Consider the following 57671-nt stretch of genomic DNA (forward strand, 5'->3'; position numbering starts at 1 on the left):
TCAATATCCATTTAAATGTGGATTATCCATTTAACTTAACGGGTGTTCTTTATTTCCCTAAGTTGAAAAACAACGTAGAGGTTCAGAAGAATAAGATTCAGTTATACTGTAACCAGGTTTATGTAACCGATTCAGTTGAAGGAATTGTGCCTGAGTTCTTAACTCTTTTACATGGGGTAATTGATTCTCCAGATATTCCTTTGAATGTTTCTCGTTCATACTTACAGAGCGATGGTAACGTTAAGAAGATCTCAAGCCACATTACTAAGAAAGTAGCTGACCGTTTAGAGGAAATCTTTAAAAAAGACCGTGATGGTTTTGAGGCCAAGTGGGATGACTTGAAGATTTTTGTTGAGTATGGTATGCTTACTGAAGAGAAGTTCTACGACCGTGCTAAGAAGTTTACTCTCTTGAAAAATACAGATGGTAAATACTTTACTTTTGATGAGTATGCTGCTATTATTAAAGATAACCAAACTGATAAAGACGATCAGTTGGTATACTTATATGCAACAGATGTAGAAGCTCAGTTTAGTTTTATTGAAGCAGCTAAAAACAAGGGATACGATGTTGTTGTATTGGATGGTCAGTTAGATAGCCATTTTGTTAATACCTTAGAGAGTAAGTTTGAGAAGTCGCGTTTTGTGCGTGTTGATAGCGATATCGCTGAGAAATTGATTCCAAAAGCTGATACTATGGAATTGAAATTGTCAGATGCTCAAAAGCAAGATTTGACAACTATTTTCAGTTCGCAGGTGCCTAATGTTGATAAATTGAACTTCATTGTAACATTTGAAGCATTAGCAGAAAACGATACACCAGTGATGATTACGCAGCAGGAGTTTATGCGTCGTATGAAAGAAATGAGTCAGTTGGGTGGCGGTGGAATGAATTTCTACGGCGAGATGCCTGATAGCTACAATTTAGTTGTGAATGGCAACCATCCATTGGTAAATCGCATCATTGAAGACGAAGAGAAAGAAGTGGGAGAGAAGGTCGCTTCATTGCGCAGTAAGATTGATGGTTTAGATGGTAAACGCGCTGAGCTGGAAAAAGCTAAAGAAGGTAAGAAGGACGAGGAAATTGCTCAGGCTGACAAAGATGAGTTGGAAGATCTTAATAAGAAGTTAACTGAATTGAATGCTAAGAAAGATGCTGAACTTTCAACATTCGCATCATCCAACAAAATGGTATCTCAGTTAATCGACCTGGCATTACTTTCAAACAACATGCTAAAAGGCGAAGCTTTAACTAAGTTTGTTAAGCGTAGCATCGATTTAATTTAATTACCTTTCAATAGGATTAAATACAAGCCCGAAAGCATTTAGTTTTCGGGCTTTCTTTTTATTATAAATGATTTTCACACCTTTTTTTGTTACACTAAATTGGAGATTAAACCCATTCCTTGTTGTTTCGTGTGTTATACATTTTCAATGAATGCACAAGCCAACAGACTGTAATTTTCATCCTCCATCCTCCTTAACATCTTTTAACGAAATAATTAGGCATTGTATGATTTAGCATAGCTTATTAATTCAATCAATTATCTATTTTTGCGCCGATTTTAAATGAACAGCTAGTATTTGATCACTGTAAGGAGTAATAGCTGTCAATAATATTTTTAAAACCAGAAAAAATGGAACAAAACGTTTTCATCGCTAAAGATGTAACAACTAATCCGGCTCCCCTAGGACTAACCGGTTTTGGATTGACAACAATGCTATTAAACCTGCATAATGCCGGTCTTTTTGGGTTAGACACCATGATTATGGGTATGGGTATCATGATGGGTGGACTTATTCAGATTTTAGTAGGTATGCTTGAGTGGAAGAAAAACAACATGTTTGGTATGATGGCTTTTACATCATATGGTGCATTTTGGATTTCTTTAGTGTTTGTTTGGATCTTCCCAAAAATGGGATTAGGTGAGGCGCCATCTGCAACAGCTATGGGTTATTACCTAACAGTTTGGGGTATTTTTACTTTCGGATTGTGGATTGCAACACTTAAAATGACTAAAACAATGATTTGGTTATTTGGTACAGTGGTGTTATTATTTGCTTTGTTAGCCATTGCTAATTTTACAGGTAGTCACTTAATTCATACTATTGCAGGTATCGAAGGTGTTATTTGTGGTGCAAGTGCCTTATACATTGCTATCGCTACTTTATTAGTTGAAGTGTACGGAAAGCAGATTCTTCCAATGCCATAAGCATTGACGAAAAATGATATAATAGGAAGCCCGAACGGTTATGTTCGGGCTTTTTTGTGCTTAGTATTTTGATGAGTGAGCCAAAAGTGCTTACTAACATGCTTGACGCTAGTGGTGTAAAGGTCTATTTTGCCTTAATCTCACTATCACTACATGAAACATCTGACAAGTAAAAACGCAAAGAAGAATAATTGGTGGAAGTATTTGTTGATGCTGGCACTTTTTCCTGTGCTTGCTCAGCTAGTGGTTGCTTGGTATTATCTTCTAAATACAAATGAGGATGCTGTTGGAAGCGTTTCGATTGAAATTAATAACTCGATCCATTATGCTAGCAACCCAACAGTTCAGATAGGTATATTGGCTCTCTTCTTTATTTTTATGTTGATAGCCTTTGCTTTTGTTTATAGTCATTTACATCACAAAAGCTTTAGAACGGTTATAAATGGAACGAGGCTTATCCGATGGCGGCGCATTATCATAGGATTTGCAATTTGCTTTGTGGTCGAAGCCTTTCTATTTGGTGCCGATTATTATTTAGACATAGATAATTACGAAGTGCGCTTGCACTGGAACAGTTTAATTCCGCTTGGTCTTGTTGCGGTTTTTATGGTTCCTTTTCAGGCCTTTTTCGATGAAATAATATTTAGAGGTTATTTAGCACAAGGGGTGGCACATTTGACAAAAAGTCGGTTTTTAGTCATACTTATTCCTACCATATTTTTTGCTGTAATACATGCTTTTAATCCTATTTTGAACGGTGTTGGCTTTTGGACTGTATTGTTGCTTTACTTTTTAATTGGCTTATCGTATGCTATTATATCGGTACTGGATGATGGAATAGAATTGGCAATGGGCTTGCACGCTGCTAATAATGTATTCGCTACTATTTTTGTTGTCAATGCTAATAGCATTATTAAAACAGATGCCTTGTTATTGATGAAAGAAGTAAATTTTCCAGATGCTTTTGTACCCATTATTATAGCACAATTGGTAATGATTGCTGCCCTTGCATTTAAGTACAAGTGGCCTTGGCGTAGTGTTTTTTCTCAAATAGAAGATGGATTTGCCATTAACTAAAAAAGCACCGCTATTAGCAGTGCTTTGTCTATGTTATTAGATATTTAACCTAGCGTATACTCCCGGATAGAGTACTTATTTCGCGATTGCCTTTCAAATTAACTATGCGAAAATTACCCGAAACAGAATTGCCTTTTAAACTACCATCAATATCAGAAAGTTCAGCATTACCCGAAACGGTATTGGTTTTTGCATTTCCTTTAACGCCTGCTAAAACAATATTACCAGATACCGTATTTGCCGATATGTCACTGCCTATTTTTTGAGCTGTTACATTTCCCGATACTGTATTGCATTTCACTTTGCGTTGGCCAATGCCTGATATTTTTATGTCGCCACTTACACTATTTACATCTGCATCACTCATAGCTGGCATGCTAATAGTGAAATTACCTCGTGCACTTCCTTTAGAATTACGCGGGTGGTCAACCTCCACAATTAATGTAGTACCCGATTGGCGAGTTACAATCTCGTATTCATCCTTTTGTCTATCCCAACTCAAGGAACCTTTTACATGCACCGAATTACCTTCTACGGCTTCAATTTCAACATTGCTAAACACCACGTTTACTTCAATGTCGGTAATGTTTTCAAATGTTTTGTCAACCGATGTTTTGCCTCCTTGTGCCCATGCGTAAGCTGAAATACAAAGAACTCCCAGTATTAATAATAGTTGTCTCATTTTTAAAAATTTATCCGATTATGAATGTAGGACGCACGAACGTTTAGTTTAGTTACAACTGGTTTCAATATCATCAAAGGCTTCTTTCAAATGCGTTATTCTATTTCTTCGTCGATCCGTAACTGGTAGCCACTTCCATGGATATTAATTATTTCTACCCCTTCAACATCTCTTAGGTATTTACGCAATTTAGTAATGTAAACATCCATGCTTCGGGTTGTAAAATAACCTGTTTCTCCCCAGACTTCTTTCAGGGCTTTATCGCGCGGTAGTACTTTGTTTTTATTTTGACACAAAAGTACTAACAAGCCCGCCTCTTTGGGCGATAACTTATGTTCTTCCTCCTTAATGTGTATAGTTCTGAACTCTTGGTTAAATACGGCCTGCCCTATGCTGTATTCGGTTTGTATTTCTATTGCCTGCTGTCTTTTGTTTCTGTTAAGAATAGCATTTAGCTTACAAATTAGTATTTCCGAATCGAAAGGCTTGGTAATATAGTCATCTGCACCTGTGCTAAAACCCTCCAGCATATCCTCCTTCATAACTTTAGCTGTCAGAAATATGATTGGTATATCGGGGGTCGACTCTTTAATTTCTCGGGCAATAGTAAAGCCGTCAATATTAGGTAGCATTACATCGAGTATGCAGATGTCAAACTGACTTTCTTTGAATCGTTTAAAGGCTAATAAGCCATCTTTTACCCAGGTAACATTAAATTTATTTATCTCAAGATAGGCTTTCATGACCGTTCCAAAATTACGATCATCTTCCACCATAAATACTCTTTTTGTTTCCATCATCATCACTTATTTATATGGAAGTTGAATAATAAATTCTGTTCCAAAATTCACTTTGCTTTTAACGCTAATATTACCCTGATGTGCATCAATGGTGGCTTTTACGTAGTTTAGCCCCAGTCCAAAACCCTTTACGTTGTGGATGTTGCCTCCCTCTGCCCTGTAAAACTTTTCAAATATTTTATTTTGCTGATCACGTGTCATGCCTATGCCATTGTCCTTGATGCGTATTTGAATGCCATTGCCATTATTTTGACTTGATATGTTTACTTCTGGCTTATTCTTTGTGTATTTAAGAGCGTTTTCGAGCAAGTTAACAATCACATTGGTAAAATGAATTTCATCAACTAAAAACACGCTTAATTCTGCTTTTAGCGAAGTACTGATGTTTCCTCCAGTTTCATTAGCCAGGAGCTGCATATTGTCTACAGCTTTAAATATGAGTTCGTGTACATCTTTCGATACACGTACAACTGAAAAGTCTTTCTTTTCAATTTGCGACATTTGTAAAACACGTTCTACATGGCTATTCATTCGACTGTTTTCTTCTTTTATAATTTTTAAGAAGTTTCGTACGTGTTCTTCATTATTAATAATACTAGGTGTTAAAATGCTGTCAGTTGCCAGACTAATAGTCGCAATCGGCGTTTTAAATTCATGCGTCATGTTATTGATAAAGTCTGTCTTTATTTGAGCCACTTTCTTTTGGTTGAGAATAGTTCGTATGGTAATGAAGAAAGTAATTAAAATAAACAAGGTAAAAATACTTGACAATGAAACCATCAGGCCTTGCGTTTTAAACAGGTACGTGGCTACATCGGGGAAATAAATCATTAATTCAAAAGTGGATAAGCCTCTGAATATATCCCTGGGAAAAAGGTTGACCCTAAAGGCATCAAGGTTTTGTAAATGCGCTGGGTTAAAACTTGATGACTGATAATTAGTGAGTTGTTGCGAGTATTTATTGAAAATGCCAAACTCAAACTGGGTATCTACGCCATTTTGAATAAGCTCCTCCTGTAAAACACTATTGAGGTGTTTTAAATCGATTCGCTGCTGTAAAGGGTTGTGGCGTGCTTGAATCTCTCGCTTCATTTGTTCATACACCTCTTTAATTTCCTTATTTCGATGCTCCATAGCTTTCATTACCACTTTAATGGAGTCTTCGGCGTGCAGTAGCTTATTTTCAATTTCGATAATATCAACAGCTTCTCCACTGGCATCAATCCAAACCTGGTGCTCACTATGGTTGCCATTTACTTCGGTGTGTACCTCAATACGAGCACCTCCCTGCGTTATAACGGTGTCTTGTTTATGGTAATAGTTTTTGTCTTTTGTCCCTGTACGATTACTTTGTTGACGAATGATTGCCACATTGCCATTCGCATCTTTTTTGTATGTTGTATTACTTTGTGATTTAGGGTTTTGAAAAAATTCTTGAAAAATGTAGTTGGCACTCTGCTCTTGCTCTAAACGACGAACGGTATTATCCAATGAACGATAAACCGATGCCTGAAACTTTTCCTTTTGAACTTGTACTGATTGCTTGATCCATAAAAACTGAGCGCCGATAATCCCCAACATAGAGAGGCTCATAAGTAGTATTAAACCAAGTATTGATTTTCGCTTCATAATTCACTGTTTACATGGTAAAGATAATGCTTTGACTGTAAGCACTTCTATACATTAACTTTTCCTTAACTGTTTTTAACCGCATCTTAACCGCTTTAATTTCAATGTGTTTGTACTTTTGATTTTGTTAATTGACATCAATTGGTATTACGAGTAAATTACAGTACTAACTTATAATTATTTGGCTATGAAAAATGGAAATAACTCACTTAAAATCGTCCTTACTGGGATAATACTAGTAAGTATGGTGTTTGGTGCTATTGCACAAACAACAAAAAAGAATCAAGTTAAAGTAAAAGTGATAACAAGTGATGGTGGTAAAGTTGTGGATATGGATACCACTTTTAATCACGATGTTTTTGTTTTTCAGAGTGATGGCAATACCAAAGTAATTAACCTGGATAGTATCATGGAGGGGCATCATCATGATATGGATAAACACATGCGGGTAATGGCATTTAAAATGGATTCGTTAAACGATTTCAATTTCGAATTTGATGGCGATGTTGAGAAAATGCATATAGAGATGGAAAAGCTCTTAAAAGAAAAAGGCATCATGTTAGAAGAAATGGGACATGCATCCAAGGGCGGTAATCGTATGGTGATAATGCAAAGTGGCGGAGCAGAAGTAGACATCGAGGAGTTTATTAATGATGAAGGAGATCATGTTAAAATCATTAAAAAAGAGATTCATGGCGATGAAGATGGCAAGCATGAAGTTAAAACATTTGTGATTGCTTCTGACACGCACGATATGCCAATGGCCTGGAAAGAAAAAAATGAATATCATAGCACTGTAAAGGTCGAATCAATTCCTTTGGAGGACATTTCTTTTTTAAATGAACTTGGTGTCTCAACTAAAAAGTTAATGTCCGAGCCTCTGGATCTTAATAGTTTAAAGGTTAAGTTTGAAAAAATAATGGAAGATGATAAACTTCAAACTTTAGTGCATATTGAGTGTGAACTGCCAGCGGGAGATTTCCAAATGCAGTTGTTTAATCAGGAAGGGGAAAAAGTGAAAGAGGAAAGTGATATAAAATCAGGAGTATTCAAACAAGAGCTTGACTTGAAAGAGGAAGAAGCTCCTTATTACTATATTTTATCTAAAAATAATCAGCTCTTTGGTCGAAAGATAGTGCTGTAAGAACTACCACTTAATACCTAAAAGCGTTTGAACTCATTGTAGTGCAAACGCTTTTTTTTTGCTGTATATATTTGAAATAGAATATCAGCGTATCAATGGTTGAAATGTAAAAGCAATTAGTTTTTGGATAGAGGAGTGTCCAAATATTGAGATATTGTCCAAATGTTGGATAGTCAGAGAGGTTGTGTTAGCGCTAAACGTCAGAAATACAGTCTCTTGAAAATTGTGGCAAAGCAATTGATATTTAGAATCGCAAATAAAGAACAAATGTTTGTAGTAGAAGTTATTAGCGTTATAGTTGTCCTGGTTTGGGGCTGGTTTATACTAAACAAGTATGTAATTGAAAAGAACAGTAGTTTATAAAATATGATTGATTGGTGCTTGTTTTTAGAAATAAGTTGAGCCAATCGATAGTTTGGGTGTTTATAACAAAAAAGCCCCTTGTCAACGGACAGGGAGCTTTTTTTATGTGTTTTTTTAACCAAATTATTCTCGTCGATATTTAAATATGATCCTACGTTGATAGCAATCATATTGGCTCCTTACGTGTGAAAATAGTTTACTTTCATTTCTTTAAAATGAATTTATATCATTGCGATAGAGCTTTCTTCTACCCAACCCACAGTTCCATCTGCTATTTGTATTTCTTTCCATTGACCCAATGAGCTCAGGATCTCAACTTTTGTGCCCTCGTGCAGAATAAAAATCTCTGTTCCGCTGGCATCAGGAGAGCTTTTAACGGTTAATGACGGACTAAAAACAATGGCATGGTGGCGCACCAATAGCTTATTCTTTTGGTGGTAGCTAAAGGTTAACGTGACAAAAGTACCAAGCAAGAGGCCTACACCCAGATAAAATCCTGCTTTCTTAAGTAATGAAGAATTAGAAAAGAAGAAAAGTGCTGCCATAACAAGCGTAAGTACAAAAAAGCTAATGCCAATAAAAGCCCATGTGTCAGATGTGGTTTTGTTTCTAAAGTCAACAACCCATTTGCTAAGAAAAAAGTCATCTACTGACTCAATTTTATCAGTTGTTTGCGAGTAAGCCAACTCTAAGTTGAACTTTATATCCTTGTCATGAGGTTTTAATAGTATGGCTCGTTCGTAATTAAGAATGGCGTTGGCCAATTCTCCATTTTTATAAAAGGCATTTCCTAAATTAAAATAAAGCGACCCACTTTCAACACCTGTAGATAATATTCCCTTGTAGGTATCAATTGCCGATTGATAATCGCCATCACTATATTGTTTGTTGCCTTCTGCATATCGGTCGTCTTGCGCAATGGAGTTTCCAACCAACAGGCACAAAACGAATGTTATAATAATCTGCTTCATTTTTAGCGTTTTATTTGATTTTCAAGTTTACTGATGGTTGTGATTGTTTGTTTGTACAACTGATCCATTTCGTCTGTTCCAGAGGATGGCGAGTATCGTGCAAATTCACATGTGTCCAGTATTTCCATTATTGCAGACTTAAGCTCGTCGCTAACTTGATATTGACTTAATACTTCTCCTGCATTGTCTTTAGATAATTCACTTAAAGGCAAGCTTAATTTATCACTCAAATAACCCCATAATGCTCGTAGCACCTCTTCATAAAAAGCTTCTTTTTCACCAGCTTTAAGGAAGTTGGCTGATTTTTTTAAGCGCTTAATGGCTACTTTATTGGCTTTCTTTGTTTTTAATAAGGTAATATTTGAGTTATCCTTTATTCGCTTTTGATTAATCAGCACCAAAAGAATAAACAACGACAAGGGGATGAATAATGCTAAATAGAAACTCAAGCTACCCATAAAAAAGGTGCCAATTGGTTTCAGCTTCGTTTTGTTTGTGTTGATAAATCGAATGTCTTTCCCAATGAATTTGACATTTTCTTTGTTGACATTCGATCGAACAACACCGCTGCTAGCAGTTTCGTTACCTTCGCCTTTGGCAACATTTAAATTGATGTTACCAGATTCAATTGTTTTATACTGACCTTTAGCAGGATCAAAATAAGCGAATTTGATAGATGGAATGGTAAATGTGCCTGCATGTCGAGGAATCATCAAGTATTCATAGGTTTTAGAACCTCGCATGCCGCGTGTAGTATTGCTGATGCCATTCGTTATTTTTGCGTCAAAATCATCAAAGTCGGCAGGAAACTTGATTTGAGGCTCTTCTATGAATTTATGATTTCCCGTTCCGTTAACAACCACCTTTAATGTAATTCCATCATTAACTGTTACATCGGTTTTGGTAACGCTGGCTTTCATATTCAGTTGTCCAACACCACCCGTATAACCTTCTGGACGCCCTGACGGAAGTGGTTTGACATTGATTGTTAGAGGTTTTGATTTAACTCTTTTCTTAACCGTTCGGTGGTTAGACTCAAAAAAGTCGTCGAAAATGCTACGAGAACGGCTTCTGGCCACACGCTGACGAACCATAAACTCAATTTCGGTTGGTTTAATGGTTAGCTTACCTGATTTTTGAGGAAAAAGAAGCTTTTGCTCATAGGTTCCAACGTTGTATGTTCTGCCATTAATATTTTCCATACTCCATTTAATTCCATCTTCATTTTTTAAAGTTTGAGTGATAAAAGATGAAAGTTCAGGTTGGTTAATGTCCGATAGACCCTCAAGTTGTACTTTGGTATATATTTTTGTTGACAGAACCAATGATTCCCCTTGGTAAACATTCTTTTTTGATGGAGTAACCGTAATAAACAAATCATCGTCGCTAGGTGCGCCACCTGCCACTTGGCTATTTTGGTTGTGCTGTTGAGCTTGAGCATCGCCCTTAACTACTTTAATCGATACTGTATTGGAAGTTACCTTTTTATCATCAACCATTATGCTGGCAGGAGGAATTGACATTTGTCCCTCTTTTAGCGCCTTTAGGATGAAAGTAAATGTATAGGATGTTTCACGTGATACTTTCCCATTAACAATAGTAGTGCTAGTAGAGTAGGATGTACTTGGCCCCATTAATATCTGAAAATCTTGTAGGGCAGGTAGTCGAATGTCACTTCCTTCTTTGTTTAAAGAGTATACCAATTGGAATTTATCACCTACAACAACCGCTGTTTGAGCTCTGCCTGTAAATTTTACATCCTGAGCACTTAACTGAGTTAAGTTGGCGGTAAGCAATATAAGTGAAAGTATAATTAGTCGCATATTTTAAGATTATGTTTTTGCAAAAATAGTACTTCTACCAGTTTTTTTCAGTTTTTGTTTTCTGTGAAGCTTTAGCTTTACGCAATTTTTTCTGCAATTCGTTCTCATCTTGCTGAATTGCATTGAGCAGGCGTTGAGCATCTTCTTTTGACATTTGTTCTTCAGGCTGCTGCTGCTGTTGGTTTTTTTGTTGTTCCTGCTGGTCCTGATTCTGCTGTTGGTCTTGTTGTTGATCTTTCTGTTGTTCTTGCTCTTTATTTTCTTGTTGCTGATCCTGTTGTTGATCTTTGTTTTCCTGATCTTGATTCTGTTGCTCTTGATCCTGCTGCTGTTGAAGCATTTTTTGAGCCGCAATTAAATTGTAGCGTGAATCATGATCCTCGTGATTATTTCGCAAAGCATTTTTATAAGCTTCAATGCTTTCTTCAAATTTCTGCATGGCAAAATAGCTGTTGCCGATGTTATGGTGTACCTGCGCTAATCGCTCTGGGGCTTTTTCTGTACCCGCTAAAATTTGAAACTGATCCAATGCGTCGTTAAATTTTTCTTGCTTGAAAAGAGCATCACCCAAATTAAACTGTGCCTCAAAAGAATCACCTGTTTTATCAAGTGCTTTCCTGTATTCTATTTCCGACTCCAGAAAAGCAGAGTCAGCAAATTGACTATTTCCGCTGCGGATGAATTTTCGTTCATCCTGAGCATTAGCACTTATAAAACCAAGAATAAGGGCTGCAAATACGATTATATATTTCGTGTTCTTCATGATTATTCAGCATTATCTTTCTTGTTCTTCACTTCAAAAATATTGATGTGCTTCAATCGTTTGTTTTTGCGCTCCAGAATTACAAATTCAATGATGATGAGTAATAAAGCGATTAAGGCAAAGTATTGAAATATATCATTGTGTTGAGTGTAAACCTTTGCTTCCAGCTCTGATTTCTCCAACTCGCTTAATTCATCAACCAAATTATTTATTCCATTTCGAATATTATTGGCTGGTATGTATGCGCCATTACCTGTTATAGCAATTTTTTGTAATGTTTGTTCATCAAGTTTTGATATCACCACATTACCATTACGATCTTTCATAAAGTCGTTGCTTCTACCGCCTGGAATTGGTATTGGAGCTCCTTTGGGTAATCCCATTCCAACAGTATAGATTTTAATGCCTGCCTCAACGGCCTTTGCAGCCGCCGCAATTGGGTCATCTTCATGGTTTTCACCATCGGTAATAACAATAATAGCTCTATTCACATCCTCTTGCGAGGTAAATGATTCCATCCCTTTGTTGATAGCTGCACCAATTGCAGTTCCTTGCGTTCCAACAGCGTCGGTATTAATGGAGTTGAGGAACATTTTTGCTGATGGATAGTCGGTAGTAATGGGTAGTTGCACATAGGCTTCTCCTGCAAAAACTATAAATCCAACCCTGTCGTTTCTTAATTTATCAATCAGCCTGGAGATTGCTCTTTTAGCTCTTTCCAATCGGTTGGGTTCAATGTCTTGTGCCATCATACTATTGGAAACATCTAATGCCACTATTAATTCTATACCCTTACGCTTAACCGTTTGTAATTTACTACCATACTGAGGGCCTGCAATGGTTATTATCAGTAAAACAAATGCCAAAAGCATAATGTAAAACTTAACTGTGGGTCTTTTGAATGATACATTGGGCATAAGTTCATTAAGCAAATCAATGTTACCAAACTCCTCAAGCGCCTTTCTTCTTTTTCGGGCTAAAAAAAGATGAATAAAAGCCAAAGCAGGTATTAGTAAAAGCAGGTAAAGTGCATCTGGATGTTCAAACCTGAATATATTCATTGTGTTGTAATTCGTTAGTTAATCAATTGTTGAAGAAATTAACAAGTCCTATTAGGGTAAATTTCTGAATACCGTACTTCGTAAGAATATCTCCAAAAGCAGAAATAATCCTGCAAAGGCGGCAAACCACCAATATTCTTCTTTGTGTTTTGTGTACTCTTGTACCTCGTTTCTCGTTTTTTCCAATAAATCAATCTCTTTATATATTTCGTCTAGCTTTTGTTTATCGGTTGCTCTAAAGTACTTCGCATCGGTCATATCGGCAATGCCCTGTAGCAATTCTTCATCAATTTTAACTTCTACTTGCTGGTATTGCTTACCAAAAACGGTTTGCATTGGAAAAGGAGCCATGCCATTGGTGCCAACCCCGATTGTATAGACACGTACACCAAAGGTTTTAGCAATCTCAGCTGCCGTCATTGGGGCTATCTCACCTTTGTTATTTTCTCCATCGGTAAGTAAAATGATTACTTTACTTTTTGCGTCGCTATCTTTTATTCGATGAACGGCAGTTGCAAGGCCCATGCCAATCGCTGTTCCGTCATCTAGTAAGCCCATCTTAATGTCTTTAAACAGATTTTGCAAGACATTGTGATCGGTTGTTAAAGGGCATTGAGTAAAGCTCTCAGCGGCATAAATAACTAACCCTATTCTATCATCGGATCGACCTTTAATAAAATCGGCTGCTACATCTTTGGCTGCCTCCAATCTATTGGGCTTAAAATCCTCGGCCAACATACTACTTGAAATATCAATGGCCATCATAATGTCAATACCCTCGGTTATTTCTTTGCGAAAGCTATTGCTTGACTGTGGTCGAGCCAATACCGTTATTAACAAAGCGATGCTGAGTACGCGAAATGCAAAAAGCAAGTGTCGCAAATAAACCTTTTTTGAGACTGGTGCGTTTTCAAAACCTTTTAGTGTTGAGATTTTAAGAGATGCTTGCATGCTTTTCTGTTTCCAGACATACCAAGCGATATATGCTGGTACAATAATCAGGAGCCAGAAAAAATATGGTTGCGAAAATGTTATATCGTTCATCATTGTTAATACAAATTATTCAGTAACTGCTTCCTCATTTTCCTTGCTAAGCATTGCTGCCTTTTCTTCTTCCAAACTTTTTATTTCTTCAATTTTAGTTTGGTTAACAAAGAAGTAAGCGTTGATCATACTCATGTCGTGTTCATCTGGCAAAGGCTCGTGTTTAGCAAATTTTACTAGGTCGGCAGTCATTAGTATCTGCTTTAAATTATCTGATGATTTAACATCCCTAAAGTTGATTTCCTTTAAGGAGTCCATAATTTCATCAGTTGTTTGCTCCATGGCTCGTATCTCAAAGCGCTCCTCCATGTAATGACGCAAAGTATCAGTAACGGATGAATAATATTCCTTAATACGATTCTGTTGCCAAAGCTTTTCTTGCTTTATCTTATCTAGTTCACTCAAAGCTCTTTCATGAGCTGGAATAACTGGCACTTCCTTTTTGAAAATTTTCACTGGAATATCCCTTCCCATATACTTAAGAATGATAAAAGTAACGATGCCAGCTAATAAAATAATACCCAATACCCAAGGTAGGTATTTGTAAAGTTCAGAAAGGTGGAATGGTGTTGAAATAGGTTTTTTGATGTCCATGATGCCTTTTTGAGGATCGACTTCCTCAAAAGGGTTAATAACCATCAAAGCCATGGCTTCTGTTTGAACTAACTGATTGATTTTTTCTCCAGCCTGCTCAAATACGATTGGCGGAACGTAATGCAAGCCACTATCAAACGAAGTAATACGCAGGTTCTGCTCAATTAGTAGCCTGCCATTTTCTCGATTTAAAGTGTCCAACTCGCTCAAACGAACAATTTCTATGTTTTTAGTAATTGTATCGGTCAAAAGCGGGAATGGCAAGTCTAATCCATCAGGTTGACTTAACTGTAACTTTAAATCAATTTGGCCACCAATAAATATTACGGTTGAGTCCATGGTTGCCGACACAGATACGTTTTGAGCAACGCTGTTGCTTTGAAAGCCGAATAATATCAAGCTTACTGCTAGCAATAGTGTTTGTTGTATATGTTTCTTAATACTCATTTAAATACGTTTTTTAAATAATGAAATCAATGCTTTAACATAGTCTTCATCTGTTCGCACTGATACATTGTCAACCCCACATTTGCTGAATAGTCGCCTTGTTGAGTCATGCTTTTCTCTCCACCATTTACTATAAGCCTCTCTTACGCCTTTGTTGGAGGTGTCCGCCCACTGGTATTGGCCTGTTTCAGCATCTTTAAGCTTAATCATTCCAATAGATGGAATTTCTGTTTCCCGTTTATCAAACACCTTTAAGGCCACCACATCGTGCTTTTGGTTGGCTATTTTTAAAGCGTCTTCGAAATTATCATCTATAAAATCGGAGATGAGAAACGTGGTACAGCGCTTTTTAATGGCATTGGTTAGATACTTTAAAGCTTCCGATATATTGGTTTCGCGATGCTCGGGTGTAAATGTGATAAATTCTCTGATGATATGGAGAATATGCTTTTTACCTTTCTTGGGCGGAATAAATTTCTCTATCCTGTCGCTAAAAAAGATAACTCCAATTTTATCGTTGTTTTGTATGGCCGAGAAAGCCAATACAGCAGCCATCTCAGTAATTACATTCTTTTTGTATTTAAAAGAGGTGCCGAACTCTCGCGATCCCGATACATCAATCATCAAAAGAACAGTTAACTCACGTTCTTCCTCAAATATTTTAATATATGGATGATTAAAGCGAGCAGTTACATTCCAGTCGATGTTTCTAATATCATCGCCGTATTGATATTCGCGTACCTCACTAAACGTCATACCACGCCCTTTAAACGCTGAGTGGTACTCGCCAGCAAATATATTCGCCGACAAGCCACGCGTTTTTATCTCTATCTGACGTACTTTTTTTAATAAATCCGTTGCTTCCAATCTAATTGCTTTAGAAGTTAAACAAGTAATTCTGTTTGTACAGGAAGCTAATAGCTAATAGCTAATAGCCAATGGCTATTACTAAGGTACTTCAACTTGGTTTAGTATTTCGCTAATGATTTCTTCCGACGTGACGTTGTTGGCCTCTGCTTCGTACGATAATCCAATACGGTGACGTAATACATCGTGGCAAATAGCTCGCACATCTTCTGGAATTACATAACCGCGACGCTTAATAAATGCATAGGCCTTGGCAGCCATCGATAAGCTAATACTAGCACGTGGTGAAGCACCAAAAGAAATCATGTCTTTGAATTTCTCCAATCCATATTGTTCAGGATATCTGGTGGCAAAAGTTATGTCTACAATGTATTTCTCAATTTTCTCATCCATATACACATCTTTAACTACCTGACGTGCGCGAACAATATCTTCTGGTTTAAGGATGGTAGAAGCTTTTGGGAATGATTTAGCCAGGTTGTGACGAATAATCATTTGCTCTTCTTCTTTTTTAGGGTAGTCCAAAACCAACTTCAGCATAAAACGGTCAACCTGTGCTTCTGGTAGTGGGTAGGTTCCTTCCTGTTCAACCGGGTTTTGTGTGGCCATTACTAAGAAAGGCTCTTCTAAAGGATAGGTTGTTTCGCCAATTGTTACCTGGCGTTCCTGCATGGCCTCTAATAGAGCACTCTGTACCTTTGCCGGAGCACGGTTAATCTCATCGGCCAATACAAAGTTGGTGAAGATTGGTCCTTGCTTTACAATGAACTCTTCCTTCTTCTGGCTATAAATCATCGTACCCAAAAGGTCGGCAGGTAATAAGTCTGGCGTAAACTGTATGCGCGAAAATTTGGCGTCAACCACATTGGCCAGTGTGTTAATAGCTAATGTTTTTGCTAGTCCTGGAACACCTTCTAATAAAATATGTCCATCGGATAACAAACCAATTAGTAAGCCTTCAATCATGTGTTTCTGACCAACAATAACTTTGTTCATCTCCATTGTTAGTAGGTCAACAAAAGAGCTTTCTTCTTTAATGCGTTCGTTTATCGCTTTAATATCTACGGATTGTTCCATGATGATTATTTTATCTAGTTTTTATATTTTTTCAATAGTTTTTTTTACACTCAATCCAAATTAACACAAACTTGGTCTATCCAAATATTTTAAATTCGTTAATTTTTGTTAAGTCATTAAGACTTTAACGATTCTTTAACGATTCTTATTTTCAATATTAACAAACCTTAAAGCCTGTTTTTTTATTTCAGCAGAAACAAAAATAGCACGAATTTAACACTATATAGGCATTTTGGGGCGATGATTTTCCTCTTTCGCACAATGCTTTTGCAAGTAATTGGTCCTTTAAGGAAATATTAACAATTTAGCAGCCCAATAAAAACAATAAAGCATGCAATATTTTAGCTTTCATACGCATTCTGATTTCTGTGATGGTAAAGCATCGGTGGAAGAGGTTTGTGAAAAAGCAATAGAACTTGGCTTAGGTGCTGTTGGTTTTTCGAGTCACGCACCAGTTGCTTTTGAAACCACCTGGGCAATGAACTTCCATAAAATGGATAGTTATGTGAAAGAGGTAGAACGTTGTCGACTAAAGTACAAGGACCAATTGGAGGTGTATCGCTCTTTAGAAACGGATTTTATCGCACCAGGAAAAAGTATTCCCTTTGATGAGTATCGGGCTTTGGGTCAGTTGGATTACATAATTGGTTCGGTTCATTTGGTGGCTAACCCACAAAGCCAGCAGGGTTTGTGGTTTTTAGATGGACCTGTGGAGAATTATGAAAAGGGCTTGAATACCTGCTTCAATGGTGATGCTGTTGCAGCTGTACAACAATATTACAGCCAGATTCAAGAAATGGTTCGAACACAAAAGCCTGATGTGATTGCACACATGGATAAAGTGGTGATGAATAATAAAAACCGCTTTTTTACCGAAGAGGATGCGTGGTATCAGGATGTGGTAGAGGAGACCTTGCAGGTAATTGCTAAAAGTGAAAGTATTGTGGAGATTAATACGCGCGGTATATATCGAGGAAAATACCATACGTGGTTTCCTAATGAGCGAATTATTAAGCGATGTGTCGATTTGAATATTCCTTTAACGGTATCGGTTGATGCCCATCATCCTGATGAATTGATCGCTGGATTTGAAGAGGCTGTACTAGCTCTTCAGAAAATGGGATGCCGATATTTAAGTGTTTTTACCGAGCTGGGCTGGGAACAAAAAGGCATAAGTGCTGTTTTGTTTTAAGCTAAAAAAATATGACCAATAAAAAGTAGATAAATATGTTTGATGATAATGATTTTGTATGCCGTCACATGCAGTTAACAAAGGCTGATATTGTGAAAGTGATAAACGATAAAAATATTAGCTCATTTGAAGCACTTCAGGACGAAACGGATGTGGCCACTATTTGTGGTAGCTGCGTGGCTGATATTGAAGAGATATTAGAAGAAGAAATTGCCAAGAGGTGATGAGTGTGATTAAGTGCGAAGTGCCAAGTGATTGGTTGGAATTGTTCGTCAGTTCATCACTATGCACTATTGCACTATTTTTTATCAATCATTAATAAGGAACTATCGCCATAGCTTAAAAAGCGAAAGTCGTTGTCGTAGGCATATTGGTAGATTTTTTTCCAATTATCGCCCACAATAGCGCTTATTAATAATAGCAGGGTGCTTTGTGGTTGATGGAAATTAGTAACCAAGCCATTAATGACTTTAAACGAATAGCCAGGAACGATGATGATGGCTGTTTTGCCGGCCAGGTGGCTTAGCTTTTTCTCTTCCATAAAATCCAATAGGGCCCTAAAAGCTTCTTCTTTGCTGTAGCTGCCTTTTAGGTTATACGGATCCCATTGTTCAATGCCATTGGCAATGCTTTCATTACTTAATATACGTACTCCATACCAATAAAGACTTTCGAGGGTGCGCACCGATGTTGTGCCCACTGCTATTAATTCATCTTGATGGGCAATTAAACGTTTGAGGGCATCTTTTTCAATCACAAAATGTTCAATGTGCATGTCGTGATCAGCAATTTCTTCTGATTTAACTGGTTTGAATGTGCCAGCGCCCACGTGTAAAGTCACATTTAACAATGGGTGACCTTTTGTTTGTAGGGTGTTTAGTATATTATCGGTAAAGTGAAGTCCTGCGGTTGGTGCAGCGACAGAGCCTTGGTGCTGCGAGTAAACCGTTTGGTAACGGTCTTTATCAATGTCTTCCGTTTCTCTATTTAAATAGGGCGGGATGGGCGTTAGGCCAATCTCTTCGATTAATTCGGCAAATGAAAAATTGGAGTTATCCCAAGAGAAATTAATGCTATAGGCATCGTGAAGCCTTTCTCCTTTTGTGAGTTTTATGCAAACCTCTTCTCCGTTAATCATTAAATCTTTTGAAAGTTCGCCGTCTTTCCACTTACGTGCGTTGCCTACAATGCATTTCCAGGTGGTTTGTTCTCTACTGTCAAATGCCATTTGAACTTCGGCAGGAGAAAGTGGTTCCAAACAAAATATCTCTATTTCCGCTCCGGTTACTTTTTTGAATTTAAGGCGAGCACGAATGACTTTAGTGTTATTAAAGGCAAGCATCGCCTTGCTCGGAATGGCATCTATGATCGATGGAAAGCTTGTTTCCTCAATACATTCGTTTTTGTAAATCAATAATTTTGACTCGTCGCGGTTGGCCAACGGATATTTGGCAATTCGCTCATTGGGTAAGTCGTAAGTAAAATCACTAATCGATATTGTTGGCTTAATCATAGGATGCATTTTTAGCGCGACAAATTTAATTAACTTTGCGTGACTGCACCAAATATTAGGTGTTGATAGTTGTTAAGAATGGTTTAGAATAAGCTGTTTTATTAAAAATGTTAATTAAAAATCTTAAAATATGAATGTTAAGGCAGGTGATGTTGTTCGTTTTTTAAATGCCAGTGGTGGCGGAACAGTTGTGCGTGTGGATGGTAAGCTCGCTTATGTTGACGATGAGGATGGCTTTGAAGTGCCGGTGCTGATGCATGAATGTGTCGTTATCCAGGGTGAAACTAAAAAGGATAAAGGCGGTGATGCTGCCGTGGAAGAAGAGGAGGAGCTTGTTGAGTATGTTGAGGAGCCTGGTAATGATGCATCGCCACAGTTTTATTTGGCATTTTTACAAGGTGATAAACCAGGTCAGGTGTCGGGCGATTTAAGGGTGCAGGCTATTAATGACAGTAATTACTTTGTTTTTTATACCATAAGTAACCTGCGTCGCGATGGTGATTTAGATTTGTTTTACCATGGCACTGTAGAGCCAAATACCAAGGTGGCTTTGGATAAATTGGCAGTAACGCAGTTGGATGATCGTCAATGGCAAGTGAACCTTACCTTGTTTAAAAAAGATAAAACGTACACTAACTTCCAGCCTGTTTCAGAGGTGGTGAAGATTAAGGCAACACGCTTTTTAAAGGATAATGTTTTTGCCGACAATTCTTACTACCACGAGCGAGCGGTTCTATTACCGGTTATAAAAGGTGAGTTTGAGCGAAAGTTGGAGGCTTTAAGTGATAAGGATATATCAAAGGTTATTCAAGAGAAAGAGGCAAAGCCTAAAGTAAAGAAGTTTGCTCGACGCGATGAGCCATCAATACTGGAGGTTGATTTACACATTGATGAGCTGATTGATTCAACGGCGGGTATGAGTAATGGTGAGATTATTACGATTCAACTCGATCGATTTAAGCAGGTAATGGCCGATAATCAAACGAATAAAGGTCGTAAGCTGGTATTTATCCATGGCGTTGGTAATGGTAAGTTAAAAACAGAAGTGCGCAAGTTGTTAGATCGTCAATATAAAAAGCATAATTATCAGGATGCATCTTTTCAAGAGTATGGTTACGGTGCTACAATGGTGATTATCTAGCTTGATGTAGCAAGATGCCGTTTTTTCCTATTCACGTTGCCGAGCTTGAAAGGATAAGAAATAAAGTTCATGTAATTATTACCTAGTCTTTATTTCAGCAAGCACTAATCGATAGTGATACAAAAAATAATAGCCGCAGTTTTAAGAGAGTTGATTCTTTTAAAGCTGCGGCTTTTTTATTGATGGTGTTTGGTGTGTTGATTGAAGTATACATGGCTCCGTGCTTGTTTGTGTGCAGGAGTTGTGCTTGTAACGTCCATGTATGTAGGTTGTTGTGGGGCAGGATGTTGTTTTTAATTATGACGTTTGTCATTGTTTAGTTTAACATAGCTGGGCTACTTTTATAATGACAAAATAAGAGTGTCTTGAGATATTAAGGTGCTTAAATCATAACTAAACTAAATTTTTAATCATGAGTGTACGAATATCTAATTCTAATGAAACAATTCTTGAAGATACTCGCGTGTCTTTAACTAATGTCGAAGAACAGACTGAAATTGCCGCTGTTATGTCGGAGTATGGCTATGGGTCTGAAGAATTATTGCCTGGAAAGGCATTGCTCGACTTGGCCAATCAGGCTTATAGTAATAGTAGAAGAGAGGCTTATGAAGAGAGTGAGGCCTATGCTGCTTTTGCAACTTGCAGGGGTGAGCTTGAGGCAACTTATGCTGTCTTTCGTAAGAAAGCTAAGGTTGTTTTTCGAAATGATCAATTAACGCTCGATTTATTGGGTGTAAGTGGCGATACGCCTAGGGCTTATGTAAGCTGGCTTAATAGTGTGCGCAACTGCTGTAAGTTGGCCTTGGGGAGTGAGACTATCCTTGCCGGCATGGGGCGTTTGAATTGTAGTAGTGAGGATTTTCAGGCTTGTTTGGATAAGTGTGATAACTTGGATGTTTTACGAGCTGCCTATTTGCGCGAAAAAGGAGAGTCGCAAAATGCAACTAAAACAAAAGATGCCGCATTTGTTGAGTTGGATAAGTGGATGCGCGACTTTTATGCAGTGGCAAAAATAGCGCTCGAAGATCAGCCTCAGTTATTGGAGTCCTTGGGTGTGGTAGTGAAAAGTTGATAATTAGCTAACTGAATATCGGGAAAAGAGCCCCGCTTTCTTTATTGAAGGCGGGGCTTTGTGTTTTATAAGCTCGTCTTCCTCATTTATAAGAGCAGCGGGTTCGAAGCTTAAGTGTGCAAGGCCTTTTGCTTAGTCCTTGGCTCTCAAGCAATACTTGTCTTCATCAAAAATAGCACCGTCTTCATTCTTACTTAAAATTGTAATCATCCTTGGATCTAAAATTCTTATCTATTTGAATAATGTAGAATCCTTTATAAGTTTTCTATTAATCTAATTTATATCTACAGAAATCTTGGATAATACGAGATTTACCTTTTATATAAATGTAAAATCCTTAAGTCTATTATATATCTAACATACTATAAATAGATAATAACATTTAAGTAATAGAAATATATCAAGGGGCGATTTATACTGTCTTTTTAAATTAATGTTACATTTATTTTGAAATATTTATTAAAATGTCTTAATTAGTTGAATAATTTAAAGATTAAGAATGCACTATACTAAAAATAGCATAGGAAACTACCAATCTGGTGTTGAGGTGATGTTTCGCAATAGCATTCATCAGCATGCGATTAAAGAGACCGTTACCAAGTATGGATATAGCGAGGAGTTGCTGCGCAAGATTTATGACCTAAATAGCGATTTGTTAAAGGTTGTGGAGTCTGCGAAGTTGGCTAAGCACAAAAAGGCGGAAGTCTTTAAAAAGAAGAATGATCTATTGACAAGCGTAAAGAAAGAGTATATGCGCCATGTCAAATTAGCACGTATTGTTTTAGGTAATAACATAATGGCTGAAGAAGCTCTGGTGCTGAATGGTGCCAGAGCTCGGACGCATAAGGAGTTTGTTTTTCAAATGACAGTGTTTGTTTCAAATCTGCTTAAAAATAAAGAGTGGCTAGAGGCTTTGGGTGTGTTTAATATTAAGCAAGAAAATATAAAAGGGCTTGAGAATCATTTAAGCGACTATGCCCGTTTATCGGAATTGTGTTTAGAAGCGCAAGGGGAGGTCAAGCGTTTAACAACGCTCAAAAAGAAGATGCTAACAGAGATACAGAGTTATGTTAGTGATTATGTGAAAGTGGTAAGAATTGCCTTTGAAGAGAAGCCTAAGCTATTAATGAGCCTCGGAATAAGGGTGAAGGAATAGTATTGAATATAATAGTGAAATAAAAAATGAACAGTATTAGTTAAAGAATGTCAAAAATGGTGTAACATCTATGCAGTGATAACGTACAAACTCTAATTGTTTTGGGGAGAGCATTCTCAGAGCCTATATATTAGAATTATTAATGCCCTTGTAATTGTCTGTATGGCAGTGTTCAAGGGTGAAGTTGGATGAGTTATTTTAAAACAAAGTATATACATATCCGGGTTACAACGCGAAAGTATATTTTTGGTGCTGTGTAGAGGGTTTGTGAAGTTGGGGACTGATATAAGCCATGTTTATGAAGAAGATTAAGTTTTTAGTAGGACTTTTTGTATGCCTTTTGTTTGTGTCAAATGCGTTTGGACAGACTTACGGTGCCGGTGTTACTTCTGATGAAGAACAAGCAGAAAGAAATAAGCTATACAAGAAAGTTGATAAGCAAATAAGTCGACAAGGAGCTATTTTAAAAGGTTGGCGAGATGTAATCACCACTTTGGAGAGGGATTATTGTTCAGCTACAACTCCTAATGATATTGTGCCGGAATCATGGCATCCTGATGCAACATCAATTGTTTGGAGAGTTTATACTTCTTCAGGCGGTGTTGAAACTGATCATCCAACATGGTTTAGTACAAGTGGTACTGGTCAGGATACAAAGTTGCATTTTTTACCCGCCATGGTTGAGTCGTCATACCATGGCTTGCCTATAGTCGTTAGTTATGTACAGAAAGATGGTTTAGGGAATGTTCAGACCAACTACGATTATACCAGAGTTTTTCCTACTCCAACAGCTTATACAGTTGGTACGGATGGCGTTATTTGTTCAGGATTTACTTACGACATTACGTTAAGTGATTCTGAATCGGGGATGGAGTATACTTTGTATCGCGATGGAAATGTTGTAAATGTTGTTCCCGAGCCAGGTACTGGTAATGCTCTTACTTTTGTTGTAAATCAAGCAGGTGTGTACACTATGAAAGGTTTTAATCCTTCAGGTACCTCAAGTTGTGAAGCTGATATGTTAGGCAGTGCAACTTTAACTGTGCATAACTTACCTTCTCCGGTAGCTACCAATACAAGTCCTGTATGTGAAGGTGGTTCTTTTCAATTAGAAGAAACTGTTGGTGGTTTTACAGATTACACCTGGACCGCTCCCGATGGAACTACATATAATGGACAAACCGTAACAATAGATCCCGCTCAGTTAACTGATGCCGGGACTTATACTTTAGAGGTATCTGATGCCAATACCTGTGTTAATACTGTTACAACCGATGTGGTTGTGAATGAAACACCTGATATTACTGCAGATAATGATGGTCCTATTTGTGTCGGTAATGACTTAACGCTATCATCTACTGTTAATGGAGGTACTGGCCCATATACTTATTCATGGACTAAAGTGCCTGATGCAACAGTTATAAGCGCCGACCCGACTTTTACGATTAATACCGTTGCGCTAACAGATGCAGGCGAGTACCAGTTAGTAGTAACTGATGCTAACCTTTGTGCAACTGCTGTAGCCTCAACAATTGTGGTTGTTAATGATAATCCAACTGTTTCATTGCCAATTGGGCCAACCAACGTTTGTGAAGGTCAACCATTAACTTTAACAGCAGCCCCTGCTGGAGGTAGTGGTACATATACAACTTTTACATGGTATCATAATGGAACTCTTATAGCTGGCCAAACAGGAATGACACTAACTGTGGATCCAACAGTGGTAGCTAATAGTGGTGCTTATACTGTAGTAGTTGAAGATAATAGTGGCTGTATAAGTGCCGAATCAGCACCTAGTATGGTTGTTGTTATCCCATTCTTTTCTCCTATCATTTCAAATGATAGTCCAAAGTGTGTGGGTGAAGATGTACAGTTAACTTGTGCCAATCCTTATGACGATTATAGTTGGACTGACCCAAGTAATACCGTTTTTAGTACAATACAGAACCCTGTTCTTTCAGCAGTCACCCTTGCTGATGCAGGTATTTATACCTTAACAGCAATCGATGGGTTTGGTTGTGTAGGAAGTGCAACAACCGAAGTGTTTGTCAATGATAATCCAATAGTTGCACCTTCTTATAATGCGCCTGTGTGTGTAGGAGGAGTTCTAACAATAGCAGCTAATGCATCAGGAGGTAGTACGGTGTTTGATACCTATGCTTGGACTAAAGATGGTCTTCCATATGGTGGGAATACTGCTACAATTGATATTAATCCTGCTGACGTTACCGATAATGGCACTTATGGTGTTACAGTAATAGACAATAATGGATGTAGTAGTGCAGAAGTAACGGTTGTAGTAACTGTTCAACCATTGCCAATTCCAACAATTAATACAAATCCTTTACCATCCATTACCGAAATATGCGATGGTCAAGATTTTACTTTAACCGGAGGTGGAGGTTCTGCTGGAGCAACTTATTCCTGGTTATTGCCTGATGGTAGTGTGCAGGTAGGTGCAGTACTTAATGTAGTTGCTGCAGATAAAGCTACCTATGAAGGTGCTTATGAATTAACTGTTACAGAAGGTACTTGTGTTGAAACACTGGCACATACTGTAACAATTCATTCAAACCCAACAGCTGCTGCCAGCAATGGTGGCGATGTATGCCTTGGTGATGATATTTCATTATTAGGATTACCAGGAGCCATGACAACTTATACCTGGACTGACGCAAGTGCTGCTGTAGTCGGTAATTTGCAAGATGTAACTGTGTCTTCTACCGCTTATGGAGTTGGTAATCATACGTTCACTCTTACAGTTATTGATGGTAATGGTTGTTCTGATGTTGCTACAACATCATTAGACGTAAGAGATGTACAGCCAATACTTAATGCATCTTCTGGAATTACAGTTTGTGAAAACGAGAAAGTAACATTCACCGCTAGTGATGCACTTGATAACGGTACTGATACTTATTCATATGAGTTTTTTGTAAATACTCTTTCTCAGGGAATTCAGGGTGATGCTAACCCTACGATTGAAATTACAGTTACACAAGACATTGATGTTTATGTAATAATTACGAATACAACAACAGGGTGTGATAAGCAATCTGCACAAACGAGTATAACAATGAATCCTATTCCTTTGGTGGCAATAACTGCGCCATTGGCAACAGAGGAGTTTTGTGCCGATGAAGCATTTACAATTGAAGCTACTGCAGGATTTGATCGTTATGTATTTTATAAGGGGCCTTCTGGATCTGCAAGTATATTGTATGATGGTCCACTAAATAGTTTTAATGTGGCAGCTGGTTTTTCTGCAACTGAAGTTATTGCAGTAGAAGCTTTTTATAATACCGGATGTTCTGCCTTTTCGAGCATTCAAACAATTACAATTAATTCACGCCCTATACCTACTATTGTAACAGGTAACCTTACTGTTTGCGCTAATGCTACCGAAACCTATACAACAGAGTCTGGTACAGGCGAGTCTAATTGGCAGTGGAGTGTTACAGGTGGAACTATTATAGGTGTAGATAACGATTTTACAGTAGATGTTATTTGGGATGGGGCTGCACCTCATACAATCACGTTTAATTATGATAATTCAAACGGTTGTGGTGCTGCAACGCCAAGCACTGAAAATATTACTGTTAATCCTTTACCAATTCCGAATATTACTGGTCCATCTGTGGCTTGTAATGGAACAACGCAAACTTATACAACACCTGATGTTGGTATGAGCAATTATAAATGGACTGTGAGTGCAGGTGGTACTATTGTAGGTGTTGATAATGCAGAAAGTGTTGATATTACCTGGAATACTTTTGGTACGCAAACAGTAAGTCTATCGTATACCGATACTAACCTGTGTGATGCTTCTGCACCAAGTGATTATAGTGTTGATGTACTAACTTTGCCTGCACCAATTATTACTGGTGATGATGTTGTGTGTACAACCCATACTTATACTTATTCTACTCAGCCAGGTAATAATAATTACGATTGGCAAATTGTTGGGGGAACAATTTTAAGTGATCCTCTACTACATACAATTGAAGTTGAATGGACCAGTACTGTTGGTACTGAACAACTGAGTGTTAATTTCGATGTGGCAGGATGTCCTGCTTCTGCTCCAGATGTTTTGCCTGTTATCGTAAGTGTTGCTCCGACCGTTTCATTTACTGGGGCACTTAATGTTTGTGCCAATGCCACTGAAATATACGAGGCAAATGTAACAGGATTAGGAGCTGGCAATTATACATGGCTTGTACAAGGTGGTTCAGTCGGAATTACAGATGATGAATCCATATCAGTTGTATGGGATGGTGCTGCACCTCATTCAGTATCGCTTAATTATGTTAATGCAAGTGGTTGTGATGCTGTTAATCCTACTGTTGAAGTAGTTACTGTAAATACAGTTGTTGCTGGATTAACTGCTAGTGCTACAACAATTTGTAGTGGAACTGATGTAACTTTTACCGCTACAGGTGGTGATACTTATGAGTTTTATATTGACAATGTTTTACAGGTTGTACCTGATCCAACTATAAATATTTTTGTTGCCTCTGGATTAACAGATGCTCAAGTTGTTACTGTTAAGGCAATTGATGCAATTGGCTGTGAAGATACACATGCTGGAATCACAATAACAGTGAATGAAACACCTAATCCAAACATAACTTCAGGACCTGCTTCTGTGTGTCTTAATGAAGTGAGCAATTATGTTGCTGAAGGTGGTTACGTTAATTATGATTGGACTGTTGTAGGTGGAAACATCACAAGTGATCCAAACTTAAGTAATGTAGATGTTGAATGGACAGTAGAGGGTGCCGGTTCAATTAGTGTTGTTTATGAAAGTGTAGCAGGCTGTGTTGGTGCTGAATTTACCTTGCCTGTAACAGTAAATGATTTACCTACCGTAACAACCTATGATGCAACGCCGAGTAATAATGTTATAAAAGGTACTGATATAACTTTAACCGCCACTGGTGGTGTTGAATATGCTTTCTTTAAAATAAGTGGTGGTGTTTCTACAGAGCTACAAGCGAAAAGTGCGGTCGACAACATTGTTGTTAGTACTGAGGGACCAAGTGCAAATCCTGTACTTGTTCATAACGATATTGTTAGAGTATTGATATATAATGCTGCCGATTGTAGTGTGTCTCGCGAAATTACAATTGGTATATATGAAGGAATTAATCCATTTAATGTAATTGCTTCAGAGCCAGGACATTGTTTTGGTGAAAGTATTAGTTCTATTAGTATAGATGGTTTTCAACCAGATATAACTTACGAGCTTTTCCAAATTGGTAGCCCTGATGTTTCTTTGGGTAAAGTACTGGCTTCTGCTGGAACTGCTACTGTTAAATGGGATAATATTGTTGGCGCTAATCCAGCAGCAGAGTTCAAGGTAGTAGCTTATTACGATGGTACTCCTCCAACACCGCCTGTTGATATGAATAATACAGTTTTTGTTGAAGAGTATGCCGATCTTGGTATTTACGATATGTCACCAACAACTGCAGTTGATGGTGCTGGTACTTGCGGTACTACAACGGAAATTACACTGTCAAATTCTGAGGTAGATGTTAATTATCAGCTACTTAATGGTGCAACTGTTGTTGCCATTGAACCAGGTACAGGCGCTTTAATTAATTTTGGTGCACCAACCAGTGTTGGAACCTTTAGTATTAGAGCTGTACATGCATCTACCGGATGTTCTAAAGTGATGACAGGCTCATGGGATGTTCAAGGAGATCCTGCGATTAATACTACTTTTATTGTAGAAGGTTCAAAAGATGGTAAATATTGTGATGACGGAAGTGACGTTGTAACAATTTCATTATCTGGATCGCAACTGGGTTATAATTACGAATTATATTATAATAATGCTCCTTTAGCAACACCAGTTATTGTTGCAGGAACCGATGCTGCTATTAATTTCGGAACATTCACTACAGAGGGTGATTACTCGGTAATTCTCGAAAGTAGTGGTTGTACTTATTATATGACTGGTATTGTAGAAGTTGAATTGGTTTCTATGCCAATCAAATATACACTAACTGCCAGCGATAATGGATATTACTGTGATGGTGCAGTAGATGGTGTTATGCTTGAAATTAATGATCAACACGAAGGAATTGATTATTATGTTGTAAAAGGAAGTACCATATTAACCGAATCAGAAGTAGACAATATTCCATTACCGATAAGTGGTAATATAAGTGGAGGTGCCTTATCATTAGGTCGCTACTTGCAGGAAGATAGCTACTTGGTTAATGCAGTAGTAGCTGGCGTAGGTTGTATTACACCTACCGATGCTGTAACAATCGCAGTTGTTGCCAGCCCAATGACGGTAACTTTACTTGGTGACAATTCTTTCTGCGAAGGTAGCTCGACTAATCTATATATTAATAACCCACAAACGGATGTTGACTACGTACTCTTTAAAGATGGCATTGATGCCGGCATTCCTGGTATCCCTGATGCTACGCCTGCATCACGAATTGATTGGAGTGTAACAGAAGGTGGAGATTATACGATAGTTGCAACAACCAATAATCCTATCGCTTGTGGACCAACTGAAAGTGCTGTTGTAACAGTTACGATGCAAGCTTTAGCAGCCGACAAAACTGTAAATGTTACCGATGGAGTTGATTGTGCCAATGGAACCGTTTTCGAAGTAGTCGCCCCTGATGCAGGTGTTACATACTATGTCAAAAATGCAGATACTGATACAAAATTAGGAGGAACTGGATTTGAAGTTATAAGCGATGGAACGGATCCATTAACATTCCCTGGAATTGCCGATAGTAATGGTAATTATACCGTAGTTGCTGAAAATGGTGGCTGTCCGAAAGATATTTTCGGTCCATACAATATTAGTATTGCAGGTGTTGTTGCTAAAAAAGCTTTAATTTATCCCGATGCTATATGTGAAGGAGATGGTGGCGTTATGCTAGGTGTTATCAATCCTGATGTTGATGTAGTGTACGAATTGTACGTTGAAGGTAATACTGATGCTTTACAAACTGTGTCTCCACCATATTCTGATGATCCAATATTCTTTACAATGCCTGTTGTTAATGAAGGTGTTTATTATGTGATGGGTGTTGAGTCTGCTGACCCAATAGGTGGATGTAGAAATGATATGGGTGAACACATTACTATTAAATTCAACCCTCTGCCAACTGCGTTTAAATTAGAGGCTTCAGGTATTATTTGTGTTGATAAAGCTGACCCAAATAACATCTTAAATAGTGCTTCAATAACAGTTAGTGGTTCTCAAGTTGATTATACTTATGCATTAGTTTATACCGATGTTGACGGAAATAAAAGTATAGTTGATAATTGGGTGGGTGATGGCTCTAAGTTCACATTCAGTGATATAAACGTTACAGGTGATTATACTGTTTATGCGAAGTCACCTAACGATTGTACATCAAGTATGGAAGGTGTAGTTATTGTAACATCACGCGACGGAGTGAGTGAACAATTAACAACTTCTAATACGTATGCATATTGTGCAGGTGATGGAGGTGCTGAAGTTATCCTAAGCTCTCAAGAATTTGATGTTATATATGAAGTTCGTGATGATTCAGGCAACCCATTATCACCACCAGTAACTCGTGTTGGTGATAGTAGTGGAAGTCAATTATCATTCGGTTTGTTACCGGTTGGTTCTTATACAATATATGGTTACCTCGCTGGTGGTGGTTGTGAATTGCAATTAAATGCTTTAAACAACGTTCAGGTTATTTCAGAACCAGAAGTACCTACTTTCTCGGTGCTAAACGAAAACTATTGTTTCGGAGGTGATGGGGCAACCGTTACGGTCACCAATGCCATTGATAATGTCGGATATATGTTGCTAAATGAAGCAGGTGATGTTGTAAGTTTTGTTAATGGTACAGCTGGAGGAACAGTTGTTTTTCCTAGTAATGCAACGACTCCGACTACTGAGAATTTTTACGTGAAGGCTGTATCTTATACTACTGGTTGTGAAAGCGTAAGTGCTCCAATTAGTATAACGCAATATGATGAGCTTGAATACTTTAATATAATGGTGAATACGACCATTATTAATGAGGACGAAATAGGAGCTGCATCTGTTAATGTTGATTTATTAGGATTAACTAATTCGACAGTAGGCGTTACTTATTCTTTACTCAAAGAAGGTGTGCCGCTAATTCCTAGTAATGAAATGTTAGGTACAGGTGATAAGCTTGATTTTGGAATACAAACTGAAGGTGGTTATTATACTGTATCTGCAAGTCAATATGGTTGCAGTCGTTTAATGGCTGGTACTGTTCGTATGGAAATAAAACCTCTTGTAGCAATTGACTCCTTAGTGGCTGTTCCAAATGGTGATAATGAATTAACTGTTATAGTGCATGAAAACGATGATTTAGAGCGAACTGTTTTAGATTTAGTTGAACCTATACCAGGTGCTAATATTAAGTTCAGCCTTGTTAACCCTGAGGTGAACCCTAATCCAGATCCACGATTAGCTGAGTTTGAATTTATTGGTGATATGGAATCAACAGTAGGGAATAAATATACTATTAATGAACTGACAGGTGAGTTGCTATTTGTTAAACGACCAAGTTTCTATGGAAGAGATTCGATTAATTATTTGATCTATAATACTGAGCATACACACCGTTATGATCAAGCAACCGTTTACTTCTTTGTAGGAAATGCCGATGTTGATGAGGATAATAATTTATTAATACCTAATGCATTCTCTCCAAACGGTGATAATATCAATGATTCCTTTGTTATTAGCGGAAGCTATGGTGATGGACCAGAATCGGTATCTGAATCTAAAATTGAAGTGTTTAACCGTTGGGGTACTGTTGTATATCGCTCAAAAGGTGCTGTATATGGTAAAGACGAAGCATGGTGGGATGGAACCTCTAATTCGGGTGCCATGGTAACCTTAGGAGAGAAGCTTCCAAGTGGAACTTACTTCTATGTGTATACTATAACAATTAATGACTCGGAGTCTGGAACCCAAACCAAAGACTTCTCAGGTTTTATAGAATTAAGACGATAAATGATTTTTATTATGAGAAATCTAATTCCTATACTGTTATTACTGGTACTTGCTTTGGGTGTAAAGGCTCAAAACCAAGCCCAGTATAACCACTATATATCCAACCAAGGGGTACTTAATCCTGCTTATAATGGTACTCGCGATGTTATTAGTGGCCTAGTTATACATCGAAGCCAATGGGTAGGTATGGATAATGCACCCATGAATCAGGCAATCAACGTACATGGTCCCATTGAAGACACTAATTTAGGTGTTGGGGTTGTGTTGGAGAATGATCGCTTGGGCTTCTCAAATAACTTTAGTTTTATGGGTGCAGGATCCTATAAACTAAAAATGGGGCGCAATGAATTTTTAGCTTTAGGTCTTCAGGTTGGAGTTTCGTCGAGTGTATATGATGGTACGCAGGCTATTACCAATGTATACGGTGACCCGATGTTTTTGCGTAAAGAGTCGGTTTTAGGCTTTAATTTTGGTATTGGTGCCTACTATTATGGTGATAACTATTTTGCTGGATTCTCTATTCCACGCTTTTTTTCTCCAACTTTTGATGAGGCAACAGAAAACGATGGCAAATTTAAGAATACTGTTGAATTTGGAAATTTACACTCGTATTGGTATGGTGGATATATATTTGATTGGGGAGAAGTTAAGGTAAAGCCTACCGCATTAATTCGAACTGTAGTTGGGGCACCACTAACTTTTGATGTATCATGTAATGTTCTGCTAGCAGAACGAATTTGGGTTGGCGCTTCGTATCGAAGTATTTCTGAGGTCGTATTATTATCCGAATTTGTAATTAACCGTCAGTGGAGTGTGCGTTACTCCTTCGACTATTCATTATCACAATTGAGTAATTATGGTCAGTTTGGATCCCATGAAATTGGTTTACAGTTTGATTTCTCGTTTAATAAACGGGCAGGAATGCGCTCTATCAGGTATTTCTAATGTTACGACCTGAGATTATTATAGACATGAACTATTGATAAAACATTTTAACCGATGAAACCTAATTCTCGAATATTAATGCTTCTTTTATTGCTGATGACAGTAGCTACGGCTTTTGCTCAACGTAATGAATTAAAGCGAGCACAGGAATTTTTAGCTAACGAGGAATACTACAGGGCATTGGAGTATTACAATTTGGCTCGCGAAAAAGGAGCGGAGTATAATACACAAACAAAGATTGAAATTGCACGTTGCTATTTCTATCAAAAAAATGTTACTGAAGCCTTTTCCAGATATGTGGAACTAGAAGATCAGCTTACAGGTGAAGACATCATCAATTATGCATCTTGTTGGCAACAAGAAGGTGGATTTGAGTTAGCTATTGAATGGTACGAAAAAGCCAAAAAACATGGGGCTAATCCTATTGATATGGATAAACTCATTGAGGCTTGTGAGTGGGCGGGTGAAAATGGCGATTTTAACACTGAAGTGGTGGTTAACCCAGCTAGTTTATTAGTAGGAGATGTTTCTTTTGGTATACAGTATTACAAAGATGGTGTGGTTTTTTCAGCCGAAAAGGAGGGGAAAAGCAAAGAAGTGGACCGTTCTGGTAGAGGAATGTTAAACCTGGCTTTCTCAAAATTGATTGACGGTGAATTACAAGAGGGGAGCAGATCCTTTTCAAAAGAATTAGAATCAGATTATCATGTTGGTGCTACTGCCTTTACAAGTGATTTTAAGCGTATTTTTTATACTAAGCCAGTACGTATAAAAGGGGGTGATAGTCGATTAAAAATATTTACCTCAGAGTTTAATGGAGAAGATTGGGTCAATGAAAAAGTACTCTCTATTAGTTCTGACGATGCAAATGTTGCCTACCCAGCTGTATCACCTGATAATAAATACTTGTATTATACATCTACTGAACGCGAAGGTTTTGGTGGTAAAGATCTTTATAAAGGCGAAATTAAAGCTTCAGGAGACGTTGCTAATGGCGAAAACTTAGGGAAAGGTATAAATACCTTTGGTAACGAAGAATGGCCTTATATTGACAAGGATGGTAATCTGTTTTTTGCTTCTGATGGACACCTTGGTTTTGGTGGATTAGATATTTTTATGGCTGAAATAACGGAAAACGGCTTTGAAAATGTGACTAATTTACGTCAGCCGATAAACAGTGGTAAAGATGATTTTGGATATGTACTAGAACCAGGGAATCCTAGTCGTGGATTTCTATCTTCAAATCGTTTAGGAAATGGAAGTAGCGATGCTGTATTTACCATTGCTCCCCCTATGGTTGTTGAAGAAACTGATGATGCACCTCCAATATTTGGTTTAGATGAGATTCCAGTAGTGGATATGCAGCAAGAAATACCTGTTGATACAGTGCCTGAACTTGTAGTTCCGGTTGTTGATTTATCAATGTTTCCAACAAGCTTAAGTACTAAGCTAACTTCTACTTTTAATGGTAGTGTAATTGCAGGAGTAACTGTGGAAATACGTGACGCTAATGATGGAACATTGGTGGCATCTTCGCAAAGTGGAGACGATGGCAAAGTTACAATTGTTATACCTGATACTTATAAGAAGAATGATCAAGAGTTCGAAATTAAATTCTCAAAAGTAGATTTTGATTCTAAACGAATGATTGTGAATATAATGGAAGTTGAAGATATTAATAATAACGGATTATCATTAACACCTATATTTAGAGATGATGTTCTAGATGATATTGGTACGATGATAGTTACGTACGTTGGCAATGAAATTACGAAGGAAGGATTAGCAGTTTTAGATGAACTAGCGACCTATTTATTGCAAAATCCGAATATTGTTGTCAAACTAAATGGTCATACAGAGGCAAAAGGTAATCGATACAATAACTTAAACGTATCCCAAAATATTGCCGATAAAGCTGAGCAAATAATGATTTCGAAAGGTATTAATGATGAACAGTTAATACCTCGCGGATATGGTGAACGATATTTGAAGAATAAATGTAAACGTGGAGTATATTGTTCCGATAGTGAGCATTTGATAAATCGCCGTATTGAGATTGTTGTTTGGCGTATGTTAGAGTAGTGTTGATAAGATTGTATAACGATAATATCGTGTCAAAAATGAAACTTAAATCACTTATTATATTAGCCGTAGTACTCGTAACTAGCATTGATGCAAAAGCTGATAAGCTTGAATCAATGAGAACGAGCAAGAAGATTATTCGCATGAGTAGTGCTCAATCACCTTCTTTTGCCATTCAGATAATTGCCTTGAAATTACCACCGCAGGCTCCTGAGTTTTTCCATAATGTTGAAGTTGCAAGAGAGTATCCATGTAGTGATGGTTACTATCGTTTTTGTGTAGGGGAATTTAGTTCATATGAAGACGCTAAAAGAGCTGTCGATGGCGTTAAAAGCTTAGGTTATGAGCAGGCCTTTGTGGTAAATACCACTGAATATGTTTTAAAGGGGCAAGCTAGTGTCATTGGGAGCGCATCTACAAAAATGATTGATCCCAATAAAGAGTATACCATTCAATTAAGCGCATTTAGATTTCCAGTATATCTTAATCACTTTAAGAATATTGATGATATAATGGAGTTTCGCATGAAAGATAAAATTTTTAGGTATACGACTGGTCAATTTATGGGTGATGTAGCAGAGCAAGAGCTTAATAAGATAAAAGCCTTAGGATACAAAGATGCACATCTGGTTGAGCTAGAAAAGTATTTGCCCTTTAAGATTGAATAAAATATTGTAGCTTTGCAAATATAGCAAGCCGGTCTATCGCTGCAATCAAGTATTGGAGAGGAAAGTCTGGGCAATGCAGAGCACTGTACTTCTGAATAGGAAGAAGCTCGTAAGGGTTTAGTAACGTAGCAGAGAATAACCGCCTTCGGGTAAGGGTGAAAAGGTGAGGTAAGAGCTCACCAATGGGGTAGGTAACTATGCCAGTTGTACGTCTTACAGATTGCAAGACCATGTATATCATAACTCCGTAAGGAGCAGAGCTGCTCGTTCTGTTTTGAAAAAAGTTGTGAGGGGTAGGTCGCTCAAAGTAGCAGGTGACTGCTATTTTAGATAAATGATAGACGCTCCTTGTGAGTAACAGGACCCGGCTTACAGGCTTGCTATTTTTTTCTTTTAATTTCGACCTTATCGTTATGACTGGATATATAGCTAAAATTGTCCATTACCTCAATGATGAAATTTGGCGCGTAAGAGCAGATCAAACTCCTAAGCAACAATTCTTCTTAATCCGATTAATCCGAACTTTTTACTTGGCTATTAAAGGCTTTGTTGAAGATAATTGCCCCCAAAAAGCCGCTTCTTTATCTTTTTATTCTTTCATATCTATTGTACCTGTGGCAGCCTTAGGTTTTGGCATTGCCAAAGGTTTTGGATTAGATCGCAGATTGTCGGGCTTTTTAGAATCGCACATGGAAGGGCAGGCTGAAGTTGTTCAGAGAGTAAGTAAGTTTGCAAGTAGTTATTTAGAATCGACGCCAGGGGGAAACCTGGCTGGTATTGGATTAGCCATCTTGCTTTGGTCTGTTCTACAAGTATTCAGTAATATTGAAACTTCTTTTAACCAAATATGGAAGGTTAAGCAATCGCGCAGTATGTTGCGTAAGTTTAGTGATTTTATGTCGCTCATGTTTGTCGGTATCTTAACAATTGCCTCTTCTGGTGGAATGATTATCTTAATTACCAATCGTTTATCAGATTTTGGTGTTAATGTTCAATGGTTAATACCTGTTGTATCCTACTTTATAGCTTGGATTGTGTTTGCTTTAATGCTGTCGATAATGCCCAACGCTAGAGTAAAACCCTTATCGGCAATTTTTGGAGGTATTATCGCAGGAACCATGTTTCAGCTATTGCAGTTTGGCTATTTCCACTTTCAAAAAATGGTAACTAGCTATAACGTCATTTATGGAACATTTGCCGCATTACCCTTATTTATGTTGTGGATGAATCTGAGTTGGCTCATTGTATTATTTGGGGCTGAACTAACCTATGCACAACAAAATGCCCATAGTTACGAGTACGATTCTGATATTAAAAACATAAGTAATGCCTACAAGCGCATTTTACTGCTCTTTATAGTAGAGCGAGTAGTAAAGCGCTTTGATAGGGGAGAAAAGGCCTATAATAACCTTGAATTGTCCTTAGAATTGAAGTTGCCACTCCGCTTAGTCAACGAACTTCTATATAAGTTAGTTGATAGTGATGTTTTTTGCGAAATAGCAGATGATAAAACGAATGACACTTATTATCAACCTGCTTTATCCATTCAACACCTCACAATTGTGAAAGTTAATACCATGATTGATCAACATGGAACTCATGATTTACATTATGAAGAATCGGAAGATTTAAATCGCTTGAAAGGGGTGATAGAGGCCTTGAACGATAAAATACTTAATTCTCGTTCAAATGTATTATTAAAAGATTTATAATCTCTTAGATATAAAAAGACCGCATCAACCGGGATTATTTAAACTCCTGTAAACAGGATTTGAGTGCATGTAATTATCGATAATCCTCCGTACTACAAGTAGTAACCACAAGGGCGAGGCCCGCTCTTTAAAAACATAGCGTCACTCGGTGTTCTGATAGTGTTGAGTTTAACAATCTAACGACTGATGCGGAATATTTTTTTTGTCAATGAACGTACTACAAATATATGTTTTTAAAGCCCTGTATCCAAGAAAACACAAGGGTTTTATGTGTTTTGTGGTGGAACAAATTGATTAGTAAATTATTAAAATGTGTACTTTTACAATTACTTTAAGAGTTCATCAGTAGAATGCAAGATTAATAGGATAATTGGAAACGAATGTACGTTATTGTAGATATTGAAACAACTGGCGGGAATATGAAAAATGGCAAAATTACTGAAATTGCCATTTATCGACATGATGGTGAGAAGATTGTAGATGAATTTGTTAGCCTGGTTAATCCTGAAAGTTATATACCTCCATTTATTACTTCGCTCACAGGAATTACTAACGAGATGGTATCAACAGCTCCTTTGTTTTATCAGGTAGCAAAAGATGTTGTTAATATTTGCCAAGATGCTGTTTTTGTAGCTCATAATGCAGGGTTTGATTATAACTTTATCAAAGAAGAATTTAAGAATCTGGGATATAATTTTGAGATGCCTACCATTTGTACCGTTAAGCTTTCTCGAAAGTTGTTACCAGGTCATGCATCTTATAGTCTGGGTAAGATATGTCCTGATTTAGGAATTGGAAACGGTGCTCGACATAGAGCAGCTGGGGATGCTCTGGCTACTGTTGAATTATTTGAAATTTTATTGAAAAAGAATAATGGTATCCTAAATCCTGAGGATCCATATAAGGAGTTTTCTGCTGATGGTTTACACCCTAATTTGTCCATTGATCATATAAAGTCTTTACCGACCGAAACAGGTGTGTATTATATGCATAATGAGGGTGGCGAACTGGTGTATATTGGTAAAAGTAAAAATATACGAAATCGTATTATAACGCATCTTGGTAATCCTAAAACTAAAAAGGGATTGGAGATGAAGCAAAATGCTGCCAATATTAGCTATAGTTTAACAGGTAGTGAATTGATTGCTTTGTTAAAAGAATCAAATGAAATAAAACAGGATAAACCACGCTATAACCGCGCGCAACGTCGATCAAAAAACAAAATTGGCTTATATACTTATACCGATCGCGCTGGTTACGCACGTTTGATGCTCAAGCCTAACTCTGGAGTTGAAATTCCCATTGCAACTTTTGACACTATTCAAGAGGGGAGAGAGAGACTTTTCACTTGGATTGAAGAATACGAACTGTGTCAACAATTGTGTGGATTATATGATGGCAAACACGGATGCTTTCAGTTTCAATTAAAAACCTGTAAAGGTGCTTGTGTTGGCGAGGAAGAGGATCAAAGTTATAATAAAAGAGTTTTAGAGTTGATTAAAAAACTCTCTTATGGTCATGCCAACTTAGTTATTTTAGATAAAGGTAGAAACATCTCAGAAATGGCAGTTGTTGTTATTGAAAGTGGCCGTTACCTTGGTTGGGGATATATTAATGAGGAGGAATGTATTAGTGAGCCCCAACAGTTTAAAGAGTACATTACTTTTTACGATGATAATGGGGATACAAGAACAATTATCTCCTCTTATTTGCGAAATAAAAAGTACAGGAAATTAATTCCTTATTAAAAACGTAGCTTAATTCCCTTTTGTATTTAATCATGAGGAGTATTTCAACCAATAGTAAATGTATTTCCAAAAAATAAAGAGCTTATCCAATTTACTCAATTGCATAAGCTCTTTCAATATATTGAAATATCAGTTTTTTATTGTTGCGTGCTAGGTGCTGCTGCAGGAAGCTGCGCAGGTGTTGCTTCTTGAGTTACCTTAACAGTACTCCATCTCGGATGACCGTCAGCTTTTAAGTATTCAATGTTTTTGGCTATTCCCGCTTTAATGGCTTCAATTGTTTTTTCTTCATCGCCACTTATCTTATCCATGTTTACAATAAGTAAGGTACGTAACGAGAATGTTTCTATATCTTTATCTAACCATGGATATTCGTCGGCTTTGATAACGTCGTTTTCATAATTTTCAGCCCAACCGTTAAAGTCATTTAGATCAATAAGCACCAACTCATCAACCATAATTTGCGGATCAATGTCAAGCATTGCTAAAGGTGCACTTCCAACAATTAGACCTGCTTCTAAGTTGCCTGAATAAATCTTCTTAAGCATCTTATCATAGTTCAGTTTATTTGGATACCAGTTAACTTTTGAACGTTTTCTGATGATTTCAGCAGTAAAAGAAGAACTTTGATCATCAGTACCCACACCTAAGCGTTGATTGTCTAGGTCTTGTAGTCTTGTAATGTTATTGCTTTTGCGTGTAAACAAATGAATTTGCTCCTTCGCTAAAGGCATAATAACTTTAATAGAACCTGTTTTATGGGTGTTTTCAACTAAATCTTTAGCCTTTAATAAGCTAAAATAATCCGATTGAATAAACGCAACTTGTGCCTTTGTTTCAGGATCAATTAGAAACTTAAAGTTAGCTGCGCTACCTTGGGTTGGCATGTTTACAACTTCAATACCTTCCTTTTCAGCCATTACTTTTACTATGTCATCGGCAAAACGGTTATATGAACCATTAATAGGACCAGAAAGAATGTTAATTTGGCCCAAAATGTTGCTAATAGACACCACCAATAGTAATGCCAGCATAATTGTTAGTTTTCTATTCATGAGAATGTGTTTATGGTTAAAATTTAATTTGTTTGATTTTTTAATGCTCTCTTGTTTTAATGTTTTTGATATGCTTTAAAATCTTTCGTTTATGAAACAGAAAAAGATGTGAAATTGTTTTTACGAGGTATTAAATCATTAAAGTAAACTAACTTAAGATTGCGATTAAATACACTTAGTGTTTTAGGATTTATTAATGGGCAAAATGCTTTTGCAATATTTATTCGACTATGGCTTGAAGTGTGTATTAGCTCTTGTAAACTGCTTGAGCAATCAACCGGCTTAGATGTAAAAGCATACATGCTTTTCTGTCTGCTCTAGTAAATAAACAACCATTCATTGACTCGTCTAACTGAACAAACAAAACAAGTGATCTGCATTTTCGTGCATACATTAGCGCACAAAAAAGCCCTACAAGTAAAAACTTATAGGGCTTTTCCTAAAATTGCTTCCGCTTTCTGCGGAGAGAGAGGGAACTGAATATTTGCCTTAAGTGCCCTATTCTCAATATTTTACGAATTCAATTTTTTAAGTCCTCTGTAAGTCCACCAAAATTGGCTAAAAAATGCCCGTTTTAAATGCGTTTCAATGAACTCATTTCACTTCAAAAATAGCAAAAAGGAACCGAACCTAAAAATGAATTTCTTGTCAAGTTTATTGCGCAGAAAACTTGACGTATATATATGTCGATATATGAGTGGATTAGACAATAAAAAAGCAGCTGTCTCAGAAAAAGAAACAACTGCTTTTTATTATTTTATATGAGTAGCTCTACAAGCCTTGTTGCATCAGTTTTTGCGAAATTTCAGTTTTTTTATGGTTATCAATGGCATCACAAATCTTAACGTAGTGCGACATTATATCCAAATTATTCAGGCACATCTTAATCAACCTACCACTAGCCAAAGATGTCACACCCTCATTCTCAATATTAGATATGGTATTTTTACTAAATCCTAATACTACACTTAATGTTGATGCAGCAATATGGTACTTCGTTCTAAAATTAATTATTTCATCAGGAGCAGCAGCTCCTTTAGCAACTAAGTAAGCACTTTTTAAAGCTTTCAAATTACGAGTTATTTGATTCTTAGTATAGTGCTTAACTTGCTTTTCTCTATTAATCATGCCCGTATTTTCATCTACTTCATAATCTAAGTAGTATGCTTCTACGTATGATAATTCCAAGCTCTTGTAATTCTTTTTTACAGTCTCATGTAATTCCTCAGTAGGCTTATTTTTTCTTGTTAAAACTTTTTTAGTTTCCATAATTTCTAATTTTTAAATGGCTGATTCATTGGAAAATCAGGAATGTGATTAGAAAAAACTAGTATTTGTAAACCGTCCTCTTCAAGTCCGTATTTTAAATATATCTCAACATTATCTTTACCAACAAAAGCACGAAAGGCACATACGTTAAAATCAGCTTTACCAGAAGGATCTACGCCTCTATAATAGTTCTCTGAAGTAAGATTCAATATGGTATGTTCTATATCTTCAACGGTAATATCATATTCAAGCATTAAGTCTTCCAATTCTGAATTAGCCTTTGTTGTAAAAGTAATATCAACCCCATTGGATATCCTTTCTCTTGTTTCATTTATGAACTCTTGTACAAGTTCAATATTATCAACCGTATTCGGTAGTTCTATCATATTGCAAATCTTTAATACAAAGATACTAAATCTTTTTCGACATTCCCAACCATTGGGAATTTACTGTGTTTGTTGACGAAAATACTAACATGTTGATATGTTTTTTGATCAAATAACTTGATATTTTTTAAGTGAAATATCAAATGCTAAATAGTCGTATTAGTTACACTAGCATGGCTCATCTTAGAATATTTATTTAAATTATCCTCTATTTCCGTAGTCAGACTACTAAAATACTGACCCTTTTAATACAAATATGTGATGATGCATCACATGCCATACCTTTTGACGGCTTGCCTTATATTCATATTTAGATGATTTATAGTAGCGCGTAATATTCATATATACAGTGGAATGAATCCATATACTAAAACTGATACATCGACATATACTAAAATTGCCACATATTAAAAGTACCCTTTAGATGGGACGATGCGGTGAATAATTACCTTATTCTCCTTAAATATGCGATGAATATCTTCGCAAGATAATTTTGTTCGATAACAAACATACTATTTCGGGTATAATAATACGACCAATAAGGTGGAAGAATATACCCGAAATAGTATCGTAATTGAAGCTACAACCCCTCAAACTCTTCCTGACAAATACAAAAGTGTTCCAGGATAATCTCCAATTCTTTGTGGGTATAATAATGGGCTCGTTTATTTCTGGTTAATTCATCAAGTTTCGAGTTTAATTCCGGTGATAGCTTTATTTCTTTACGCAGTAATTGCATAGCGGAACTTATATTTTAACTCTGAGGGTATAATTTAATTGCTAAATCTTGTTTTAATATTGTTCGGGGTAATATCATAGTATTGCGCTTAATATTATTCTACTTCATTTTTATGGCTGTAAAATTATGTTATTAATCACAATGTGAATTGATTACACGGCGGCCAATCTTGGACAGATAAATGCCAATTAAAGACATTTGATGATTATACTCCACTAACTATTCAAATTTGATATAAACTACTCAAAATGTACTCGACAAAGTCAAGCATTTTTTCTAGTGTGCTGCAATTATTGTCTTCGTTTTCGTGTAATTGTTTTCAAACCTCTACCAAAATTCACAAAGCACTATAAAAAGCGTTCTCTTCTCTTAAAAGCAAGTGTAATATACTCCGGATATGGTCTGTATATACTCTGAAAGTACTCTGAAGCAAGAAAAAGCACTCAAAAGCTATCTGTTTATTAGTGTAGATAGTGCTTTTGAGCTTGTTTTCGCTAGGTTTACTATACGTTCTATCGTGATTTTCCCAAAAGAAGTTCTTATAACAATTCAAATTCTTCCTGACTGATACAAAAATGTTCCAGGATAGCTTCCAGCTCTTTGATGCCCGATGAGTTTAAGAGCTTTATATTGAATTTGATTGGATATAGCGGAACCTCAAAGCAAAGTCAGTTTCTATCCATATGGGATGGAGCACCAATTTCACTGGATCGTAAAGAAGTTGAAAGTTCTTCGTTGAGTATGCCTTGCGTGTCAATTATTGGCAGTATTCAGGACGATGTGATTGCATCCTTTAAGGCTAAGGATATCAAAGACGGGTTCTTTGAGCGAATTCTATTTGCCATTCCATTAAAAATGGAAAAGAAATATATCCAAAGAAAAAATCCGGATGACTATATGGTGGAGAAATTTCATTCCAGGATGAACGCATTGATGGATAAAATTAATGAGAGTATTAATACGATAGAGTTACCATTATCTGAGAAGGCAGAGGACTTGTTTATTGATGAAGTAAACAAACACGTAAAGCCATCCAATAAGGATGCTGCCATATCTGGAATTCTGTCAAAACTCGATAGATATATATTACGATTTGCACTGGTCCTTGAAGTTTCAAATAGCTTTTTTGAAGGGCAAGCGATTAAGTACATAACCATGGACTCAATGAAAAAAGCCATTATGCTTAAGGATTATTTCTTTTCCAATGCATTAAAACTAAACCACATGGTTTTAAACGTGTACGAAGACAACTCAAAGGAAGGTAAAGTATTTCAGGTTTTAAAGAAGATTGGCAAGCGGGAATTCACCAATAAAGAGTTTATTGAGATGGCCAACAAACTGAATATAGCCAAAGAATCATACGTCTACCAATTGCTAAGCAATACAAAACTGGCGCATAAAAAGCAGAAGGGCGTGTACGAAACTGATGTGCTCAATTAACCCCACTACAACGATATTGATGCAGGAAAAAAAACATGGAATACTGTAGAGTTTGTGGAGTTGTGGAGTTTGCTTGATTCACAGGTTATTATGTGTGGAGTTTGAGTGTAGTAACTGTGGAGTACGAAATTCGGAAAAATGATTCATTGTCACTTCAAAATTCATAAAACTGTGGAGTGCGTGGAGCACTATGGAGTAGTAAGTATTTGATAGACAACAGTCCTCCACAACTCCACAAACTCCGCTAAAACAAGGAAAGGTTCTTTTATGTCAGATATCCGCTATTCATTGGAAAAATACAAAGGTCGGTCAACCAGGTGTCATTGTCCAAAATATCATCAGAGAACTTTTACCAGGTATGCAGACAATTACATCAATAAGTATTTATCTGAATATTCAGGAAGGTGTAACCGTGTGGAAAAATGTGCATACCATTTTACACCTAAGATGTACTTTGAGAAAAATGGATACGAGCCGGTTGATTTTCATATACCTGCACTTAAGCGAAAAACAATCATCAAGTCTCCTTCATGCATTGACAAAAAGTTAATGCTAGCCTCTCTTACCAACTATCACCAAAATAACTTTGCTATTGGCTTAAGTAAATATTTCCCAGAACATTTGGTTGTGGAGGTATTACAAAGGTATTATGTAGGTACAGCCAAAGGAAACAAAACCATCTTTTGGCAGGTCAACCGATTGGGGCAAGTACGAACAGGTAAAGTGATGCAGTATAATTCAGCTACATTAAAGCGTGTTCGTTATATCAATTGGGTGCATCATATCACTAAGCAAAAGGACTTCAATCTAAAACAAGTATTCTTTGGTGCACATCTGCTTATTGATAAAACTAGACCCGTTGCCATTTCTGAAGGTGAAAAGAATGCCATATTCGGAGCATTGTATTATCCACAATATAACTGGATAGCTGTTGGTTCTATTGAAATGCTGAATGTACAGAAGCTAAATGCCCTAAGAGGTTACAAGGTAACTTTATTTCCAGATAAAGGGAAAGCATTTGAAAAGTGGATCAAGATTGCGGAAAGTACTTGCTTGGATGTTCACGTAAATACTGTTCTGGAGAATACTGATTTAAATGAAGGCGATGATATTGCTGACTTGATTATCTCTGTTAAGAAGGAACAATATAAGGCAAGACCAGATGCTCTCATTGATAATTTTAAAAAGAAGAATGAATATATCAGCTTACTTATTGACAGATTAGACTTGAAGGTGCTAATTCATTAGATTATTGCCCATATTTTGAAATTGTTTATTGGTCTCAACAGCCGGATGAATTTTTAGGAAGTAAAAAGAAAACCACTGTCTTTATACAGTCATTAAATTCATCGGACTTTAGTCTGATACTTTCTTAACTGTGGAATTTATTCCGTAGTATTTGATTTTGGTGATAAAAAAAGTAGCAATATTTGGAGTATGACTCACCCAAAGGATTGCTTGTCTATTCCTAGCAGTGTGTCGGACTTATACATATAAGCCCCTTAGAATCGAATATTTCGACATCAGTCTCGAATAGGGGGTCAAGAAAAAAAAGCTAAAAAGTGCTTAAGTCCGACAGGCTCCTAGTGAAAGTTTGAAGCTCCATTTCGAATAAAAGTATCACGAAAAAATAGATACATACTTTATACACAAATAAGTTATCCTAACATTCTTATCTTTACACAGTCATTCGAATTTAAAAAGTAATGAATTATCTTGATTTCATCCGCATATTTATTGTCGTTGTCTGTTTGATATGTATGGGAACCATGTCTTACGGACAAGACTACCAATTATCCTATTATTCAGTAGGTGACGGCTTATCGCACAACGAGGTGACCACAATCATTCAGGATGACAATGGTTTTATGTGGTTTGGGACCAGGGGGGGCTTAAACAGGTTTGATGGTTATGAGTTCAAGTTGTTTACTCCTGATAAGGAACAAGAGAAAATTATACCAGATGTTTATATTGAGCAACTGTTTCTTGATTCAAAACAGCGCCTTTGGATAGGAAGCAAATCCAGTGGTTTTTATTACTATGACATACCCAAAGATCGCTTAATTACTCTTCCTGTTTCTCAAGAGTTGAGCAATATCAGAATACATTCATTAGAAGAGGATCAGGAGGGTAATATCTGGATTGGAAGCAGGGGAAAAGGACCTATTAAGATGAGTCCGGACACTCAGTCACTAGAGTTTGTATCACTTGAAAGTAGACTTGCAAATGCCCTTACCAGTGTGCAAGATTCATTCATTTTTTGGGGAACTCAGATTGGATTGGAATATTACGACAAGAGTGATGAGATTAAGAACGTCCTGTTAAAAGACAAGAGGACATATCATGAACCGTTTGATATGATTGCTGATCCACAGAGCCCATACCTATGGATAGTGGGGGCAAAGTTGGCATTGACGCGTTTTAATTACACAGATGGTACCTATAAAACCTATCAGATTCCTAGTGATCGAGCAGTCAATGCGCCCAGCTATTCTTTGATGAGCGATAATAATGGAGACTTATGGATTGGGACTTTGGGCAATGGATTGTATAAGTTTAAGGTTAAGGATGAAACGTTTGAAAAAATTAAGATCAGACCTGATGGAATAAGTGACCGAAATAATGACTACGAGATCATTTTAGATATTTATCAGGATAAAGCAGGTGATATCTGGATTGGAACAAAGGGAGGTGGTATTATCAAAGTGTCACCAAAACGAATTTTTTATTCTCAGAGCGAACATGTTTTGAGTGAAATTAATGATTTACATATCAATTCAGTATTGGAGGATAGGGACGGCATTTTGTGGGTAGGAACTAAAGGGCAAGGCGTTTTTATGCTCAATGAACAGGGGCGTTTCCAAAATGTGCCTTTTAAAAAACAGCCTTCATTCTTTGAATTGTATCAAAATGATGTCAGGAAAATATACCAATCAGAAGATGGATTGATATGGTTGAGCTTTGATAGTGGAATTTACATTATTGTGGAAAATGTGCACGGCCGAAATGAATTAGTTTATGTAAATGACTACTTTAACTCTCAGGGTTTATCCAAAAACATGCCCAGAGATCTGGTTGTACTAGATCAACATTTATGGCTGGCTACAAAAGAATTGGGCTTGTTTATGTTTCAAAAAGAAGATGGTACCTATCGTATGGTAAAGAATTTTTGGGCTACTGGCAGAAAGGGAGCTCCTCAATCAAACAGCATATCGGTACTTAATGTTGACCATAAACAACGACTATGGGTGGGTACGCATAAAGGTTTGTATCAGTACCAGCCAACAGATACGACTCTTGTTCCTCTAGAGGCTTTGCTGCATAAAGGGGACGCCCCTTTGTATCAAGCTATCAACTGTATTTATGTTGATCACGATGGTGATATATGGTTTGGAACACCCGGTGGCTTGCATCAATTGGTTGAAGGTCTTGATGGCATGTTTCAGTTGAATAGATATACAAAGTTAGAAGGCTTGGTAAATACTTATATCAATACCGTTTTAAGTGATTCTACAGGTGATATCTGGTTAAGTACCAATGCTGGTTTATCCTGCTATCATAAGCAAAGTGGGGAATTTATTAATTATGATGCATCGGATGGATTAGAGGGCACGAACTTTTCGGAATCATCGGGCTGTATTGGACGTAACGGTCGTTTATATTTTGGAGGACGCAACGGTTTGTTAGCCTTTAATCCATCAGATATATTAAATAACAATTATCAACCGCCGATTGTCATTTCAGAATGTAAAATATTAAATAAAACAGTTTCAACAGGTGGTAAGGTACTAAAGTTTAATATTAATCAACCACAAACATTAGAACTCAACCATCTGCAAAATGAGATATCCTTCGAGTTTGCTGCACTGGATTATAAGGCACCACATTTAAATCAGTATGCTTATTGGTTGGAAGGCCGGGATAGCACACAGGTATTTTTGGGTAATAGACGTTACTTATCATTTTCCAACTTAAAACCTGGTGATTATATCCTCCATTTATATGGTACAAATAGCAATGGAATCTGGAGTGACCAGGAAAGAACAATAAACCTGAATATATTGTCTGCACCCTGGAAAACATGGTATGCTAATGTTATGTATGTATTTCTTATTCTTTTAATTGTTTTTATAATCGTCAGGGTAGCAAGAAAGCAAGATCAACTGAATAGAAGTATTGAATTAGAACAGTTGATGCGTGAAAAGCAGAAGCAGGTCAATGAAGATAAACTGCGTTTTTTTACAAATATCTCCCATGAAATACGAACCCCTTTAACGTTGATTCTGGCTCCTTTTACAGAGTTGTTACAGAAGGATTTTTCGAAGGTGGGCTATGATTTTATTAAAAATAAGGTTGAACTGGTTCACCAAAATGCGGCAAAGCTACTTGAACTTGTTAATCAATTGATGGAATTCAGGAAGTTAGAAGCTCAGAAGGTTCAACTGCAAGCATCAGAAGGGAATATTGTGGGATTTATAAATCAGTTGTGCGAGCCATTTGAAGCTTATGCCGAAAGTAAACACATCCGTTTTAAGAAAGAATACAAGCAAAAAGAAGCATCCCTATATTTTGATAATGAGAAAATGGCGATGGTAATTAATAATTTATTATCCAATGCTTTTAAGTTTGCCGGACAACCGGGTAAAGTGACTGTTCGGGTAGAAGAGCGTGATGAGGCGTATATATCTATCAGTATCTCTAATAATGGAAAAGGCATATCATCCTCTGATTTGAAATTTCTCTTTGAACGTTTTTACTATGGAGTTAGCCACTCATCAATGGAGAGTTCAGGAATTGGACTTTCATTGGTGAAAGGCTATGTTGAATTGCATAAGGGTGATATTGAAGTTGAGAGTGATCCTGGTGAATTAACAACTTTTACTCTTAAGCTTTTGAAGGGTAAAACGCATTTATTAGCTGATGAAATAAGCTCAACGCCGACCAAATTGAAGAAATATAAAAGTGTTATTGATCGAAAACAAACAGAGGTCGTGATCAAACCCAAAAAAGCCTTATCTGGAGCTACTGTATTAATTGTTGAAGATAACGAAGAGCTACGAGGGTATTTGAAGGAATTTTTAGGCAACTATTTTAAAGTTATTGTCGCTGAAGATGGTTTAGAAGGCTTTGAACGAGTTATAGGACAAAAGCCAGAGTTGGTTGTTTCGGATGTGATGATGCCCCGTATGGATGGTTTTGAATTATGTCAAAAGATCAAATCTAATCCGCTTGTCGCACATACACCTGTTATTCTCCTGACAGCCAAAGGTACTACAAAAGATGAAGTATTGGGTACACAACATGGTGCCGATGCCTATCTGAAAAAACCCTTTGATACAAATCTGCTCCTCGGAAAGATGAATATGCTGATTGAATCAAGACGAAAATTATCAGATAACTACGCAGACAAAGTGATTCTGGCGCCCAAGGATATGGAACTGGAGAAAGATGATGCTAAATTCATAAAAAAATTGATGGTCGTTCTTGAAGAAAATATTGGAAATGCTGACTTTAATCAGGAACAACTTGCAGAAAGGATGGCGGTGGGTTATAGAACCTTAGTGCGAAAGTGTAGGAAAATAATAGATCAGACACCTAGTGCTTTTATTAAATCATTTCGATTAAAGCGTGCCGCGCAGTTGCTGGAAAACTCGGACCTAACGGTGACCGAAATAATGGATGAAGTCGCTTACAGTGAAATAAAAACATTTCGGCGGAATTTTAAAGCAGAATTTAAAATGTCTCCATCAGATTACAGAAGACATCAAAGAGGATGAATCTGTTCATCTGGCCAATGAGGTGCAGGTGCCTATTATATGATACTATTTCGGATATTTTTATTCTAATAGTTTTTTAGATCACTACTTATACCAATTGAAATTACAGGTGATTTGTGCATAAAAGCCAGATTTTGCATTCGCAAAAGCGAAGAAGATCATGTAAGTTTTAACCAGAATGTTTGCTAAAATCAAAGTTTCCCTACCACTATGTCTGGGTAGCGTGTTTAAATCTGCCTGATGCCTTCGTTCGTTTTACTTCTATAGCCTATACTCTGGGTTATGTCTGTTTTTTTGTCAAAGTATTGTGCCCTTTGCGTTTTCTTCTTTGCGGTTTGTGAAAGATTTTTTTTTATAAACACACGCTTCCATATTTGCATTAACCAGCGTAATAAGCTGAAATTGCATGCGCTTAATACAAAACTTTACAACGAATTACATTTTTACTGCCTAAGTTATAATATCCACAAATACAGCGATATAGAATTTCAACTGGGTTAGAAATGGGTGCATGGGTGTCACTTTTTAGTCTGTTAGTATGTCAATATGTATAACTCTTTATGGCATTTTCCGAATCCGTTTTTTGCTATTGTTCATGCATCTTTGTAATGATAAAAATTGTATAAAAAAGATTGCTATAGTGCTGAAGCGATTTCAATTTAAGGGTTTAAAAGAGAGAATTAAGTACAGATACTTGACTTATGTGTTAAGATTATTGTATTTGCTACTGATATTCTGTTTGCTGGCCATCATTCACATTATTAGCAATTAAGATTTAAAATTAACTAATTAGGTTTTTATGAAAAAAAAGTATGAAGTAGTAAATCGGATACTGTTGGTTATCGTACTGGTAATCACATGTCATCTGAATACAAGTGCTCAAGGTAGGACCTTGACAGGAGTGGTGAACGATGAAACTGGGCTGCCATTGCCGGGTGTCTCTGTTGTAATTAAAGGTACCACAACAGGTACCATCACCAGTGTCGATGGAAATTACACTTTACAGAATGTGGGTGATGAAACCATTGTTGTATTTTCGTTTATTGGTTTTGAAAGCCAGGAAGTGCAGGTAGCCGGAAGAGCAACCATTGATATTACTATGATTGAGGATGTTACTGGTTTGGATGAAGTTGTGGTGGTTGGTTACGGAACTCAAAAGAAATCCAATGTGACGGGTGCTACTACAACAGTAGACATGGGAGAAGTACTTGGCAACCGTCCTGTAACCAATGCTGTTCAGGCTATTCAGGGTACGGTTCCAGGGATGCAGATTACAGTTCCATCCGGGGAACCGGGTGCGTCCACCAGTATCAATATTCGTGGTACCACTTCTATCAATGGTGGTAGTGCGTTAATTTTGGTGGATAACGTTCCTGTATCAGCCGAGGATGTTAACCCGCAGGATGTAGAGTCGATTACAGTATTGAAAGATGCTGCTGCTTCGTCTATTTATGGTGCACGTGCCGCTTTTGGTGTAATATTGATTACGACTAAAAAGGGTGGAAAAGACCAGCCGATTAAGTTTAATTATTCTAATACCTTTAGTTTTGGTACTGCTACTGATATTGCTGAAAAGGAGTCGACCTATAACTTTGTTAACGCGATGAATGACTGGGGGGTGACTTCTTATTGGACGGATCAGGACATTCCAACCTGGGTTAACTTCCTGGAAGAATATAAGAACGATAAAGGAACCTATCCGGAAGGCTATGCAACCGATGAGTTTGGTGTTCGCTATCCCTTAACCAATACGGGTACTATCGATGAACTTATCGGCCAGGGATCATTTTCTCAGATTCACAACTTCAATTTTAGTGGTGGTGGAAAAAAAACACAATATCGTGTATCATTAGGATATAGTGATGAAGATGGTATTATGGTGTCTGATAACGACCGTTATACCAAGTATAATTTTACTACATTTTTAAGTACCGACTTAACGGACAAGTTAACGGCCTCGGTTAATATTAACTACCGTAACAGTTCAAAACTAAGACCGCGTACAAACTACGGCAGTGCTGTTACGGCCAAGCCATGGACTCCTTCAACAGGAAACCATATTTTTGACGATGGAACATCTGTTCCCTATGCTTCACCTGCCAATTTGACACGCCTACAAGTGCCAAACGAAGAGACAAAGGGCAATATGCGTTTATTGGGTAAAATGGAGTATGAGTTGTTTAAGAATTTTACTTTAACAGGGGAGTATACCTACGAATCAAAGAATCAGAATAACTACAGTATGGATGAGCAGTTGGATTTTGTGGATGCTAACCGTTATGTGTTAGTTGAAGGAAAGCCGGAGAGTACTTTTTATAGTAAATCAAATAGGCAAAAGACCTATAATGCGGCCAACTTGTATGCCAAATATAAGAAGCAGGTTGGTGATCATCACTTTGACGCCCTGGCGGGTATTAATAAAGAAGAGTTTCACCAGGAAAGTTTCTGGGCCAGAAAAACAGAATTGTTAAATACAGACTTACCCGCCTTATCAACGGCAACAGGAACCATTACTGCTGACGATGGCTTTGGTGAATGGGCTGTACTGGGTTATTTTGGTCGTATCAATTACAACTATAAAGAAAAATACTTTGTTGAGGCCAACGGACGCTACGATGGTTCCTCTAAATTCGCAGCACGTGAGAAGTATGGTTTCTTCCCGTCTTTTTCGGTGGGCTGGAATATGGCCAGGGAAGGCTTTATGTCAAACTTCGAAACCATTTCGCATCTGAAGCTGAGGGCTTCATTTGGAGAGATAGGTAACCAAAATATTGATAACGGTGCTATATCTGGCTTTTATAAGTCTATCCCTGGCATGCCAATTACCAATGCTGCCTGGATTAATCCTGATTCGGGCTTAAGATACAATACAGTTAATCCTCCAAGTTTAGTAAGCCAGACCTTCACCTGGGAAACGGTTCAAACACTTAACTTTGGATTAGATGTAAAATTGTTGAATAACAGATTGAGCACTTCTTTCGATGTCTTTAACAGGAAAACGCTTGGCATGATTACCGCCGCCGTAAAGGTGCCGGATGTGCTGGGTACAGTTGCTCCACCGGCCAATGCTGCAGATTTGGAGTCGCGCGGTTGGGAACTGGAAATGTCGTGGAATGACCGCATTAACGAATTCAAGTATAACGTAGGATTTACACTTTTTGATAACCAAGCTGAGATCACGCGATTCGACAATCCTGCGGGACTGATCAGCACTTATTACGAAGGACAAATATTAGGTGATATTTGGGGCTATGAAAGTGATCGCTTGTATACAGTGAATGATTTTGTGGAAGGTAGTTTAGATGGTAACCTGATGGGCGGAACCTTAAAGGAAGGTGTTCCTGCTTTTATTGGTCGCAATCCAAATCCTGGTGATATGAAGTACAAAGACCTGAATGGTGATGGCGAAATTAGCCCTGGAAGCAGCACGCTAAGCGATCCGGGAGACCGTAAGGTTATAGGTAATAACAAGCGTCGTTACCAGTATGGTATTTTCGGTAATGCATCCTACAAAAACTTTGACTTTTCATTTATTCTAAACGGTGTTGGTAAACGTGATTTGTATATCAATAACAATATTCGATTCCCTTATACCGGTGAATTTAATACCATGCATAAAGAACAGATGGATTATTGGACACCAGAGAATACCGATGCTTACTTTCCAAGAAACTATGATCTGGGAGGTGTTAACTATGGTAATAGTAGAATAACGCAAACCAGGTATTTGATTGATGGCTCTTTCTTACGTGTTAAAAACATAACACTTGGATATACTTTGCCAAAGTCTATACTTAGCAAAGTGAATATTGATAAATTCAGACTTTATGTCTCAGGTGAAAACCTGCATAGTTTTGATAACATGCCTGATGGTATAGATACTGAGTTACAAGCTAAAAGCCAAGGCTTATACTATCCATTGATAAGAAGCTTTAATGTTGGTTTAAATGTTACTTTTTAATTTTATAAAAGCTACAGAAATGAAAAAAATATATAGTGTATTATCTGTTTGTATCGTCCTGCTATTAGCAGGGTGTAACGATGATTTCTTAGATAAAGCTCCGCTTGATCAGCTCTCAGAGCCAACTACATTTACCACAGATGCCAATTTTGAAACCTACTGTTGGGGATTTTACAACACCTTTCCTGGCTTTGGTCTTACTCCAACCAATAATGAGTGGAATGGAGACTTGATGCTTAAAGGAGCAGGGAGTATTGGGCAACCTTATTTATGGCAAAATGTTGTTGAACCAAATAATGCTGGAAGCTGGACCGATCCCTATGCCAGAATTCGCCGTGTTAACATCATGTTGAGTAACATTGAAAGCAGCCAATTAGATGAGGAAGGACAGAAGCACTGGCGTAGTGTAGGTTACTTTTTCAGAGCCTGGGAGCATTTTCAGTTGTTGATAAAATATGGTGAGTTCATCTATTTGGATGAGCTGGTTAATGAAAAAGACTTAGACATTTTATACGGCCCAAAAACACCGCGCGACGAGATTAGTGCTAATATCTTATCAGATCTTAAATATGCGGAAGCAAACATCCGTACTGAAGGCGATAATGTGGTTGACCAGAGCGTTGTACGCGCTTTAATATCACGTTTTGGACTGTTTGAAGGTACATGGCGCAAGTATCACTCATTGGGTGATGAAACGACCTACCTACGTGCAAGCGCTGATGCGGGAACTACACTTACACAGTCACATCCTGATTTACATGCCAATTACGACCAAGTGTTTAATAGTACGGATCTGGATGGTACAGAAGGTATTCTGCTTTATAAGGCCTATGAATTTGGTATCATGACGCATACTCATACTTCGCGCCATAGAAACTCGGCAGGAAACTGGGATTTAACCAGACGGGGAGCTAATAAGTTCTTATGTAAGGATGGTGAAACCATTTGGACAAGTGCTCAGTTTGAGGCAGATCCAAATGCGCCTGAGGATGCGTATGCCGAATTCAGAAACCGTGATGAGCGTTTGTATTATATAACACCTCCTCCATTTAAAGTTATTCCAAGTAGTGATAAACTTTCCTGGGATTATGATCCTGATCCAAAGCACCGTGAGTACATTGATTTAATGAATAGTATTTCTGATGCAGATCACAAGGGATACCCAATAAGTAACTGGAAAGGACTAATCCTAAAGCAGGAGCCGCATTTCCGTAAAAGAAATAAAGGTCAGGGTTTTATGGTGAGCTATACAGGATACAGATTTCATAAGTATTACAATGAATTTCATACGGGAATACAAAATCAGGAATATACCGATTTTCCGATTTTCCGAATGGGTGAGGTATTGGTTAACCTGGCCGAAGCAAAGTTTGAGTTGGGAGAATTTGATCAGGCTACTGCCGATTTAACTGTTAATAAATTGCGTGCCCGTGGAAAAGTTGCGGCATTGGATATTAACAATTTTGTTGATGACCCAACACGTGATGCTGATGTAGACCGTGTACTATGGGAAATCAGAAGAGAACGTGCAGTTGAATTAATGGGTGAAGGTTTCCGTTTTGATGATATCAGACGTTGGAGAAAAGCCCATGAATATGGAGCTCTTGAAAAATTAGGTCGTTACGTTAAAAATTCCAATTACGGTAACAAATTGCCAATTCAAGGTGGTGCTGCCGAAGGCTTTGTTTCTCCATGGGGCGTACCTCCTGGATTCCCTGAACATTATTACTTATATCCAATTCCATTGGAAGAATTGGCGCTAAATGAAAATTTAGTTCAGAATACAGGTTGGAAGGAAGCAGAATAATTAGTCTGTTTATTTCAATTAGGTTAAATTAAAAATAAAGTCAGCCCATCTATTTGATGGGCTGACCTCTATAATTGTGGCTCCGTATGATTTATCAGTTTACTCTTTTATTCAATAGAAAATAAATCTCATTTTAATAGCTTCTTATCATGAAGACTAAAAATCTACAGAAGTGGGGAATAGTTCTATGCTTAATTGCTACAAGTTTTGCTTCATTTGCACAAAATGTTAATCAGCATCATATTAAGCACCAAAACTCAGAATGGTATAAGATGTTGAGTTCAACTAATGTCAACTATTTTGAACTGACACAAAGCTTTGATAGTTATTTTAAATTACATGAATACGTAAAAACCGATGCCGTTCGTGAATACATTCGATGGACCAGAAATGTTAGTGGTAACTACGATGCAAAAGGAAACCTGTTAACCATTGAACCTACCCAAGAAGACATTGAACTAATTAGCCACGACCAATTCAGGTTAAAGAGTTCTCAAAATACTGGTAACTGGGAACAAATAGGGCCCTTTACTTTTGATCTGGAAGCCAGATACCGCACCAATACTCAGGGAGTCGTACGCTGTATACAGCAAGACCCATCCAATCCGAATAAAATTCTGATGGGCTGCATAGCAGGTGGCGTTTGGTTATCAACCAATAGTGGTGATAACTGGACTAACGTAAGCAAAGATATACTAGTAAGTACCGTATCCGGTATTTGCATCGCACCATCCAATACAAATATTGCTTATGCCTCAGCTCGTGAGGGGGTTATTAAATCAACAGATGGAGGATTAACCTGGGATTTTACAGCTTTTGATGATCGTTTAGCTTATCCAAATGGAGACCAACCTGCGGCGACCGCGGTTGCCCACGATGATGCCAATAAAGTGATACATGCCTCAAATGCCGGACTATGGGTGTCAGCTGATGGAGGTAGCACCTGGAGCAGGAAGTTTAATTATCAGGTGTATGATGTAGAATTTCACCCAAATAACTCGCAAATTGCCTATGCTGTTGTTAATGAAAACTCGTGGGCCACTTTTTACAGAACCACTGATGGTGGAGGAACATGGCAAGCTATTAGTAACGGATACCCTACACCAGTGGATGGGCATAAGATGAACCGAACGCTGATAGAAGTGAGTGCGGCCGCACCAAACAATGTGTGGGTTATTTCAGGTGGAGAAATGGATGCTGATAAGGGCGTTTACGGCGTTTTTAAATCAACTGATTCAGGAGCATCATTTTCCAATATTTATCAGGCAGTACCAGGTGTTGCTGGTCAGCCTAATTTCCTCGCTAGAGCGACTAATGGTGAGGAAAGTGGATTGGGACAACTAGGCTGGGATTTTGCTTTTGCTGTATCAGATACTGACCCTGATTATATGATTGCTGGTACCATTAATGTTTGGAAATCAACTGATGGCGGTAATTCCTGGTCGTATGTTAACCGCCAAGCTTCTGGCAATACAATGTATCATATGGATTTTCAGTGTGCCGAAATATACGATACCAATACATGGATTGGTACCGATGGTGGCATTGGCTTGTCAACGGATGGTTTACAGAATCTACAGGATAAAAGCTTTGGAGGTTTTGCTGCTCAACAAATATGGGGCATGGATCGTAGTTGGAAGAGTGACCTGATGAATGCCGGTTTATACCATGGCCAAATTATAATGAGGGATGATAATACCTATGTGGGCGGATGGTATAATGTTTTAGGTGCCGATGCCAGTTCAACCTATATCAATTATGGTGATGATCGTTATATGTATGGTAATAGCTATGGTGGAAGGCGCGTTATTCGTTCTGAAGATAGATTTACGCCTGCTCAAAGTGCCTTGATGCCGGTAACTGCACCTAAAGGTTATAAGCAAAATGAAATGTTGAATCATTTTTATTACGGTCAGAACTATACCCATACTGATAATGTATTTCAACGAAGTGTGGATAAGGATGCTTTATCGGAATGGAATAACTTGTTTACCTTTAATAATAAGGTCAGCTATATTCACCCAACGTATCAAAATCCTGATATATTATTCGTTATTGAGCAAAGCCATACCTTGTGGTTGACTACAGATGGAGGCGAAAACTGGATTGACCGCACACCTCCTCCCTCTTTAACATTGGGCTATTCGCTAGGCAATGTATGTACCGATGGGTACGATGCCAATATTGTCTGGTGTTCGCTGCAAGGTCAGCAGAGTGATGTAAAAGTATTAAAGTCGACTGATGGTGGTTTAACATGGGGCGATTATTCCGGTCCTCAAGGTAACTTACCCTCCTACGGAGTATTGTCTTTAGCTCATCAACTGGGTACTGATGGTGGTGTTTATATTGGTAACTCGGCCGGCATTTGGTATCGTAATAATTCCATGACTGAATGGATTAATTTCAGTGATGGCTTACCAGCAGCGACACCGGTGACGCATATTCGT

37 protein-coding genes and 1 other RNA gene (2 of these 38 only partly in view) are annotated in these 57671 nt (G+C 37.5%); 22 read left to right on the plus strand and 16 right to left on the minus strand.

Annotation, left to right across the window (positions count from 1 at the left end):
* The 3 genes from htpG to FNN09_RS12585 all read left to right on the plus strand — a co-directional run.
* On the plus strand, positions 1-1286 hold the 3' portion of the coding sequence (gene htpG, locus FNN09_RS12575) for a molecular chaperone HtpG (protein WP_143302715.1). It extends 769 nt beyond the left edge of the window; 1286 of the gene's 2055 nt are visible here — the last part of the coding sequence; the start codon falls outside the window, past its left edge; the stop codon is at positions 1284-1286.
* Positions 1287-1636: 350 nt separating this feature from the next.
* A complete protein-coding gene (locus tag FNN09_RS12580) occupies positions 1637-2212 on the plus strand; it encodes a GPR1/FUN34/YaaH family transporter (RefSeq protein ID WP_143302716.1) in 576 nt (191 codons plus the stop codon).
* A gap of 153 nt (positions 2213-2365) precedes the next feature.
* Positions 2366-3289, plus strand: a complete 924-nt coding sequence (locus FNN09_RS12585) for a CPBP family intramembrane glutamic endopeptidase (protein ID WP_143302717.1) — start codon at positions 2366-2368, stop codon at positions 3287-3289.
* A gap of 49 nt (positions 3290-3338) precedes the next feature.
* Here the strand turns inward: FNN09_RS12585 and FNN09_RS12590 are convergent, their stop codons facing one another.
* From FNN09_RS12590 to FNN09_RS12600, 3 genes are all read right to left on the minus strand, one after another.
* On the minus strand, positions 3339-3971 hold the full coding sequence (locus FNN09_RS12590; RefSeq protein WP_143302718.1) for a DUF4097 family beta strand repeat-containing protein: 633 nt from the start codon (positions 3969-3971) through the stop codon (positions 3339-3341).
* Between the two features lie 95 nt (positions 3972-4066).
* Positions 4067-4768, minus strand: a complete 702-nt coding sequence (locus FNN09_RS12595; RefSeq protein ID WP_143302719.1) for a response regulator transcription factor — start codon at positions 4766-4768, stop codon at positions 4067-4069.
* Between the two features lie 9 nt (positions 4769-4777).
* Complete coding sequence (locus tag FNN09_RS12600; RefSeq protein WP_143302720.1) at positions 4778-6400, minus strand: sensor histidine kinase KdpD; 1623 nt, start codon at positions 6398-6400, stop codon at positions 4778-4780.
* Between the two features lie 187 nt (positions 6401-6587).
* Here FNN09_RS12600 and FNN09_RS12605 point away from each other — a divergent pair, with 187 nt between their 5' ends.
* Positions 6588-7544, plus strand: coding sequence for a hypothetical protein (locus FNN09_RS12605; protein ID WP_143302721.1), 957 nt, complete (start codon positions 6588-6590; stop codon positions 7542-7544).
* A gap of 584 nt (positions 7545-8128) precedes the next feature.
* Here FNN09_RS12605 and FNN09_RS12610 read toward each other — a convergent pair.
* From FNN09_RS12610 to FNN09_RS12645, 8 genes are all read right to left on the minus strand, one after another.
* The gene (locus FNN09_RS12610) at positions 8129-8878 is read right to left on the minus strand and encodes a tetratricopeptide repeat protein (RefSeq protein WP_143302722.1); all 750 of its coding nucleotides are present in this window, start codon (positions 8876-8878) and stop codon (positions 8129-8131) included.
* Between the two features lie 2 nt (positions 8879-8880).
* The gene (locus tag FNN09_RS12615) at positions 8881-10701 is read right to left on the minus strand and encodes a BatD family protein (RefSeq protein ID WP_143302723.1); all 1821 of its coding nucleotides are present in this window, start codon (positions 10699-10701) and stop codon (positions 8881-8883) included.
* Between the two features lie 34 nt (positions 10702-10735).
* Complete coding sequence (locus tag FNN09_RS12620) at positions 10736-11464, minus strand: tetratricopeptide repeat protein (protein ID WP_143302724.1); 729 nt, start codon at positions 11462-11464, stop codon at positions 10736-10738.
* Positions 11465-11466: 2 nt separating this feature from the next.
* Positions 11467-12525, minus strand: coding sequence for a VWA domain-containing protein (locus tag FNN09_RS12625; protein ID WP_255434108.1), 1059 nt, complete (start codon positions 12523-12525; stop codon positions 11467-11469).
* Between the two features lie 51 nt (positions 12526-12576).
* The gene (locus FNN09_RS12630) at positions 12577-13572 is read right to left on the minus strand and encodes a VWA domain-containing protein (protein WP_255434109.1); all 996 of its coding nucleotides are present in this window, start codon (positions 13570-13572) and stop codon (positions 12577-12579) included.
* Between the two features lie 12 nt (positions 13573-13584).
* A complete protein-coding gene (locus tag FNN09_RS12635; protein WP_143302725.1) occupies positions 13585-14610 on the minus strand; it encodes a hypothetical protein in 1026 nt (341 codons plus the stop codon).
* Positions 14611-15477 (minus strand): DUF58 domain-containing protein, encoded by an 867-nt coding sequence (locus tag FNN09_RS12640; RefSeq protein WP_143302726.1) that lies wholly within the window; start codon positions 15475-15477, stop codon positions 14611-14613.
* Positions 15478-15558: 81 nt separating this feature from the next.
* Positions 15559-16515 carry an AAA family ATPase gene (locus tag FNN09_RS12645; protein WP_370511663.1) on the minus strand — a complete coding sequence of 319 codons (957 nt, stop codon included), beginning with the start codon at positions 16513-16515 and terminating at the stop codon, positions 15559-15561.
* 370 nt (positions 16516-16885) lie between these two features.
* On the opposite strand from FNN09_RS12645, the gene FNN09_RS12650 reads away from it, so the two are divergent.
* On the plus strand, positions 16886-17746 hold the full coding sequence (locus FNN09_RS12650; protein WP_143302728.1) for a histidinol-phosphatase: 861 nt from the start codon (positions 16886-16888) through the stop codon (positions 17744-17746).
* A 35-nt stretch (positions 17747-17781) separates the two neighbouring features.
* Positions 17782-17970 (plus strand): (2Fe-2S)-binding protein, encoded by a 189-nt coding sequence (locus tag FNN09_RS12655; protein ID WP_255434110.1) that lies wholly within the window; start codon positions 17782-17784, stop codon positions 17968-17970.
* A gap of 74 nt (positions 17971-18044) precedes the next feature.
* Here FNN09_RS12655 and FNN09_RS12660 read toward each other — a convergent pair whose 3' ends face one another.
* A complete protein-coding gene (locus FNN09_RS12660) occupies positions 18045-19259 on the minus strand; it encodes an S-adenosylmethionine:tRNA ribosyltransferase-isomerase (protein WP_143302730.1) in 1215 nt (404 codons plus the stop codon).
* A 130-nt stretch (positions 19260-19389) separates the two neighbouring features.
* On the opposite strand from FNN09_RS12660, the gene FNN09_RS12665 reads away from it, so the two are divergent.
* The 10 genes from FNN09_RS12665 to FNN09_RS12710 all read left to right on the plus strand — a co-directional run bounded on the left by FNN09_RS12665 (position 19390) and on the right by FNN09_RS12710 (position 38790).
* The gene (locus FNN09_RS12665) at positions 19390-20400 is read left to right on the plus strand and encodes a DUF2027 domain-containing protein (RefSeq protein WP_143302731.1); all 1011 of its coding nucleotides are present in this window, start codon (positions 19390-19392) and stop codon (positions 20398-20400) included.
* Positions 20401-20812: 412 nt separating this feature from the next.
* Positions 20813-21472, plus strand: a complete 660-nt coding sequence (locus FNN09_RS12670) for a hypothetical protein (RefSeq protein WP_143302732.1) — start codon at positions 20813-20815, stop codon at positions 21470-21472.
* Positions 21473-21971: 499 nt separating this feature from the next.
* Positions 21972-22628, plus strand: coding sequence for a hypothetical protein (locus FNN09_RS12675; RefSeq protein ID WP_143302733.1), 657 nt, complete (start codon positions 21972-21974; stop codon positions 22626-22628).
* A 298-nt stretch (positions 22629-22926) separates the two neighbouring features.
* Positions 22927-31635 carry a gliding motility-associated C-terminal domain-containing protein gene (locus FNN09_RS12680; RefSeq protein WP_143302734.1) on the plus strand — a complete coding sequence of 2903 codons (8709 nt, stop codon included), beginning with the start codon at positions 22927-22929 and terminating at the stop codon, positions 31633-31635.
* Positions 31636-31647: 12 nt separating this feature from the next.
* On the plus strand, positions 31648-32580 hold the full coding sequence (locus tag FNN09_RS12685) for a type IX secretion system membrane protein PorP/SprF (protein WP_255434111.1): 933 nt from the start codon (positions 31648-31650) through the stop codon (positions 32578-32580).
* Between the two features lie 54 nt (positions 32581-32634).
* Positions 32635-34662 carry an OmpA family protein gene (locus tag FNN09_RS12690; RefSeq protein WP_143302736.1) on the plus strand — a complete coding sequence of 676 codons (2028 nt, stop codon included), beginning with the start codon at positions 32635-32637 and terminating at the stop codon, positions 34660-34662.
* Positions 34663-34700: 38 nt separating this feature from the next.
* A complete protein-coding gene (locus tag FNN09_RS12695; protein WP_143302737.1) occupies positions 34701-35330 on the plus strand; it encodes an SPOR domain-containing protein in 630 nt (209 codons plus the stop codon).
* Between the two features lie 20 nt (positions 35331-35350).
* Positions 35351-35718, plus strand: an RNA gene (rnpB, locus tag FNN09_RS12700) — RNase P RNA component class A.
* Positions 35719-35743: 25 nt separating this feature from the next.
* The gene (locus FNN09_RS12705) at positions 35744-37042 is read left to right on the plus strand and encodes a YihY/virulence factor BrkB family protein (RefSeq protein ID WP_143302738.1); all 1299 of its coding nucleotides are present in this window, start codon (positions 35744-35746) and stop codon (positions 37040-37042) included.
* Positions 37043-37422: 380 nt separating this feature from the next.
* Positions 37423-38790 carry an exonuclease domain-containing protein gene (locus FNN09_RS12710; protein WP_143302739.1) on the plus strand — a complete coding sequence of 456 codons (1368 nt, stop codon included), beginning with the start codon at positions 37423-37425 and terminating at the stop codon, positions 38788-38790.
* A 137-nt stretch (positions 38791-38927) separates the two neighbouring features.
* Here the strand turns inward: FNN09_RS12710 and FNN09_RS12715 are convergent, their stop codons facing one another.
* From FNN09_RS12715 to FNN09_RS21585, 4 genes are all read right to left on the minus strand, one after another.
* Positions 38928-39845 carry a TAXI family TRAP transporter solute-binding subunit gene (locus FNN09_RS12715; RefSeq protein ID WP_143302740.1) on the minus strand — a complete coding sequence of 306 codons (918 nt, stop codon included), beginning with the start codon at positions 39843-39845 and terminating at the stop codon, positions 38928-38930.
* 771 nt (positions 39846-40616) lie between these two features.
* Positions 40617-41114, minus strand: a complete 498-nt coding sequence (locus FNN09_RS12720; RefSeq protein ID WP_143302741.1) for a transcriptional regulator — start codon at positions 41112-41114, stop codon at positions 40617-40619.
* Positions 41115-41119: 5 nt separating this feature from the next.
* Positions 41120-41500, minus strand: a complete 381-nt coding sequence (locus FNN09_RS12725) for a hypothetical protein (RefSeq protein ID WP_143302742.1) — start codon at positions 41498-41500, stop codon at positions 41120-41122.
* 580 nt (positions 41501-42080) lie between these two features.
* On the minus strand, positions 42081-42239 hold the full coding sequence (locus FNN09_RS21585; protein ID WP_143302743.1) for a DUF4248 domain-containing protein: 159 nt from the start codon (positions 42237-42239) through the stop codon (positions 42081-42083).
* Between the two features lie 603 nt (positions 42240-42842).
* Between FNN09_RS21585 and FNN09_RS12735 the strand changes: the two genes are divergently transcribed.
* From FNN09_RS12735 to FNN09_RS12760, 6 genes are all read left to right on the plus strand, one after another.
* Entirely contained in the window at positions 42843-43679 is an 837-nt protein-coding gene (locus FNN09_RS12735) for a DUF3987 domain-containing protein (RefSeq protein WP_143302744.1), read from the plus strand.
* A 267-nt stretch (positions 43680-43946) separates the two neighbouring features.
* The gene (locus FNN09_RS12740) at positions 43947-44927 is read left to right on the plus strand and encodes a DUF6371 domain-containing protein (protein WP_143302745.1); all 981 of its coding nucleotides are present in this window, start codon (positions 43947-43949) and stop codon (positions 44925-44927) included.
* Between the two features lie 458 nt (positions 44928-45385).
* A complete protein-coding gene (locus FNN09_RS12745; RefSeq protein ID WP_143302746.1) occupies positions 45386-49456 on the plus strand; it encodes a two-component regulator propeller domain-containing protein in 4071 nt (1356 codons plus the stop codon).
* Positions 49457-50255: 799 nt separating this feature from the next.
* Positions 50256-53417, plus strand: coding sequence for a TonB-dependent receptor (locus FNN09_RS12750; protein WP_143302747.1), 3162 nt, complete (start codon positions 50256-50258; stop codon positions 53415-53417).
* A gap of 19 nt (positions 53418-53436) precedes the next feature.
* The gene (locus tag FNN09_RS12755) at positions 53437-55224 is read left to right on the plus strand and encodes a RagB/SusD family nutrient uptake outer membrane protein (RefSeq protein ID WP_143302748.1); all 1788 of its coding nucleotides are present in this window, start codon (positions 53437-53439) and stop codon (positions 55222-55224) included.
* 149 nt (positions 55225-55373) lie between these two features.
* A protein-coding gene (locus FNN09_RS12760; RefSeq protein WP_143302749.1) for a LamG-like jellyroll fold domain-containing protein crosses the window boundary here: on the plus strand, positions 55374-57671 show its 5' portion. It continues 1176 nt past the right edge of the window; only the first 2298 of its 3474 coding nucleotides appear in the window; its start codon is at positions 55374-55376; its stop codon lies off the right edge, out of view.

The sequence above is a fragment of the Carboxylicivirga sp. M1479 genome, assembly GCF_007097485.1.
Lineage (GTDB): Bacteria > Bacteroidota > Bacteroidia > Bacteroidales > Marinilabiliaceae > Carboxylicivirga.

Excerpts from the sequence above, each read along its gene's own strand:
- FNN09_RS12635 (WP_143302725.1), bottom strand. The coding sequence starts at position 14,610 with ATGAGTATTAAGAAACATATACAACAAACACTATTGCTAGCAGTAAGC.
- FNN09_RS12610 (WP_143302722.1), bottom strand. The coding sequence starts at position 8,878 with ATGAAGCAGATTATTATAACATTCGTTTTGTGCCTGTTGGTTGGAAAC.
- FNN09_RS12735 (WP_143302744.1), top strand. The coding sequence starts at position 42,843 with ATGCCCGATGAGTTTAAGAGCTTTATATTGAATTTGATTGGATATAGC.
- FNN09_RS12665 (WP_143302731.1), top strand. The coding sequence starts at position 19,390 with ATGAATGTTAAGGCAGGTGATGTTGTTCGTTTTTTAAATGCCAGTGGT.
- FNN09_RS12670 (WP_143302732.1), top strand. The coding sequence starts at position 20,813 with ATGAGTGTACGAATATCTAATTCTAATGAAACAATTCTTGAAGATACT.
- FNN09_RS12750 (WP_143302747.1), top strand. The coding sequence starts at position 50,256 with ATGAAAAAAAAGTATGAAGTAGTAAATCGGATACTGTTGGTTATCGTA.
- FNN09_RS12615 (WP_143302723.1), bottom strand. The coding sequence starts at position 10,701 with ATGCGACTAATTATACTTTCACTTATATTGCTTACCGCCAACTTAACT.
- FNN09_RS12630 (WP_255434109.1), bottom strand. The coding sequence starts at position 13,572 with ATGATGAACGATATAACATTTTCGCAACCATATTTTTTCTGGCTCCTG.
- FNN09_RS12710 (WP_143302739.1), top strand. The coding sequence starts at position 37,423 with ATGTACGTTATTGTAGATATTGAAACAACTGGCGGGAATATGAAAAAT.
- FNN09_RS12725 (WP_143302742.1), bottom strand. The coding sequence starts at position 41,500 with ATGATAGAACTACCGAATACGGTTGATAATATTGAACTTGTACAAGAG.
- FNN09_RS12595 (WP_143302719.1), bottom strand. The coding sequence starts at position 4,768 with ATGGAAACAAAAAGAGTATTTATGGTGGAAGATGATCGTAATTTTGGA.
- FNN09_RS21585 (WP_143302743.1), bottom strand. The coding sequence starts at position 42,239 with ATGCAATTACTGCGTAAAGAAATAAAGCTATCACCGGAATTAAACTCG.
- FNN09_RS12740 (WP_143302745.1), top strand. The coding sequence starts at position 43,947 with ATGTCAGATATCCGCTATTCATTGGAAAAATACAAAGGTCGGTCAACC.
- FNN09_RS12600 (WP_143302720.1), bottom strand. The coding sequence starts at position 6,400 with ATGAAGCGAAAATCAATACTTGGTTTAATACTACTTATGAGCCTCTCT.
- FNN09_RS12590 (WP_143302718.1), bottom strand. The coding sequence starts at position 3,971 with ATGAGACAACTATTATTAATACTGGGAGTTCTTTGTATTTCAGCTTAC.
- FNN09_RS12620 (WP_143302724.1), bottom strand. The coding sequence starts at position 11,464 with ATGAAGAACACGAAATATATAATCGTATTTGCAGCCCTTATTCTTGGT.
- FNN09_RS12715 (WP_143302740.1), bottom strand. The coding sequence starts at position 39,845 with ATGAATAGAAAACTAACAATTATGCTGGCATTACTATTGGTGGTGTCT.
- FNN09_RS12680 (WP_143302734.1), top strand. The coding sequence starts at position 22,927 with ATGAAGAAGATTAAGTTTTTAGTAGGACTTTTTGTATGCCTTTTGTTT.
- FNN09_RS12625 (WP_255434108.1), bottom strand. The coding sequence starts at position 12,525 with ATGAATATATTCAGGTTTGAACATCCAGATGCACTTTACCTGCTTTTA.
- FNN09_RS12605 (WP_143302721.1), top strand. The coding sequence starts at position 6,588 with ATGAAAAATGGAAATAACTCACTTAAAATCGTCCTTACTGGGATAATA.
- FNN09_RS12580 (WP_143302716.1), top strand. The coding sequence starts at position 1,637 with ATGGAACAAAACGTTTTCATCGCTAAAGATGTAACAACTAATCCGGCT.
- FNN09_RS12745 (WP_143302746.1), top strand. The coding sequence starts at position 45,386 with ATGAATTATCTTGATTTCATCCGCATATTTATTGTCGTTGTCTGTTTG.
- FNN09_RS12705 (WP_143302738.1), top strand. The coding sequence starts at position 35,744 with ATGACTGGATATATAGCTAAAATTGTCCATTACCTCAATGATGAAATT.
- FNN09_RS12690 (WP_143302736.1), top strand. The coding sequence starts at position 32,635 with ATGAAACCTAATTCTCGAATATTAATGCTTCTTTTATTGCTGATGACA.
- FNN09_RS12755 (WP_143302748.1), top strand. The coding sequence starts at position 53,437 with ATGAAAAAAATATATAGTGTATTATCTGTTTGTATCGTCCTGCTATTA.
- FNN09_RS12685 (WP_255434111.1), top strand. The coding sequence starts at position 31,648 with ATGAGAAATCTAATTCCTATACTGTTATTACTGGTACTTGCTTTGGGT.
- FNN09_RS12585 (WP_143302717.1), top strand. The coding sequence starts at position 2,366 with ATGAAACATCTGACAAGTAAAAACGCAAAGAAGAATAATTGGTGGAAG.
- FNN09_RS12695 (WP_143302737.1), top strand. The coding sequence starts at position 34,701 with ATGAAACTTAAATCACTTATTATATTAGCCGTAGTACTCGTAACTAGC.
- FNN09_RS12655 (WP_255434110.1), top strand. The coding sequence starts at position 17,782 with ATGTTTGATGATAATGATTTTGTATGCCGTCACATGCAGTTAACAAAG.
- FNN09_RS12660 (WP_143302730.1), bottom strand. The coding sequence starts at position 19,259 with ATGATTAAGCCAACAATATCGATTAGTGATTTTACTTACGACTTACCC.
- FNN09_RS12675 (WP_143302733.1), top strand. The coding sequence starts at position 21,972 with ATGCACTATACTAAAAATAGCATAGGAAACTACCAATCTGGTGTTGAG.
- FNN09_RS12650 (WP_143302728.1), top strand. The coding sequence starts at position 16,886 with ATGCAATATTTTAGCTTTCATACGCATTCTGATTTCTGTGATGGTAAA.
- FNN09_RS12720 (WP_143302741.1), bottom strand. The coding sequence starts at position 41,114 with ATGGAAACTAAAAAAGTTTTAACAAGAAAAAATAAGCCTACTGAGGAA.